Raw genomic sequence first — 56,947 nt, 5'->3', positions numbered from 1 at the left:
CGGGCGCACCAGCAGCTTGATGCTGGTGCCGGCTTGAATGCTCTCGCAGATTGGCACCTGCAGCGCCGCGCCGCCTGGCAGGCTCACCCGGCCGCTGCCCAGGGCGATCGCCGGGAAGATATTGCCGCTGCCGATGAAGTCGGCGACGAAAGCGTTGGCCGGGTTGCGGTAGATCTCGATTGGCGTGCCAACCTGCTGCACCCGGTGTTCGCCGAGCACCACCACGATATCGGCCATGGTCATGGCCTCGCGTTGGTCATGGGTGACCAGGATGGTAGTGATATTCAGGCGCTGCTGTAGCTGGCGGATCTCGACCTGCATGGACTCGCGCAACTTGGCATCCAGCGCCGACAGGGGTTCGTCCAACAGCAGCAGTTTCGGTCGTGCGGCAATCGCCCGGGCAATCGCTACGCGCTGGCGTTGACCGCCAGACAGCTTGGCCACCGGACGGTCGAGCATTTCCTGCAACTGGATCAGTTGCAGCAGTTCAGTCACTCGCGCCTGCTGATCAGCCTTGCTCACCCCGCGCAAACGCAGCGGGTAGGCGATGTTCTCGCCAACGGTCATGTGCGGGAACAGCGCCAGCGATTGGAACACCATGCCAAAGTTGCGCTGATGCGCCGGGGTGCGGCTGATGTCTTCACCGTCCAGGCGGATTTCCCCGCCGCTGAGGGTTTCCAGCCCGGCGATCATGCGCAGCAAGGTGGTCTTGCCACAGCCCGAGGGACCGAGAAAGCACACCAGCTTGCCCTCCGGCAGGTGCAGATTGACGTCCGTCACGGCGCAGGCCGAGCCGTAATGCTTTTCAACGTTTTCTAGAACTAATCCGCTCATGCGGCACCTCCAATAAGCTGTTGCCGGCAAGCCGCCAGGGCCTGCCCGGCTGAATTAAAAGGACACGCCACCTTCGCCAACCAGCTTCTCCAGCGCCCAGATCAGGGCGAAGTCGATCAGCACGATCAATACGGCGAACGAGAAAACAGTCGGGTCGAGGGAGGACACGGTGCGGCTGTACATCCAGATCGGCACGGTCATCACGTCGATGTTGTAGAGGAAGTAGGTCACGGTGAATTCATTGAACGAGATGATGAAGGCCAGCAGCATCCCGGCCAGAATCCCCGAGCGCATCAGCGGCACCACCACATCGACGATGGCGCGCAGCGGCGAGGCGCCGAGCATTTGCGCGGCCTCCTCGACCTCGCTGCCGATCGACAGCATGGCCGCGGTGCAATTTCTCACCACAAACGGCAGGGCGAGGATCACATGGGCGATCACCAGCCGCGAGGTGCTGAGGTGAAACGGCAGGTTGTCGAATATCAGCAACAGCGCCAGGCCCAGCACCACCATGGGAAACACCAGCGGCAGCGACATCAGCTGCAGCGCCGCCGCCTTGCCGCGGAATTCGCAGCGCACCAATGCATAGGCGGCCGGCACCGCCACCAGGGTGGCGAACAGCATGCTCAGGGTGGCCACCAGCAGACTGGTGGTGAACGCCTGACCGAGGCTGAGCACGTCACTGGCGTCCGGCGAAACGAAGGTGTTCCAGGCCGCCTGGTACCACTGCAGGCTATAGCTGGCCGGCGGGAAGTCGAGGTTCGAGGCGCCGCTGAACGACATCACGATCATGCTCAGGATCGGCAGCACCGCCAGCAACAGGATGACCCCGGACAGGCCCATGGCGAAACGCCCGGTTTCACCCGGCAACGGGGCGGCACCGCGCAACAGGCTCTTGAGTGGACTGCTCATTGCGAAGCCTCCAGGATGCGCCGACGACGGCCGGTGACGAATTCGGAGAAGGTCATGATCGCCAGCGTGGTGACGATCAGCACCACCCCGGCGGCGGAGGCTGCCGGCCAGTTCATCAGCGGGGCGATCTGGTCATGCACCATCACCGCCAGCATCGGCACCCGGCGGCCGCCAAGCAGCAGTGGCACCACGAAGCTGCTGGCGTTGTAGGCGAACACCAGGGTGGCGCCGGTGATGATCCCCGGCAGGCTCATCGGCAACACCACGTGGCGGAACACCTGCGCGCGGCTGGCGCCGAGGGTCGCCGCCGCCTCCTCGTAGCTGCACGCCACGCCGCGCATGGCACTGGCGATCGGCAGCACCGCCAACGGGAAGGCGGTCTGCACCAGGCCCATCAGCACACCCGCCTGGTTGTACAGCAGCATCACCGGTCGATCGATCAGGCCCAGGCCCAGCAGCGCCTGATTGAGCATCCCGCCCGGACCGAGAATCACCAGCCAGCCGTAACTTTGCAGCAGCAGGTTGACCAGCAACGGCATCAGCACCGCGGCGAGGAACAGCCGACGCAACAGCGGCGACTGCAAACGCGACATGCAGTAGCCCACCGGAATCGCCAGCAGCACCGCGATCAGCGCGCTGACCAGGGCCAGACGCAAGGTCAGCAGCAGCGACTTGAGGTAATAGGGCTCGAGCAACTGGGCGTAGCTGGCCAGGCTGAAACCGCTCCATTCCGCGCCCTTGGTGCCGACACTCATGCGCAGCACCAGCAGGCTGGCGGCAATCAGTACGCCGAGAAACAGCATCGCCGGCGAGAGGAACAGCCAGGCGCGTGCCGTCGGAGAAAACGTCTTGGCCGGGCGCAGGGGCGCCACGCCGACCGGACGGGTCAGAGTTGAATGTGCCATTTCGCTGATCTCATCAGTACAGAAGGTTGCCGCACACCGCGCCGGCGCCCAGAGGCCCGCGGCGCAGTGCGCGTAGCTACATCAGGAAGAGAAGATTTCCGTGTAGCGGCGAATCCACTGGTCGTGCACGGTGGCCAGGAAGGCGTTGTCGTGCATGATCGCCTTTTCCGAGATCTGCTCAGGCGTGAGGATGTACGGGCTCTTGCGCGCCTCGGCGGAGATGATCGCCTTGGCGTTGACCGGGCCGTTGAAGATGTCTTCGGCCATCTTGCCCTGCACCAGCGGGTCGAGCGAATGGTCGATGAAGGCGTAGGCCAGGTCGGTATCGCCCGGACGGTGCTTGGGCATGACCGAGAGCATCAGGTCGGTGTAGAAGCCCTCTTTCATGCCGAAGGTGGCGCCCAGGCCGTAGGCCGGATCGCGGATCTGCTTGGGGAAGAAGGCCGGCGCATAGAGGCCGCCCATGTCCAGCGAACCGGTGCGGAACAGCTCGGCGATCTGGTTGGGATTCTCGCCCAGGGTAACGACCCGGTCGTTGAGCTTCTCGAGCAGTTTGAAGCCCGGCTCGACATTGTGCTCGTCACCGCCGGCCAGCTTGGCGGCGATGATGATCAGGTCCATGGCCTCGGTCCAGTTTGGTGGCGGCAGGAAAATGTTCGGCGCCATGTCCTGGTCCCACAGGGCGGCGTAGCTGTCCGGCGCTTCTTTCACGGTGCGGGTGCTGTAGATCAGGCTGTTGCACCACAGCAGGTAGCCGATGCCATGCCCGCCGGCGCCGGTCTGGTACTGCGCCGGCACGTCGCGCAGGTTGGGGATGCGGTTGAGGTCGGGCTTTTCCAGCAGTCCGGCGCTGGCCAGGCCTTCGGCGCCGACACCGGCCAGGGTGATGATGTCGTATTGCGGACGATCACCACCGGCCTTGAGCTTGGCGACCATCTCCGAGGTGCTGCCGGTACGGTCGGCGATCACCTTGGCGCCGGTCTTGGCTTCGAAGGTCGCGGCGATATTGCGCAGCGCCGCCAGGCCGGTGTCGTCGGACCAGGTGAGCAGGCGCAGGGTCTTGCCATGAAACTTCATGTCGCCGGCACTGGCCTTGATGAAGGGAAAGGACAAGGCCGCGGCAGCCACCGATGCGACACCTACCGTTTTGATGAATGTTCTTCTGTTGAAATCGTGTTCGCTCATCGCAGTTGCCTCTTGTTTTTATTTGTCTTCAGGAGCTTGCGGCGCGGTGCCGGGCTCCCTGCAATAAACCGTTCAACCTGACCTCAGGCCCCACTAACACTGGTGCGGCCTGAGTTGGCCAAGCCATCCTGCGGCGCACTCGCCAAGCCAACAATCGATAAATTGTCATCGAAGCCATGCGCAAAACGCATGCCTCGCCAGCAGGCATGCGGGCGCCACATACGCCCGCTTAAAGGGCGCGAATCACATGCTTGATTTCCTGGAATGCCTGCAGCCCCCAGGGCCCCAACTCGCGGCCGATGCTGCTTTGTTTGTAGCCACCCCAGGCCGCCTGCGGGAAGATCACCTGCGGCGCGTTGATCCACACCAGGCCAGCCTGCAAGGCATTGGCGACCCGTTCGGCGCGGCCGGCGTCGCCACTGACCACACTCGCTACCAGGCCAAACTCGCTGTCGTTGGCCAGTTCGATGGCCTGCTCTTCCGTGCTGAAGCTGCGCACACAAAGCACCGGCCCAAAGATCTCCTCGCGCCACAGGGCGCTATCCAATGGCACCTCGGTAAACACCGTGGGCCGCAGGAAATAGCCACGCGACAGGCCAGCCGGCCGCTCACCACCAGTCAGCAAGCGCGCGCCGACATCCAGGCCGTCGGCGATATGCCGGCAGACCCGTTGGTACTGCGCCTGATTGACCAGCGCACCCATCTCCACGTCCGCCGCAAACGGGTCACCGACGCGAATCGCCTCGGCCCGCGCCTGCAAGCGCGCCAGGAACTCCTCGGCCAGCTCAGCGGCGACCAGTACCCGACTGGTCGCCGAGCACATCTGCCCGGCGTTGAAGAAACCGCCGCCACAGGCCAACTCGACCGCCAGATCCAGGTCGGCGTCGGCGAACACCAGCAGCGAGGACTTGCCGCCCAGCTCCAGACTGACGCCCTTGATGGTCTCGGCGGCGCGCTGCATGACCTGCACGCCCACCGCATTGCTGCCGGTGAACGACAACTTGGCCACCCCCGGATGCGCCGCCAGTGGCGCTCCGACCTCCAGGCCAGTGCCGCAGACCAGGTTGAACACCCCGGCCGGCAGGCCGCTCGCGGCGATGATGTCGGCCAGCTCCAGTTCCGGCAGCGGGGTCACCTCCGAGGGTTTCAGCACCACCGTGCAGCCGGCCGCCAGCGCGGGAGCCAGCTTCCAGGCGGTGGTCACCATAGGGAAATTCCACGGCACGATCAGCCCCACCACGCCACAGGGCTCGCGGCGCAGGCGGGCGGCGAACTCGCTGCTCGGCAGCGCCACCGCGGCGTCCTGCTGAACATCCAGCGCCTCGGCCAGTTCGGCGTAATAGGTGAAGGTGGCGATCACATCGTCAACATCGATCGCCGCTTCCGCCAAGGGCTTGCCGTTGTTACGCGCTTGCAGCTGGATCAGACGCTCGCGGCGCTCGTCGACACCGGCGGCGATCCGGCGCAGACAGGCGCCCCGCTCGACCCCGACGCTGCGGCCCCAGGCCGGAAAAGCATCACTCGCCGCGCGCACCGCCTGCTCGACCGCCGCGGCATCGCCGCCGGCCACACTCACTAGCAGTTCTTCGGTGGCGGGATTGATCACCTTCAGGCTGTCGCCACCGCTCTGCCAATGCCCGCCGATATACAGACCGGCGAGTGCGCCATTGTGCGTCGGGCGGCTGTTCAACATGTAGCTACCTCATTCATCCAGGCCTGCTGGTCGATTTCGATCAGGGTCGGCAACTGAGTTTCACGTGCTTGGCGCAGGGCCGCGCGCAACGCCTCGGCGTCATTCGCCCGCCCCGCCGCACAGCCCAGTGCCTTGGCCGCGGCGACGAAGTCCGGGGTGAAGATATCCACACCGACCGGCTCGATATCGCGGTTGACCATGTACTTCTTGATCTCCTCGTACCCCTGGTTATTCCACAGCAGGACGATGATCGGCGCACGCGCCTCCACCGCACTGGCCAGTTCGGCCAGGGTGAACTGCAGTCCGCCGTCGCCGATCAGGCACACCACCGGGCGCCGCTGCGCGCCTTCGCGGCTGTCGCCGAGCAGCGCACCGATGGCCGCCGGCAAGGCGTAGCCGAGGGTGCCGTAGCCGGTCGATGAGTTAAACCAACGCCGAGGCTGCTCCAGGTTCAGGGTCAGGTTGCCGCTGTACACCGGCTGGGTCGAGTCGCCGACCAATACCGCGTCCGGCAACTCCTCCAGCACCGTCTGCAGGAAGCGGGTCTGCCCACGCATTGGCGCATCCCAGGACGCCTCAAGGTCCGCACGCAACCGCGCGGCGCGAGCGCTGCCCCAGTCGGCGCGACGCGGGGCCAATGCCTGTTCGGCCAGTGCCGCATGCAGGGCCTCCAGCGCCAGCGCGGAGTCGGCGACCAGCGCCATGGCTGGCGGGTAATTGCGCACGGCCTGGTCCGGGTCGATGTCGATGCGCAGCAATGCGCCGGGGATCTCGAAGCCACCGGCGAAGGTCACGTCATAATCGGTTTCGCCCAACTCGGTACCCACGGCCAACACCACATCGGCCTCGGCCACCAGCTCGCGGGTCGCCACGGTCGACTGGGTCGAGCCGATCAACAGCGGATGGGCCGAGGGCAACAGGCCCTTGGCATTGATGGTCAGCGCCACGGGGGCCTGCAGCTGCTCGGCCAGCCGGGTCAGCGCCGGCGCCGCATCGATCGCGCCGCCACCGGCGAGAATCAGTGGCCGCTGGGCGCCAGCCAGCCGGCTGGCCATTTGTGCGATGGCCACCGGGCTGGCGCCGGGCCGGGCCAGGCTGATCGGCTGACTGCTCAGCAGCTCGTCGGCCTCCTCGACCAGCACATCCAGCGGAATCTCGATATGCACCGGGCGCGGACGTGCCGCCTGGAACACGGCAAAGGCGCGCGCCAGCACCGCCGGCAGCTCGGCGGCCGCCAGCAGGGTGTGCGAGAAGGCCGAGAAACCGGCGACCAGATTGCTCTGCGACGGCAGCTCGTGCAGCTTGCCACGTCCACCACCGAGCTGGCTGCGCGCCTGCACGCTGGAAATCACCAGCATCGGGATCGAGTCGGCATAGGCCTGGGCCATGGCCGTGGCGATATTGGTCATGCCAGGACCGGTGATGATGAAACACACCCCCGGCTTGCCGCTGGTGCGTGCATAGCCATCGGCCATGAAACCGGCGCCCTGCTCATGACGCGGGGTGACATGCTCGATGGGCGAGCGGGCCAGCCCGCGGTAGAGCTCGACGGTATGCACGCCGGGGATGCCGAATACCCGCTCGACACCGTAGCGTTCGAGCAACTTCACCAATACTTCGCCACATGTCGCCATGTTCTTTTGTCCTGTTCAGTAGCTGAGGTCTACTGCACTCGTGGCATTGCGCGCCCAGGGATTCAGCGGGCTGTGCAGATGCGCGATAAAGTGCAGGCAAGGTCTAATTTGACCTCCTGCCCAACCACCGGACAATGCAAAAATAGTCATACTAGGCATGTCCTCACTGCATAGCTGAGCCTCCATGAAACGGCTTCCACCTCTGCCTGCGCTGCATACCTTCGTGATCACCGCCCAGTGCTGCAACTTCACCCGTGCGGCCGAACTGCTGCACATCACCCAGGGCGCGGTAAGCCGGCAGATCGCCGGTCTGGAGAGTCACCTGGGCTACCCGTTGTTCCAGCGCCAGGCGCGCGGCCTGAGCCTGACCGCGCAAGGTCGCGAGCTGTTTCCGCAGATCCAGCAGGCGTTCGGCCTGATCGGCGAGGCGGTCGAGCGAGTGGGCGCGCGGCGCGAGGCACTGCGCTTGAAGGCCCCCACCTGCGTAATGCGCTGGTTACTGCCGCGGCTAATGCACTGGCAGGCCGAGCGACCGGACGTGCCCGTGGAGCTGACGACCACGGTGCAGCACACGGTGGATTTTCGCGGCGAGGAGTTCGACGCGGCCGTGGTGTTCGGCAGCCAGCCCGGCCCCGCCTTGGTGGCTCACCACCTGTTCGATGAGCTGCTCACCCCGGTCTGCGCGCAGCAACTGCTCAGCGGCCCGCTGCCGCTCAGCCAGCCGGCCGACCTGGAGCGCCACACCCTGCTGCACCCCACGCGCGACCAGCGCGACTGGGAGGCCTGGCTGAAGGCCGCCGGCACCACAGTTAACAGCATCGGCAAGGGTCAGCATTTCGATACCCTGGATCTAGCCATGACGGTGGCCTCGCAGGGCCTCGGCGTGGCCATCGGCGACTGGTCGCTGATCGGCGAAGACCTGGAAGCCGGGCGCCTGGCCACCCCCTTCGAGCTGAAGGTGCGCACCGGCGATGCCTATTTCCTGGTCTATCCCGAACGACCAGAACCCTCTCCGCAGTTAGCCGAACTGGTCGACTGGTTGCTGCTCCAGGCCGCGGCGCGCAACGCTCGGGCATCGACCTGAACCTCGAGCAAAGCCCCAAACCCCGAGGCAGAATGACCAGGAGCAGCCATTATTCACGCGCATAGAAAAACCCCTGTAACTGAGTGAGAGCTACAGGGGTTTTAATTTGAAACCTTACAGAAAAGTCTCTGCGGCACCTTAGAACGGGATGTCGTCGTCAAAACTGTCGAAATCCTGCGCCGGCTTGGCCTGCTGCTGCGGGGCCGGACGCGGCGCCTGCTGCTGCTGCTGCTGCTGTTCACGTTGCGGCGCCGGGCGCTGCTGACGTGGCGCCGAATCGCCACCGGCGTTATCCGGACGGCCACCAATCAGCTGCATGGTGCCCTGCATGTCGACGACGATCTCGGTGGTGTAACGCTTGATGCCGTCTTTTTCCCACTCGCGAGTCTGCAGCTTGCCTTCGATATACACCTGCGAACCCTTGCGCAGGTATTCGCCGGCGATTTCCGCAACCTTGCCGAACAGCGAGACACGGTGCCACTCGGTTTTCTCGACCTTCTGGCCGGTCTGCTTGTCGGTCCACTGCTCGCTGGTGGCGAGACTCAGGTTGGTCACTGCGTTGCCGCTGGGCAGATAACGCGTTTCCGGATCCTGTCCGCAGGTACCGATCAGAATAACTTTGTTAACCCCACGGGCCATAACATTCTCCTATAGCTGTCAGCACGTCGCCGGCGCCGCTTCGATCAGGCGCTCGAGGGACATGCGATCCAATTGTTGGGTATCCACTTTGATATAGATGGCCGCTTCATCACGCACCACCACAGCATCCGCCACTCCGGGCACTGCCTGTAAACGCTCGGCCAGCCCCACTTCGTGCAATGCCGCGGCTGAAAGCGGCAAGCGCAGACTGGTGACATAAGGCGGTTCACGCATAGTAACAGCAAAGACTAGCCAGAGAAGAGCCATGCCGGCGCAACCGAGGAACACCCCCGACAGGCTGTAATGCTGGTACAGCCAACCCCCGAGAATACCGCCCAGCGCAGCACCGAGAAACTGACTGGTCGAGTACACCCCCATCGCCGCGCCCTTGCCGCCGGCAGGTGCAACCTTGCTGATTAGTGACGGCAGCGAAGCTTCCAGCAGATTGAACGCGGTGAAAAACACCACGATGCCCAGTACCAGTGCACGCAAGCTGCTGCCGAACTGCCAGAAATACAGCTCACAGGCCAGCAGCACGGCCACGGCGCCGAGCAGCACGCGCTTCATGTGGCGCTTTTTCTCGCCATAGATGATGAACGGCACCATGCCGAAGAAGCCGATCAACAGCGCGGTCAAGTACACCCACCAGTGCTCTTCCTTGGGCAACCCGCCCTGCTCCACCAGCGCCAGCGGCAAGGCGATGAAACTGGCCATCAGAATCGCATGCAGGGCCAGGATGCCGAAGTCCAGGCGCAACAGGTCGGTATGCTTCAAGGTCGGCAATAACGCCTGCCGGGCAACGCCGGACTCGCGATGCTGCAGCGGCCCGGCCGCTCGCGGCACCACCCCGGCGACGATGACGATGCCGAGCAAGGCCATGGCCGCTGTAGCCAGGAACAACCCGGACAAGCCAAAGGCGCGGGTCAGCAGCGGACCGACTACCATGGCCACGGCGAAGGACAGACCAATACTTATGCCGATCATGGCCATGGCCTTGGTGCGGTGCTGCTCTCGGGTCAGGTCGGAGAGCAACGCCATCACCGCAGCGGAAATTGCCCCGCACCCCTGCAGCACACGACCGGCGATCACGCCCCAGATCGAGTCGGCATTGGCCGCCAACAGACTGCCGGCGGCGAAAATCAGCAGCCCGACATAGATCACCGGGCGCCGCCCGATACGGTCGGAGAGCATGCCAAAGGGTATCTGCAGGAATGCCTGGGTCAGGCCATAGGCGCCAATGGCCAGGCCAATCAACGCCGGGGTGCTGTCGCGCAACTCCATGCCGTAGGTCGCCAATACCGGCAGGACCATGAACATGCCAAGCATGCGGAAGGCAAATACCAGCGCCAGCCCAGCGACCGCACGGGTTTCACCGCCACTCATGCGCTCGCTGTAGGGATCGTACATGGGAAACGCCTTGATGAAATAGGCGCCGATTATAGGGTCTGTTGACGCTTCGCGGCGAGCCGCGTTGCTGTGGTAAATGGCACCAGGCAAGGCGCAGGACGCCGGGAATGGTGTTCCCTTGCCAAATCCTGCAACGCCGCATGGTGCCATTTGCCGCGCAACCCGAAGGGACGGGTCGACTCGAAAAGTCAACAGACCCTAGGCACCGCTCGACGCGGCACAGCCGTCACGCTTTGCCGCGCTGTGTCACGGGGCCGTATACTCACTGGTTTCCCGCCCGCCATGCGAGGCCGCTGTTTGTGGACAAGATTGTGATCCGGGGTGCCCGCACCCATAACCTGAAAAACATCGACCTGACCCTGCCGCGCGACAAGCTGATCGTGATCACCGGCCTGTCCGGCTCGGGCAAGTCCTCGCTAGCCTTCGACACCCTCTACGCCGAGGGCCAGCGCCGTTACGTCGAGTCGCTATCGGCCTATGCCCGGCAGTTCCTGTCGATGATGGAAAAGCCTGACGTCGACACCATCGAAGGCCTGTCTCCAGCGATCTCCATTGAGCAGAAATCCACCTCGCACAACCCTCGCTCAACTGTCGGCACTATTACCGAGATCTACGACTACCTGCGCCTGCTCTACGCCCGCGCGGGTATTCCACGCTGCCCGGATCACGACCTGCCGCTGGAAGCGCAAACCGTCAGCCAGATGGTCGACCAGGTGCTGGCCCTGCCCGAAGGCAGCAAGCTGATGCTGCTGGCGCCGGTGATCCGTGAGCGCAAGGGCGAACACCTGGCCGTGTTCGATGAACTGCGCGCCCAGGGCTTCGTCCGGGTGCGGGTCAACGGCAAAATCTACGAACTGGACGAACTGCCCAAGCTGGATAAGCAGAAGAAGCACAGCATCGATGCGGTGGTGGATCGCTTCAAGGCCCGCGGCGACCTGCAGCAGCGCCTGGCCGAATCCTTCGAGACCGCGCTCAAGCTGGCCGACGGCTTGGCACTGATTGCGCCGATGGAAGGCGAAACCGGCGAGGAGATCATCTTCTCCGCACGCTTCGCCTGCCCGCTGTGCGGCCACTCGATCAGCGAGCTGGAACCCAAGCTGTTCTCCTTCAACAACCCGGCCGGCGCCTGCCCGACCTGCGACGGCCTGGGGGTTAAGCAGTTCTTCGACATCAAGCGCCTGGTCAATGGCGAGATGACCCTGGCCGAGGGCGCGATTCGCGGCTGGGACAGGCGCAACGTCTATTACTTCCAGATGCTCGGCTCCCTGGCCGCGCACTATGGCTTCAGCCTGGAAGTGCCATTCGACGAACTCAGCGCCGAGCACCAGAAGTGCATCCTGTTCGGCAGCGGCACGCAGAACGTCGATTTCAAGTACCTGAATGACCGTGGCGACATCGTCAAACGCTCGCACCCCTTCGAAGGCATAGTGCCGAACCTGGACCGCCGCTACCGCGAGACCGAGTCAACCAGCGTGCGCGAAGAGCTGGCCAAGTTCCTCAGTACCCAGTCCTGCCAGGATTGCCGTGGCACTCGCTTGCGCCGTGAGGCGCGGCATGTCTGGGTCGGCGAGCGGACCCTGCCGGCAGTCAGCGGTATGCCGATTGGCGACGCCACCGAGTATTTCGCCAGCCTGGCACTGCCTGGCCGGCGCGGCGAGATTGCCGAGAAAATCCTCAAGGAAATCCGTGAGCGCCTGCAGTTCCTGGTCAACGTCGGCCTCGATTACCTGACCCTGGATCGCAGTGCCGATACCCTTTCCGGTGGCGAAGCCCAACGCATCCGCCTGGCCAGCCAGATCGGTGCCGGCCTGGTCGGGGTCATGTATATCCTCGACGAGCCCTCGATCGGCCTGCACCAGCGCGACAATGAACGCCTGCTCGGCACCCTGCGGCATCTGCGCGATATCGGCAACACGGTGATCGTGGTGGAACATGACGAAGACGCCATTCGCATGGCCGATTACGTGGTGGATATCGGTCCCGGCGCTGGCGTGCATGGCGGCCAGATCGTCGCCCAGGGCACCGCGGCCGAGGTCATGGCCCACCCGGATTCGCTGACCGGCAAATACCTCTCGGGCCGGGTGAGGATCGCGGTGCCGGACAAGCGCACCCCTTGGGACAAGACCATGTCCCTGAAAATCAAAGGCGCACGCGGCAACAACCTGCGCAATGTCGACCTGGATATTCCGCTCGGCCTGCTGACCTGTGTCACCGGGGTATCCGGCTCAGGCAAGTCGACCCTGATCAACAACACCCTCTATCCACTCAGTGCCACGGCTCTTAACGGCGCCACTACCCTGGAAGCCGCCGCTCACGACAGCATCGACGGCCTGCAGCACCTGGACAAAGTGGTCGACATTGATCAGAGCCCAATTGGCCGCACGCCGCGCTCCAATCCGGCCACCTACACCGGTTTGTTCACGCCGATCCGCGAGCTGTTCGCCGGCGTACCCGAATCACGCTCGCGCGGCTACGGTCCGGGTCGCTTCTCCTTCAATGTCAAAGGGGGACGCTGTGAAGCCTGCCAGGGTGACGGCCTGATCAAGGTGGAGATGCACTTCCTGCCGGACATCTACGTGCCCTGCGATGTGTGCAAGAGCAAGCGCTACAACCGCGAAACCCTGGAAGTGAAATACAAAGGCAAGAACATCCACGAGGTGCTGGAAATGACCATCGAGGAAGCACGACAGTTCTTCGATGCCGTGCCGGCCCTGGCGCGCAAGCTGCAAACCTTGATGGATGTAGGCCTGTCCTATATCAAGCTGGGCCAGAGCGCGACGACGCTGTCCGGCGGCGAGGCGCAGCGGGTCAAGCTGTCGCGCGAACTGTCCAAGCGCGACACCGGCAAGACCCTGTATATCCTCGACGAACCGACCACCGGCCTGCACTTCGCCGATATCCAGCAACTGCTCGACGTACTGCATCGGCTGCGCGACCACGGCAACACCGTGGTGGTGATCGAGCACAACCTGGACGTAATCAAGACCGCCGACTGGCTGATCGACCTCGGCCCGGAAGGCGGCTCCAAGGGTGGCCAAATCATCGCCTGCGGCACCCCGGAAGAAGTCGCCGAGATGCCGCAGTCGCACACCGGCTATTTCCTCAAGCCGGTGTTGGAACGCGCCCGCATCGCCAACTGAAGTCGATGGCCTGCTGAGGTTTCGTCGCGGCCGCGATGAAACCTCAGCAGCTTCACGGCAAACGCAACCTCTGCGCCTGGGCCAGGTCACACTGGAGTCCCCCGGACAGTGCTGGCGGGACATCCTGTCTTCTACAAGGAGTGTTCCCGATGCGCCTGACTTTTGCCGCCCTCCTGCTTGGCGCAGGTCTTACCCCCGTGATTGCCGCTGCCGCCCAACCGAATGGGCCTTGGCTCAACGAGCAACAGCATGTCTCGCTCGAAGGCTTCATGAGCAATGCCCAGTTGTATGAGCAACTCGCCGGAGTGGCGCGTCGCTCCGGCGGAGTGCTCAGCCTCGAACAGACCGGCACCAGCGGCGAAGGCCGGCCGATCTGGCTGGCACGCCTGGGCAAACCGGATAACCCTGCGGTGATGATCATCACCCAGCAGCACGGCAACGAACCCCACGGCACCGAAGCAGCCCTCGACCTGATTCGCAAGCTGGCGTCCGGCGGTTCTTTCTCCGAGCAGGTGCTGGCTAACCTGCAAGTGCTGTTGATTCCCCGCGTCAACCCCGACGGAACCGCACTCGCCACCCGCGGCAACGTCGATTTCAGCGCGCCGCAAACCACCGCCAGCTGCCTGCGCGCGGATGGCAGCCTGGACCCGAGCAAACTCGACCAGGGTCTGGGCGCCAATGTCACCGCCTACACGACCGAAGATGGCCCGCGTCAATGGAGCTACGACATCAACCGCTACCACTGGCCGGATTGGAGCCAGAGCACTCAGGTGCTGTGCAATCCAGGGCTGGCCGACCAAGCGCATTTCAATCCAAGCCAGAACCCGGTGCCGGAAGCCCTGGCAGTGCGCAGCGCCTATGACCGCTATCAACCCATGTGGATGGTCGATGTACACAACCAGAACCCAGCCGTCGTGCTCGACGACGCCGACCCACAGGCCAATCGCCCCGGACGTCAGGTGACTGCCTCGATCGCCTGGCCGACCAACACCGAGGTCGCTCAGGAAGCGGTCAACCTGTCGAAGCAGATGGCCCTGGTGATGAAGAAGCGCTCCATGCAGATCGGCCATATGGAAATCAGCAACTATTACTACCAGCGCCCGGACGGCAGCATTCGCCGTGGCGGTGGCGAGCCCGGCATTGCTCGTAACGCTTATGCGCTGCTGGCCAGCGAGAGCCTTGCCAAGGGTGCCGAAGGACCACTGGGCGGCAGTATCTTGATGGAAATAACCGGGCCGAACAGCCGCGGACAGAAGTCCATCGGCATGCTGCGCAACAACGTCAGGGAAATGCTCGAAGCACTGCTGGTCGCCAGCGCCGACGGCAGCCTGCTAACCCAGGATCCGGCCGAAGCGGATCACCTGCTGCGCCCCGGACAGGAAGTCGACGAGCCCCTGCCAAACCCGCACGACGAATAGCGGCGCAATAAGAAAAGCCCCGACTATTTCGGGGCTTTTCGTTGCTATCGATGCACCTACATCTGCGCCTGCAGGTAGTTCTCCAGGCCTAATTTGTCGATCAGCCCCAGCTGAATCTCCAGCCAGTAAGCATGATCCTCCTCGGTGTCCTTGAGCTGAACCAGCAGGATGTCGCGGCTCTGATAGTCCTGATGCCGCTCACATAGCGCGATGCCTTTGCTCAAGGCCGCGCGTACCTGGTACTCCAGGGCCAGATCGAGCCTGAGCATCTCCGGCACCGTCTGGCCGAACATGAAGGGATCCGGGGTCATATCCGGCGTGCCTTCGAGAAACAGAATCCGCTTCAACAACGCATCGGCGTGCTGAGTCTCTTCTTCCATTTCATGGTTGATGCGCTCGTAGAGCTTGCTGAACCCCCAATCCTCATACAGACGTGAATGCACGAAGTACTGATCGCGCGCCGCCAGCTCGCCTTTAAGCAGCATTTTCAAATAATCGATGACTTCGATGTGGCCCTGCATACCTGGAATCCTTGCTGCATCCGTGAAATGGCCGAATGCTCCGCTGGCCGTTCGCCACGGTCAAGCTAAAAGCACGACGCCTCCACGAGGGAGGCGTCGCACGGTTGGTTGAGCGCAGCCGGTGGAGCGCCATAGGGTGCTCCAGCGGCTACAGGTCAAGCGAGGTCGAAGCGGTCCAGGTTCATCACCTTGGTCCAGGCGGCGACGAAGTCCTTGACCAGCTTTTCCGTGCCATCGCTGCTGGCGTAGACCTCCGCGTAAGCACGCAGCACCGCGTTGGAACCGAAGACCAGGTCGTTGCGGGTGCCGGTGTATTTCACCTCGCCGCTCTTACGATCCTTGCCCTCGAAGGTTTCCGCCTCGGCCCCCACCGCCTTCCACTCGGTGCCCATGTCCAGCAGGTTGACGAAGAAGTCGTTGCTCAGCACGCCGACCTTGTCGGTGAACACGCCATGCTGACTGCCGTCATGGTTGGCCCCCAACACGCGCAGGCCGCCGACCAGCGCGGTCAGCTCAGGCGCGCTCAAGGTCAGCAGCTGAGCCTTGTCGACCAACATGGTCTCGATCGGTACGCCGAGCCTGCCCTTGCGGTAGTTGCGGAAGCCGTCGGCGACGGGCTCCAGCGGGGCGAAAGCCTCGACATCGGTCTGATCCTGCGCGGCATCCACCCGTCCCGGAGCAAAGGGCACAGCCACGCTTACCCCGGCGGCCTTGGCGGCCTGCTCCACGCCGACATTGCCTGCCAGCACTATCACGTCGGCCAGCGAGGCCTTGCCGGACGCTGCCTGGATCTCGAGCAGCTTGGGCAGGGCCTTGATGGCGCGCTGATTGACCTCCCAGTCCTTCTGCGGAGCCAGGGCCAGACGCGCACCGTTGGCACCGCCGCGCTTGTCGCCGCCGCGGAAGGTCGAGGCCGAGGCCCAGGCCACGGAGACCAGATCGCCAACCGACAGTCCGCAGGCGGCGATCTTGGCCTTGAGGTCGGCGATATCGGCCGCGCTCGGGTTATGTGCCGGCGCCGGCAGCGGGTCTTGCCAGATCAGATCCTCTTTCGGCACTTCCGGACCGAGATAACGGGCCTTCGGTCCCATGTCGCGATGGATCAGCTTGAACCAGGCGCGGGCGAAGGCATCGGCGAAGGCCTGCGGATCGTCCAGAAAGCGTTTGGAGATCTTGCCGAACTCGGGGTCGAAACGCAGGGTCAGGTCGGTGGTGAGCATGGTCGGCTTGTGGAACTTGCCCGGGATATGCGCGTCCGGAATGATCTCCGGCGCATCCTTGGCCACCCACTGCTTGGCGCCGGCGGGCGACTGGGTCAGCTCCCACTCGTAGTTGAACAGGTTCTCGAAGAAGTTGTTGCTCCACAGCGTCGGGGTCTTGCTCCAGGTGACTTCTATGCCGCTGGAGATGCTGTCCTTGCCGTGACCGCTACCGAAGTCACTGATCCAGCCCAGGCCCAGCGCCTCGATTGGCGCAGCCTCGGGCTCCGGCCCCTTGTGCGACTCCGGCGCGGCGCCGTGGGTCTTGCCGAAGGTATGACCGCCGGCGATCAGGGCAACGGTCTCCTCGTCGTCCATGGCCATGCGGGTGAAGGTGGTGCGGATGTCCTTGGCTGCTTCCAGGTAGTCGCCGCTGGCGTTCGGGCCCTCCGGGTTGACGTAGATCAGGCCCATGTGGGTGGCGCCGAACGGCGCGGTCAATTCACGGTCGCCAGTGACCCGCTCTGGATCCACGCCCAGCCAGGCAATCTCCGCCCCCCAGTTCACATCCATGTCCGGTTCCCACACATCGTCACGACCGGCGCCAAAGCCAAGGGTGCGAAAACCCATGGATTCGAGCGCCACGTTGCCGGCGAGAATGAACAGATCGGACCAGGAAATCTTCTGCCCGTACTTCTGCTTGATCGGCCAGAGCAGGCGGCGTGATTTATCGATATTGACGTTGTCCGGCCAGGAGTTCAGCGGGGCGAAACGTTGCTGGCCGCGACCACCGCCACCGCGACCGTCGGTGGTGCGGTAGGTGCCGGCGGCGTGCCAGGCCATACGAATCATCTGCGGGCCGTAGTGACCGAAGTCGGCCGGCCACCAGTCCTGGCTGTCGGTCATCAGCTTGACCAGGTCCGCCTTGAGCGCCTTGTAGTCGAGCTTCCTGAATTCCTCGGCGTAGTTGAACTTCTCGCCCAGCGGGTTGGACTTTTCAGAGTGCTGATTGAGCAAATCCACACGCAACTGGTTCGGCCACCAATCCTTGTTGGTCGTGCCACCGCCAGCGACGTGATTGAACGGGCATTTACCTTGGTTCGACATGGTTCTCTCCTTTCTCCTCAGCGGGTCGGTCCCATCGACTGCGGCCGACGATGGAACAAGCCTAGACCCGCTTGGACATGGGAACCAATTTATCAAGCGTAACAACTCGATAGTTATAATCTTTGATCCTCTAGACAATAAACGGGCCACCAGGACCCGTTGTTTTCCCGCTCGCCCGATTCAAGCGACGAGCACGAAATCGACAAAGGCCAACCTCGCGGCGAGCAGGGTATAGGGCAACTGAGTCAAGGCATGGAAGATCGGATTACAACCGGAGCCTTGGGCCGCCAATACGCTGGAATCACTGTAGAAACAGCCTTGGCCGCCAAAGCCCGAAGCCGCCAGTAGCGCCTATGGCCCTGGGATTATCGGCCTGCGACGCATACGCCAGGGGCATGATGATGGGAATGCTCAAGGCGAAGATGCCCCAGGACAAGCCCGCGGCTAAAGCCAAATCGGCCATGGTCAGAAACGCCATGGCAGGCAGTATCCGTGGGCTCATATAGGGCTTGAGCGACCCCACTGCAGACCGCGGCCGCATCAGCTGAGCGCACACCCCTTGAAGATAAAGGCGGCAATGACGATGCCGATAGCCGGCAACAGGGTCTTGAAACCATCGACCATCTGATCGAGCATCTCGCGGGAGCTCTTGAAGCAATCGATCACCCGCTTCATGGCTTCGTCCACGGTCAGGGCATTGAGGTAATCAGCGACGAAGATCACCACGCCCTGGACAAAGGTCATCAACAACGAAGAGCACCGGCCCTTGGTCAGCGTCAACGCAGCACGCCCATAAGCCAGTGCGCCACCGGTACACACAACCATGCACTCAAGGCGCCGAAACTGCCGCATACCAGGATCAGCCAACCGATGGTTTCGCCTTGCATGAGCTTCAGGACGGTTTCGGAAAATTTGTTCAGCGACAGCGTAGACGACAGCAGTAACAGACCGGAAACGGCACCCAGAATAAGGCGACGTAGGAGAGAGCCAGGGTCAAGACGACAGCAGGCGGGATCAGGCTTAGAGCGGTAGGCTCAGACATGCTGGGCAATTGTTCTTATGGGGCCGTAATCGGCAGATTCGAAGACGGCCAAACCTTACCCGAGCAGGCGGTCGCCCATAAGATCAAACATGGCGTGCGGAAAACTATCCCCAGCAAAAACAAAAAAACCGGGCCAAGGCCCGGTTTTTTCTACAACCTACAACTTACTCGGCAGCTTCTACTGCGCCGCCGACCGGACGGTCGACCAGCTCAACATAAGCCATCGGAGCGTTGTCACCAGTGCGAAAACCGCACTTGAGGATACGCAGATAACCGCCCTGACGGGTGGCGTAACGCTTGCCCAGGTCGTTGAACAACTTACCGACAATGGCTTTCGAACGGGTACGGTCGAAGGCCAGACGACGGTTAGCAACGCTGTCTTCTTTAGCCAGAGTAATCAGCGGCTCGGCAACGCGACGCAGCTCTTTGGCTTTCGGCAGAGTAGTTTTGATCAGCTCGTGCTCGAACAGCGACACCGCCATGTTCTGGAACATAGCCTTACGGTGTGCGCTTGTGCGGCTAAGGTGACGGCCACTTTTACGATGACGCATGGTTCAATTCCTTACCAAACTGACGTTCGGTGATGATGACGTTCAGGCAGTCGCCTTATCGTCTTTCTTCAGACTTGCCGGCGGCCAATTGTCGAGGCGCATACCGAGGGACAGACCGCGTGAAGCCAGAACATCCTTGATTTCAGTCAGGGATTTCTTGCCCAGGTTCGGCGTTTTCAACAATTCCACTTCGGTGCGCTGAATCAGATCGCCGATGTAGTAAATGTTCTCTGCCTTGAGGCAGTTTGCCGAACGTACGGTCAGTTCCAGGTCATCAACCGGACGCAACAGGATCGGATCAATCTCGTCTTCCTGTTCGATAACCACAGGCTCACTGTCACCCTTGAGGTCGACGAACGCAGCCAACTGCTGTTGCAGAATGGTTGCGGCACGGCGGATAGCCTCTTCAGGATCCAGAGTACCGTTGGTCTCCAGGTCAATAACCAACTTGTCCAGGTTAGTACGCTGCTCAACACGAGCGTTCTCTACCACGTACGACACACGGCGTACCGGGCTAAACGAAGCATCCAGCTGCAAGCGACCAATGCTGCGGCTTTCATCTTCATCGCTCTGACGAGCGTCAGCCGGCTCATAGCCGCGACCACGAGCTACGGTGAGCCTCATGTTCAGCGCGCCAGTGGAAGCCATGTTAGCGATCACGTGGTCGCCATTGACGATTTCGACATCATGATCCAGCTGAATATCGGCAGCGGTGACTACACCCGAGCCCTTCTTCGCCAGAGTCAGCGTCACTTCGTCGCGACCGTGCAACTTGATAGCCAGACCTTTCAGGTTAAGCAGGATTTCAATGACATCTTCCTGAATACCTTCAATGGCGCTGTACTCATGGAGTACACCGTCAATCTCGGCCTCGACTACTGCACAGCCAGGCATGGAGGACAACAGGATGCGACGCAGCGCGTTGCCCAAGGTGTGTCCAAAGCCACGCTCGAGAGGCTCGAGTGTGATCTTGGCGCGGGTCGGACTGACCACCTGCACATCGATATGGCGGGGGGTCAGGAACTCATTTACCGAAATCTGCATGGATGCACCTATTTTCTAGCCCTTACTTGGAGTAGAGCTCGACAATCAGGCTTTCGTTGATGTCAGCGGAGAGATCACTGCGAACCGGTACGGCTTTGAACAGGCCGGACTTCTTCTCAATGTCTACTTCTACCCATTCAACGCGGCCACGCTGGGCACACAGTTCAAGAGCCTGAACAATACGCAGCTGATTCTTCGACTTCTCGCGAACTGCAACGACGTCGCCAGCTTTAACCTGGTAGGACGGCACGTTTACAGTCTTACCGTTTACGCTGATCGCTTTGTGCGAAACCAGCTGACGGGATTCGGCGCGGGTAGCACCATAGCCCATACGATAAACCACGTTATCCAGACGGCACTCGAGCAGTTGCAGCAGGTTCTCACCAGTAGCGCCTTTCTTGCCGGCTGCTTCTTTGTAATAACCGCTGAATTGACGCTCAAGCACACCGTAGATACGACGAACTTTTTGCTTTTCACGCAGCTGGGTGCCGTAGTCGGACTGACGGCTACGGCGCTGACCGTGAATACCTGGGGCTGCTTCGATGTTGCACTTCGATTCCAGGGCGCGGACGCCACTTTTCAGGAAAAGATCAGTGCCTTCACGACGAGACAGTTTGCATTTGGGACCAATGTAACGAGCCATTTCTCACTGTCTCCTGATTACACGCGACGCTTCTTCGAAGGACGGCATCCGTTGTGCGGGATGGGTGTCACATCGGTGATGCTGGCGATCTTGTAACCGCAGCCGTTCAAAGCACGGACAGCGGACTCACGACCCGGACCGGGACCCTTGACGTTGACGTCGAGGTTCTTCAGGCCGAATTCCAGCGCAGCTTGACCAGCACGTTCAGCAGCCACCTGGGCAGCGAACGGGGTGCTTTTACGCGAGCCGCGGAAACCCGAACCACCGGAGGTAGCCCAGGACAGGGCGTTACCCTGACGGTCAGTAATGGTCACGATTGTGTTGTTGAAGGAAGCGTGGATGTGGGCGATGCCATCAACCACCGTCTTTTTGACTTTCTTACGAGTACGAGCAGCAGGTTTTGCCATGACTAGATTCCTGTCGATGCGCGAATGCGATTACTTGCGGATCGGCTTACGCGGGCCCTTACGGGTACGCGCGTTGGTCTTGGTACGCTGACCGCGAACCGGCAGACCACGACGATGACGCAGGCCGCGGTAGCAACCCAGGTCCATCAAGCGCTTGATTTTCATGTTCACTTCACGACGCAGGTCGCCTTCGGTATTCACCTTGGCTACTTCGCCACGCAGCTGCTCGATCTGCTCGTCAGAGAGATCTTTGATCTTTACTGCCGGATTAACACCAGCAGCCGCACAGATTTTCTGTGCGGTAGTGCGACCAACACCAAAGATGTAGGTCAACGAGATAACAGCGTGCTTGTTATCCGGAATGTTTACGCCTGCAATACGGGCCATTCAGTGGAACTCCAATTGACAGCTACCTACGCCCCGGAAGCCAAGAAATAAGGCGCGAGATATTAGCGCTGTAAGGACAAATAATCAACCCGGCAGCGCACTAGCTGCCGGGCTTGTAACATTTCAATCACACTCAGCCTTGGCGCTGCTTGTGACGCGGTTCCGCGCTGCAAATAACTCGAACGACACCTTCACGACGAATAATCTTGCAGTTGCGGCACAGCTTTTTCACTGATGCACGAACTTTCATCACCAACTCCTCGAACCTTATGGACACTTCAGCGCATCATGCCGCTGCCGTAGCCCTTCAGGTTGGCTTTCTTCATCAGGGATTCGTACTGGTGCGAAACGAGGTGCGATTGTACTTGCGACATAAAGTCCATCACAACCACTACCACGATCAGCAACGAGGTCCCGCCAAGATAGAACGGTACGTTGGCCGCCACCACCAGAAACTGGGGCAGCAAGCAAACGGCCGTCATGTACAGAGCACCGAACATGGTCAAACGAGTCAATACGCCATCGATATAGCGCGCCGACTGCTCGCCCGGACGGATACCCGGAATAAAGGCACCGGACTTCTTCAGGTTTTCCGCTACGTCTTTCGGATTGAACATTAGCGCTGTGTAGAAGAAGCAGAAGAAAACGATCCCTGCACTAAACAGCAAAATGTTCAACGGCTGACCAGGAGCGATAGCCTGTGAAATATCCTGCAGCCAGCCCATACCTTCGGACTGACCAAACCAGGCACCCAGCGAGGCCGGGAACAACAGAAGGCTGCTGGCGAAAATAGCCGGGATAACCCCCGCCATATTCACCTTCAAAGGCAAGTGGCTGGTCTGCGCGGCAAAGACCTTGCGGCCCTGCTGACGCTTGGCGTAGTGCACCGCAATGCGGCGCTGCCCACGCTCAATGAACACCACGAAACCGATGATCGCTACTGCCAGCAAACCGATGGCAATCAGGGCGAAGATATTGATATCGCCCTGACGAGCAGACTCGAAAGACTGCCCGATCGCCGACGGCAGACCGGCCACGATGCCTGCAAAAATCAGCATCGAGATACCGTTGCCAACACCACGCTCAGTGATTTGCTCGCCTAGCCACATCATGAACATTGCACCCGCCACAAAGGTGGTGACTGCAACGAAGTGGAAGCCGAAATCAACCGAAAACGCTATGCCCTGACTAGCCAAACCAACGGACATGCCGATAGCTTGAACAAATGCCAGAACGAGGGTGCCGTAGCGGGTGTATTGGCTGATCTTACGACGACCAGCCTCACCTTCCTTCTTCAACTGCTCCAGTTGCGGGCTAACAGCAGTCATGAGCTGCATGATGATCGATGCCGAAATGTACGGCATGATCCCCAATGCAAAAATGCTCATGCGCTCCAGCGCGCCACCGGAAAACATGTTGAACAAGCTAAGAATGGTCCCCTCATTCTGCCGAAACAGGTCCGCCAACCGGTCCGGGTTTATGCCTGGAACTGGAATGTGTGCGCCAATGCGATAGACGATAATCGCCATGAGCAGAAAGCGCAGACGAGCCCAGAGCTCGGATAACCCGCCATTGCTGAGCGCTGAGAGAGCACCTTGCTTAGCCATTTATTCCTCGAACTTACCGCCAGCTGCTTCGATAGCCGCACGCGCACCTTTGGTGGCAGCGATACCTTTAAGGGTAACCGCTTGAGTAACCGCACCGGACAGCATGACTTTCACACGCCGTACATGTTGGTTAATCAGGTTGGCATCCTTCAGCGCTTGCAGAGTAATAACGCCGCCTTCGACCTTGTTCAGCTCGGAAGTACGCACTTCTGCGCGATCCATAGCCTTCAGGGAAACGAAACCGAACTTGGGCAAACGACGGTGCAGAGGCTGCTGGCCGCCTTCAAAACCCGGAGCAATGGTGCCACCGGAGCGGGAGGATTGACCCTTGTGGCCACGGCCACCGGTCTTACCCAAACCACTACCGATACCACGGCCCGGACGGTGCTTCTCGCGACGGGAACCCGGCGCAGGACTCAAATCGTTCAGGTACATGTATTAACCCTCGACTCGCAGCATGTAGTAAGCCTTGTTGATCATCCCGCGATTCTCGGGAGTATCCAGGACTTCTACGGTGTGACCGATGCGACGCAGACCCAACCCCTTCACACAGAGTTTGTGGTTGGGGATACGGCCGGTCATGCTTTTGATCAGCGTGACTTTTACGGTATTAGCCATGATTAGAGAATCTCCTCGACGCTCTTGCCACGCTTGGCCGCAACAGAGTCAGGCGACTGCATAGCTTTCAAACCTTTGAAAGTGGCATGTACCACGTTCACGGGGTTAGTCGAGCCGTAGCACTTGGCCAGAACGTTCTGCACACCAGCCACTTCCAGCACGGCACGCATGGCGCCGCCGGCGATGATGCCGGTACCTTCAGAAGCCGGCTGCATGTACACCTTGGAGGCGCCATGGGCAGACTTCATCGCGTACTGCAGAGTGGTGCCATTCAGGTCCACCTGGATCATGTTGCGACGAGCAGCTTCCATCGCTTTTTGAATAGCAGCTGGCACTTCACGGGATTTGCCGCGGCCGAAACCGACGCGACCCTTACCATCACCTACTACGGTCAACGCAGTGAAAGTGAAGATACGGCCACCCTTTACGGTTTTGGCTACGCGGTTAACCTGTACCAGTTTCTCGATATAGCCTTCGTCGCGCTTTTGGTCGTTATTTGACATAACTTAGAACTCCAGCCCGCCTTCACGAGCAGCATCAGCCAGCGCCTGGACGCGGCCGTGGTACTTGAAGCCAGAACGGTCGAATGCAACCTGAGTCACACCAGCGGCTTTCGCACGCTCGGCAACCAGCTCGCCAACTTTCTTGGCTGCGTCGACGTTGCCAGTGGCGCCATCACGCAGTGCTTTGTCCAAGGTAGAGGCGCTGGCCAGAACCTTGCTGCCGTCGGCCGAAATGACCTGGGCATAGATATGCTGCGAAGAGCGGTACACGCAGAGACGCACGGCTTCGAGCTCGTGCATTTTCAGGCGTGCTTTGCGAGCGCGACGCAGTCGAGTAACTTTTTTGTCGGTCATTTGCTAGGCCCTACTTCTTCTTGGCTTCTTTACGACGGACGACTTCGTCAGCGTAACGAACACCTTTGCCCTTATAAGGTTCAGGACGACGGAAATCACGGATTTCCGCAGCAACCTGACCAACCAGTTGTTTATCGACACCCTTAATCAGGATTTCGGTCTGGCTAGGGGTTTCAGCAACAACGCCTTCCGGCAGCTCGTAGTTGATCGGGTGGGAGAAGCCTAGAGCCAGGGACAAGACCTGACCTTTGGCTTGCGCCTTGTAACCAACGCCTACCAGCTGAAGCTTGCGCTCGAAGCCAGTGCTTACGCCGATCACCATATTGTTGACCAACGCACGAGTGGTACCGGCCATTGCGCGAGTCTGCTGGTCTCCGTTGCGAGCAGCAAAACGCAGCTCCCCGGATTCCTGGACCACTTCAACGGACGAATGAATATTCAGCTCTAGAGCACCCTTGGCACCCTTAACCGAAAGTTGCTGACCGGCGAGACTGATCTCTACACCAGCGGGCAACGTGACGGGGTTCTTAGCGACGCGTGACATGCTTATCCCCCCCTAGAACACTGTACAAAGCACTTCGCCGCCGACACCGGCAGCGCGCGCCGCGCGATCCGTCATCACACCTTTATTGGTGGAGACGATGGAAACGCCGAGACCGCCACGAACTTTTGGCAGATCATCAACGGACTTGTACTGGCGAAGGCCTGGACGGCTAACGCGCTTCACTTCTTCGATAACCGAACGGCCTTCGAAATATTTCAGCTCGATGGACAGCTGCGGCTTAACTTCACCGCTGATCTGATATCCCGCAATATAACCTTCGTCTTTCAAAACTTTGGCTACAGCCACCTTCAACGTGGAAGACGGCATGCTTACGACGGACTTTTCAGCCATCTGGGCATTACGGATACGAGTTAGCATGTCCGCTAACGGGTCCTGCATACTCATGGGCTTGACGCTCCTGATACAAAAAGAATTAGCCTTACGGCTAGAGTCACCAAAACGCCGGGCAAATCAAAAGCCCTGGCTCAGGCGAGCCGAACATTCTAGAGACTGATCAAAAATGAATCAAGCCCCAAAAGGGGCTTGTTTCATTTTGCCTGACTGAATCCGCCAAGTATCTCAACCGGACAGACTCAGGGTGCGACGAGGACTTACCAGCTGGCCTTGACCAGACCCGGTACGTCGCCACGCATTGCAGCCTCACGCAGCTTGATACGCGACAGACCGAACTTGCGATATACGCCGTGCGGACGACCGGTAATGCGGCAGCGATTGCGCAGACGCGAAGCGCTGGCATCACGCGGCTGCTTCTGCAGGGCTACCTGAGCTTCCCAACGCGCTTCCGGACTGGCGTTCAGATCGGCGATGGTAGCTTTCAGCGCAGCACGCTTCTTCGCGTACTTGGCTACCGTTTGCTGACGCTTCAGCTCACGGTTTTTCATGCTCATTTTAGCCATGGTCCAACTCCAATCAGTTGCGGAACGGGAATTTGAAGGCGCGCAGCAAAGCACGACCCTCATCATCCGTACGCGCAGTGGTAGTCAGGGTTATGTCCAGACCACGCAGGGCATCGATCTTGTCGTAGTCGATTTCCGGGAAGATGATCTGCTCTTTAACACCCATGCTGTAGTTGCCACGACCATCGAAGGACTTGGCATTCAGACCGCGAAAGTCGCGAACCCGAGGCAGGGAGATAGACAGCAGACGATCCAGGAACTCGTACATGCGATCGCGGCGCAGGGTTACCTTGACGCCAATCGGCCAATCTTCACGCAGCTTGAAACCTGCAATCGATTTACGGGCATGAGTCACTACGACTTTCTGACCGGTAATCTTTTCCAGATCGGCTACAGCGTGCTCGATGACTTTCTTGTCACCGATCGCCTCGCCCAAGCCCATGTTCAGAGTGATCTTGGTGATGCGCGGAACTTCCATCACGTTCGCAAGCTTAAGTTCTTCCTTAAGCTTCGGCGCGAGTTCTTTCCGGTAAATCTCTTTTAGTCGTGCCATGGTCTTCTACCTAGCAGTGTTCAAGCATCAACCGCTTTTTGGGTCGACTTGAAGACACGAATTTTTTTACCTTCTTCAACTTTGAAACCAACACGGTCAGCCTTGTTGGTTTCACTGTTGAAAATGGCCACGTTGGAAGCGTGCAGAGGCGCTTCTTTCTCGATGATACCGCCCTGAACGCCCGACATCGGGTTCGGCTTGGTATGGCGCTTCACCAGGTTCAACCCACCAACGACCAGACGGTCGTCAGCGAGAACCTTGAGCACCTTGCCACGCTTACCTTTGTCTTTACCGGCGATCACGATGATCTCGTCGTCACGACGAATCTTTTGCATGTCGGATCTCCTTAGAGCACTTCAGGGGCGAGCGAGACGATCTTCATGAACTTCTCAGAGCGAAGTTCACGAGTCACTGGCCCAAAAATACGGGTGCCGATCGGCTCTTGCTTGTTGTTCAGCAGAACAGCAGCGTTGCCATCGAAGCGAATGATCGAGCCATCAGGGCGACGAACGCCGTGACGAGTGCGGACTACTACAGCAGTCATCACTTGGCCCTTTTTCACTTTACCGCGCGGAATTGCTTCCTTGACGGTCACCTTGATGATGTCGCCGATGCCCGCGTAACGGCGATGCGAACCGCCCAGCACCTTGATGCACATAACGCGACGAGCGCCACTGTTGTCAGCGACGTCGAGCATGGATTGAGTCTGAATCATATATTTCTCCGACCCCTAGTCCTTAGACTTCCACTGCGCGTTCGAGAACTTCAACCAGCGCCCAAGATTTGGTCTTGGCTACGGGACGGGTTTCACGGATGGAAACCTTGTCACCGATGTGGCACTGGTTGCTTTCGTCGTGCGCGTGCAGCTTGGTCGAACGCTTGACATATTTACCGTAGATCGGGTGCTTAACGCGACGCTCGATCAATACGGTGATGGTCTTGTCCATCTTGTCGCTGACGACACGGCCGGTCAGCGTACGGACTGTTTTTTCGGCTTCAGCCATGATCACTTACCTGCCTGCTGATTGAGCACAGTCTTCACACGAGCGATATCGCGCTTAACTTGCGAGAGCAGGTGAGACTGCCCCAACTGGCCAGTTGCTTTCTGCATACGCAGATTGAACTGGTCGCGCAGCAGGCCGAGCAATTGCTCGTTCAGCTGCTGTGCTGATTTTTCACGAAGTTCATTCGCCTTCATCACATCACCGTCCGCTTAACAAAAGTGGTGGCGAGTGGCAGCTTTGCAGCCGCCAAGGCGAAAGCCTCACGCGCCAACTCTTCGGAAACGCCTTCGATTTCATACAGGACTCTGCCTGGCTGAATCTGGGCTACCCAATACTCAACGCTACCCTTCCCTTTACCCATCCGCACTTCGAGAGGCTTCTTGGTAACAGGCTTGTCAGGGAACACGCGAATCCAGATTTTCCCGCCACGCTTAACGTGACGAGTCAGAGCACGACGAGCGGACTCGATCTGACGGGCGGTGAGACGACCGCGGGCAACAGACTTCAAGGCGAATTCGCCGAAGCTGACTTTGCTACCGCGCTGAGCCAGGCCACGGTTGTGGCCGGTCATCTGCTTACGGAACTTCGTACGCTTTGGTTGCAACATTTGGCGTACCCCTTACTTAGCAGCTTTTTTACGAGGCGCAGGTGCCTGCGGTTTCAGTTCTTCCTGGCGACCACCAATTACTTCGCCCTTGAAGATCCAAACCTTGACACCGATCACACCATAAGTGGTGTGTGCTTCGTACATGGCATAGTCGACATCGGCACGCAGGGTGTGCAACGGCACACGACCTTCGCGATACCATTCGGTACGTGCAATTTCAGCACCGCCGAGACGACCGCTCACTTGGATTTTGATGCCCTTGGCACCAATGCGCATGGCGTTCTGTACAGCGCGTTTCATAGCGCGACGGAACATCACACGACGCTCCAGCTGCTGAGCTACGCTCTGCGCAACCAGCATACCGTCGAGCTCCGGCTTGCGGATTTCTTCGATATTGATGTGCACAGGCACACCCATTTGCTTGGTCAGGTCCTGACGCAGCCTTTCAACATCTTCACCTTTCTTCCCAATCACGATACCGGGACGGGCGGTGTGGATGGTGATGCGTGCAGTCTGAGCCGGACGATGGATATCGATACGGCTTACGGACGCGCTTTTTAGTTTGTCTTGGAGGTATTCGCGCACCTTCAGATCAGCGAACAAATAGTCCGCATAAGTCCGACCGTCTGCGTACCAGACGGAGGTGTGCTCCTTGACGATTCCCAGGCGAATGCCAATGGGATGTACTTTCTGACCCATCTGATCGACTCCGTTACTTGTCCGCAACCTTGACAGTGATATGGCAAGACCGCTTGACGATGCGATCAGCGCGGCCTTTGGCACGCGGCATGATTCGCTTCAGCGAACGCCCTTCGTTGACGAAAACGGTGCTGACCTTGAGGTCATCAACATCTGCGCCTTCGTTATGCTCGGCGTTGGCCACAGCCGACTCCAGCACTTTCTTGATGATATCAGCGGCTTTCTTACTGCTAAAAGCCAACAGATTGAGCGCTTCGCCCACCTTCTTCCCGCGGATCTGGTCGGCGACCAAGCGGGCTTTCTGGGCGGAGATTCGAGCGCCCGACAACTTAGCGGCTACTTCCATTTCCTAACCCCTTAACGCTTGGCTTTCTTGTCTGCTACGTGCCCACGATAAGTGCGGGTACCAGCAAACTCGCCGAGTTTGTGGCCGACCATGTCTTCGTTCACAAGAACGGGACATGCAGGCGACCGTTATGCACAGCAATGGTCAGACCGACCATTTGCGGCAGGATCATGGAACGGCGCGACCAGGTTTTCACCGGCTTGCGATCGTTCTTTTCCACCGCCACTTCGATCTTCTTCAGTAGGTGAAGATCGATAAAAGGACCTTTTTTCAGAGAACGTGGCACTGTCGTATCCCTCTATTTACTTGCGACGACGGACGATCATTTTATCGGTGCGTTTGTTACCACGAGTCTTCGCGCCCTTAGTCGGGAAGCCCCATGGAGACACCGGATGACGACCACCAGAGGTACGACCTTCACCACCACCGTGTGGGTGGTCAACCGGGTTCATGGCAACACCACGAACGGTTGGGCGAACGCCACGCCAGCGTTTGGCACCAGCTTTACCCAGCGAACGCAGGCTGTGCTCGGAGTTCGAGACTTCGCCCAGGGTCGCACGGCACTCAGCCAGTACTTTACGCATTTCACCGGAACGCAGACGCAGGGTCACGTAGACACCTTCACGCGCAATCAGCTGAGCCGAAGCACCAGCGGAACGAGCGATTTGAGCACCTTTGCCCGGCTTCAATTCGACACCGTGAATAGTGCTACCAACTGGAATGTTACGCAGTTGCAGACTATTGCCCGGCTTGATCGGAGCCATGATGCCAGCTACCAGCTGATCGCCAGCACTCACGCCTTTAGGGGCGATGATGTAGCGACGCTCGCCGTCTGCATACATCAGCAAAGCGATGTGTGCGGTACGGTTAGGATCGTATTCAATACGCTCGACAGTGGCTGGAATGCCATCTTTGTCGTTGCGACGGAAATCGACCAGACGGTAATGCTGCTTGTGGCCACCACCGATATGACGGGTGGTGATACGACCATTGTTGTTACGACCGCCAGTCTTCGACTTCTTCTCGAGCAGCGGAGCGTAAGGAGCGCCTTTATGCAGCTCCTGGTTGACCACCTTGACCACAAAACGGCGGCCCGGGGAAGTCGGTTTGCATTTAACGATTGCCATGATGCACCCCTCCCTTACTCAGCACTGCTGGCGAAATCGAGATCTTGACCCGGCTGAAGGGAGATAACTGCCTTCTTCCAGTCGTTACGCTTGCCCAGGCCGCGAGCGGTGCGCTTGGTCTTACCGAGAACATTCACGGTATTAACAGCGGCAACATTCACACTGAACAGGCTTTCGACGGCCTTCTTGATTTCCAGCTTGGTTGCATCGATTGCAACCTTGAAAACGAATTGGCTTTTCTTATCAGCCAGAAGTGTGGCCTTCTCGGAGACGTGCGGGCCAAGCAGCACTTTAAATACGCGTTCCTGGTTCATCCCAGCAGCTCCTCGAATTTCTTCACGGCAGAAACGGTAACCAGCACCTTTTCGTACGCGATCAGACTGACCGGATCGGAACCTTGCACGTCACGGACTTCAACATGCGGCAAGTTACGAGCAGCCAGGTAAAGATTTTCGTCAATAGCATCGGACACGATCAGAACGTCGGTCAGACCCATGCCATTCAGTTTGTTCAGCAGGTCTTTGGTTTTCGGCGCTTCAACGCTGAAGTCCTCAACCACCACCAGACGATCGGTGCGCACCAGCTCAGCAAGAATCGAACGCAATGCAGCGCGATACATTTTCTTGTTCAGCTTTTGATCGTGATTCTGCGGACGGGCCGCGAAAGTCACACCACCGCCACGCCAGATCGGACCACGAGTGGTACCAGCACGAGCACGACCAGTGCCCTTCTGACGCCATGGGCGCTTACCGCCACCAGAAACGTCTGAACGGGTCTTCTGCTGCTTGCTGCCCTGACGGCCGCCGGCCATGTAGGCCACGACTGCTTGGTGAACCAGGGTCTCGTTGTAATCGCCACCGAATGTCGCTTCGGACACTTCGATCGCTTGAGCGCCATTTACATTTAATTGCATGTCAGCTTCCCCTTAACCGCGAGCCTTGGCTGCCGGACGAACAACCAAGTTGCCGCCAGTAGCGCCAGGAACGGCACCCTTGACCAACAGCAGGTTGCGTTCAGCATCGACGCGCACTACTTCCAGGGACTGCACAGTCACGCGCTCAGCACCCATGTGACCGGACATTTTCTTGCCCTTGAAGACGCGACCCGGAGTCTGGCACTGGCCAATGGAACCCGGAACACGGTGGGACACGGAGTTACCGTGAGTGTTGTCTTGGCCGCGGAAATTCCAACGCTTGATGGTACCGGCAAAGCCTTTACCCTTGGACTGACCGGTGACATCCACCAGTTGACCAGCTTGGAAAATTTCAGCGTTGATCAGATCGCCAGCCTGGTAGTCGCCTTCTTCAAGACGGAACTCCCAAACACCACGACCTGCCGCGACATTCGCCTTGGCGAAATGACCGGCTTGCGCCTTGCTGACACGGGAAGCACGACGCTCGCCGACAGTGACTTGCACTGCACGATAGCCATCGGACTCTTCAGTTTTGAACTGAGTGACGCGATTCGGCTCGATCTCAATGACCGTAACCGGAATGGAGACACCTTCTTCGGTGAAAATGCGAGTCATACCGCACTTACGACCGACTACACCAATAGTCATGTTGTAACCTCATGAGTGTACGGGGCTTTCACCCGCTATGGCCGCCCATTTCAGAGCGTTACACGACTAAAACCCCAAGGTTTTAGCCGAGGCTGATCTGCACTTCCACGCCAGCCGCAAGATCAAGCTTCATCAACGCATCAACGGTTTTATCCGTCGGCTGGACAATATCCAGAACGCGCTTATGAGTGCGGATTTCGAACTGATCACGCGCGTCTTTGTTGACGTGCGGTGAAGTCAGAACGGTAAACCGCTCTTTGCGGGTAGGCAGAGGAATCGGACCACGCACCTGAGCACCAGTACGTTTCGCGGTTTCCACGATTTCCTGGGTTGATTGATCTATCAGGCGATGGTCAAAAGCCTTCAACCGAATACGGATTTGTTGGTTTTGCATTTTGACCTCAGATTCCAAGCTGCTATTCCCAGCGGGCGCAGTACACCCGCTAAAAGGAGGCGCAATTCTATAGACGGCCCCAACGAGTGTCAACCCAATAAAAAAGCCCCCGCAAGCGGGGGCCTTTTTCAGATCAACCGATTACTCGATGATCTTGGCAACCACGCCGGCACCAACGGTACGGCCGCCTTCGCGAATCGCGAAACGCAGGCCGTCTTCCATGGCGATCGACTTGATCAGGGTAACAACCATTTTCACGTTGTCGCCCGGCATTACCATTTCAACGCCTTCCGGCAGCTCGCAGTTACCGGTTACGTCGGTAGTGCGGAAGTAGAACTGCGGACGGTAGCCTTTGAAGAACGGCGTGTGACGACCGCCTTCTTCCTTGCTCAGCACGTAGACTTCTGCTTCGAACTTGGTGTGCGGCTTGACACTACCCGGCTTAGCCAGAACCTGACCACGCTCGACGTCGTCACGCTTGGTGCCGCGCAGCAAAATACCGCAGTTCTCACCAGCGCGACCTTCGTCGAGCAGCTTGCGGAACATCTCAACACCAGTACAGATGGTCTTGATGGTAGGACGCAGGCCCACAATCTCAACTTCTTCCTGGATCTTGACGATGCCGCGCTCGATACGACCAGTCACAACGGTACCGCGACCAGAGATCGAGAACACGTCTTCAACCGGCATCAGGAACGGCTTGTCGATAACGCGCACCGGATCCGGAATGTAAGTATCCAGAGTCTCAACCAGCTTGCGCACGGCACTGGTGCCCATCTCGTTGTCGTCCTGGCCATTCAGAGCCATCAACGCCGAGCCGATCACGATCGGAGTGTCGTCGCCTGGGAAGTCATACATCGACAACAGGTCACGCACTTCCATCTCAACCAGTTCCAGCAGCTCAGCGTCATCCACCATGTCAGCCTTGTTCAGGAAGACCACGATGTAAGGAACGCCTACCTGACGGGACAGCAGGATGTGCTCGCGAGTCTGCGGCATCGGGCCGTCAGCAGCGGAGCAAACCAGGATAGCGCCATCCATCTGCGCAGCACCGGTGATCATGTTCTTCACATAGTCAGCGTGGCCCGGGCAATCTACGTGAGCGTAGTGACGGATGTTGGAATCGTATTCAACGTGGGAAGTATTGATCGTGATACCACGAGCTTTTTCTTCCGGAGCGCTGTCGATCTGCGCGAAATCGCGAATGGCGCCACCGAAAGCTTCGGCACACACCTTGGTCAACGCAGCAGTCAGGGTGGTTTTACCATGGTCGACGTGACCGATAGTGCCAACGTTGACGTGCGGTTTGTTACGTTCAAATTTTTCTTTAGCCACGACAATTAACTCCTTGCCTAAAGGGCTGAATCAGCCTTGTTTTTTGGTTACAGATTCGACGATGTGCGACGGAGCTGTATTGTATTTTTTGAATTCCATAGCGTAGCTTGCACGACCCTGGGACATGGAGCGAACGTCAGTCGCATAACCGAACATCTCACCCAGCGGTACTTCGGCGCGAATCACTTTGCCGGAGACCGTGTCTTCCATACCCAAGATCATACCGCGACGGCGGTTAAGGTCGCCCATCACGTCGCCCATATAGTCTTCAGGGGTAACAACCTCTACCGCCATGATTGGCTCAAGCAACTCACCACCGCCCTTCTGAGCCAGCTGCTTGGTCGCCATGGAAGCAGCCACCTTAAACGCCATCTCGTTGGAGTCGACGTCGTGGTAAGAACCATCAAACACGGTAGCCTTCAGGCCGATAAGCGGATAACCGGCTACAACGCCGTTCTTCATCTGCTCTTCGATGCCCTTCTGGATAGCCGGGATGTATTCCTTCGGAATCACACCGCCTACTACTTCGTTGACGAACTGTAGGCCTTCCTGACCCTCATCAGCAGGCGCGAAGCGAATCCAGCAGTGGCCGAACTGACCACGACCGCCGGACTGGCGAACGAACTTGCCTTCGATTTCACAGCTCTTCGTGATGCGCTCACGATAGGAAACCTGAGGCTTACCAATGTTGGCTTCGACGTTAAACTCGCGGCGCATGCGGTCGACCAGGATATCCAGGTGCAACTCGCCCATACCGGAGATGATGGTCTGGCCAGTCTCCTCATCGGTCTTAACACGGAAAGACGGGTCTTCCTGAGCAAGCTTGCCCAGAGCGATGCCCATTTTCTCCTGGTCATCCTTAGTCTTAGGCTCCACGGCAACCGAAATAACCGGCTCCGGGAAGTCCATGCGAACCAGGATGATCGGCTTGTCAGCGTTGCACAAAGTCTCACCGGTGGTGACGTCCTTCATACCGATCAAGGCCGCAATGTCACCAGCGCGTACTTCCTTGATTTCCTCACGGGCGTTTGCGTGCATTTGCACCATACGACCCACGCGCTCTTTCTTGCCCTTTACCGAGTTGATGACCCCGTCGCCGGAGTTCAACACGCCCGAGTAAACCCGAACAAAGGTCAAAGTACCCACGAATGGGTCGGTAGCGATCTTGAACGCCAGTGCCGAGAACGGCTCGTCATCATTCGCATGACGCTCCAACTGTATTTCCTCGTCATCCGGGTGAGTACCCTTGATGGCAGGAATGTCGTCAGGCGATGGCAGGTAGTCGATAACGGCATCGAGAACCAGGGGAACACCCTTGTTCTTGAAGGAAGAACCGCAAACAGCCAAGACGATCTCACCGGCGATAGTACGCTGACGCAGAGCAGCCTTGATTTCCTCGTTGGTGAGATCTTCACCCTCGAGGTACTTGGTCATCAGCTCGTCGCTGGCCTCGGCCGCAGCCTCAACCATGTTGCCGCGCCACTCGTCAGCCAACGCCTGCATGTCAGCAGGAATAGCTTCGCGACGAGGAGTCATACCCTTGTCAGCATCATCCCAGTAGACAGCTTGCATGTTGATCAGATCGATCTGACCCTGGAAGTTGTCTTCGGAACCGATTGCCAACTGGATTGGCACCGGAGTGTGACCCAGACGCAGCTTGATCTGACCGATAACGCGCAGGAAGTTAGCACCGGCTCGGTCCATCTTGTTTACGTAAACAAGACGCGGAACGCCGTACTTGTTGGCCTGACGCCATACGGTTTCCGATTGCGGCTCAACACCGGAAGTACCACAGAACACCACGACCGCACCGTCAAGTACGCGCAGCGAGCGCTCTACTTCGATGGTGAAGTCAACGTGCCCAGGGGTATCAATGACATTGAAGCGGTAATCGTGCGGGTGCTGCTTATCGGAACCCTTCCAGAAGGCTGTAATGGCAGCAGAAGTAATGGTAATACCACGCTCCTGCTCCTGCACCATCCAGTCTGTGGTCGCGGCGCCGTCATGCACCTCACCCATCTTGTGACTTTTACCAGTATAAAAAAGGACGCGTTCGGTGGTGGTGGTTTTACCAGCATCCACGTGCGCGACGATACCAATGTTACGGTAGCGGCTAATCGGTGTAGTACGAGCCATAAAGCCCTCGCAAATTTAGAAGCGCAAAAATTAGAAGCGGTAGTGCGAGAAGGCCTTGTTGGCTTCAGCCATACGGTGCACGTCTTCACGCTTCTTAACTGCAGCACCCTTGCCTTCGGCAGCATCCATCAGCTCGCCAGCTAAGCGCAGAGCCATGGATTTCTCGCCACGACGGCGGGCAAAATCTACCAACCAGCGCATGGCAAGAGCATTACGACGGGACGGACGAACCTCGACCGGAACCTGGTAAGTAGCACCACCTACACGGCGCGACTTCACTTCGACCAGCGGAGCGATGGCGTCGAGAGCTTTCTCGAAGATTTCCAGGGGATCGGTGTTCTTTCGCTCTTTAACCTTTTCCAAGGCGCCATAAACGATACGCTCGGCAACGGCTTTCTTGCCGCTTTCCATCACGTGGTTCATGAACTTAGCCAGGATTTGGCTACCATATTTTGGATCATCAAGCACTTCGCGCTTGGCTGCTACACGACGTCTTGGCATTTGATAAGCCCTCAAACGGTCTTCAGGTTAGCTCGGGACTGCCCCACAAGGATGGCGCCCGACCTTACTCTTATCGACTCAGAAAAATAGAAAACTGCAATTTCAGCTCAAGCACCGATTACTTCGGACGCTTGGTACCGTATTTCGAACGACCCTGATTACGGCCTTTGACGCCGGACGTATCCAAGGAGCCGCGTACGGTGTGGTAACGAACACCCGGCAAGTCTTTTACACGACCGCCGCGGATCAGGACCACGCTGTGCTCTTGCAGGTTGTGGCCTTCACCGCCGATGTACGAGGAAACCTCGAAACCGTTGGTCAGACGCACACGGCAGACTTTACGCAGTGCCGAGTTCGGTTTTTTCGGCGTAGTGGTATACACGCGAGTGCATACACCACGACGTTGCGGGCAATTCTGCAGCGCAGGCACGTCGGATTTCTCGACGATACGCTTACGCGGCTGACGTACCAGCTGGTTGATAGTTGCCATCTACTAGCTCCACTGTTGTCTTTCGACGCTATTTATTTTCAACAAAAGCAATTTGGCAGGGCACGTGCCCTGCCAAATTTAGGGGTGCATGAGTCTAATGAGACTCGCGCGCCCCGTCAAGCGACAGCCCAGCTGCCGAAGCAACGAGGCTATGCACTCAACTACCGCTGGAGTTCAGCGCTTCGGTCAGTGCGGCTTCCACTTCACTGGCGCTGACACGTACCGGCTTGTCGGCTTCACGCTTGCGCTTGCGCTCAGCATGATAGGCCAGACCGGTACCGGCCGGGATCAGACGACCCACGACCACGTTCTCTTTCAGGCCGCGCAAGAAGTCGCGCTTGCCGGTAACTGCCGCCTCGGTGAGCACACGGGTTGTCTCCTGGAACGATGCCGCCGAAATGAACGATTCGGTCGACAACGAAGCCTTGGTGATACCCAGCAGCACGCGGTTGTACTTGGCAATGAACTTGTCGCCTGCTGCCAGACGCTCGTTTTCACCTAGTACCGCGGTCAGCTCCATTTGATCACCCTTGATGAAGGTGGAATCACCCGACTCGGCCACTTCGACCTTGCGCAGCATCTGGCGCAGGATGGTCTCGATGTGCTTGTCGTTGATCTTCACACCCTGCAGGCGGTAAACGTCCTGAATCTCGTTGACGATGTACTTGGCGAGGGCGCTGACACCCAGCAGACGCAAGATGTCGTGCGGATCACTCGGACCGTCGGAGATGACTTCACCCTTGTTGACCTGCTCACCCTCGAACACGTTGAGGTGACGCCACTTCGGAATCAGCTCCTCGTACGGATCGCTGCCATCGTTCGGCGTAATGACCAGACGGCGCTTGCCCTTGGTCTCTTTACCGAAGGCGATGGTGCCGCTGATCTCAGCCAGAATCGAAGCTTCTTTCGGACGACGCGCTTCGAACAAGTCGGCGACGCGCGGCAGACCACCGGTAATGTCCCGGGTCTTCGAGGTTTCCTGGGGGATGCGGGCGATAACATCACCCACACCGACCTGGACACCGTTGGCTACACCCACCAAGGCGTTAGCCGGCAGGAAGTACTGAGCCGGTACGTCGGTACCCGGCAGCAGCAGATCCTTGCCATCGACACCCACCATCTTCACGGCTGGACGGATGTCCTTGCCGGCGGCTGGGCGATCCTTCGGATCCAGCACTTCGATGTTGGTCAGACCGGTCAATTCGTCGGTCTGGCGCTTGATGGTGATGCCTTCCTCCATGCCGACGTAGGTCACGGTACCTTTCATTTCGGTAACGATCGGGTGGGTGTGCGGATCCCACTTGGCGACGATGGCGCCAGCGGCGACCTTGTCACCCTCCTTCACCGAAATAACTGCACCGTAAGGCAGCTTGTAACGCTCCCGCTCACGACCGAACTCGTCGGCAATCGCCAGCTCGCCGGACCGCGACACGGCTACCAGGTTGCCGTCCAGACGCTCAACGTGCTTAAGGTTGTGCAGACGTACCATGCCGCCGTTCTTCACTTGCACGCTATCAGCAGCGGAAGTCCGGCTGGCCGCACCACCAATGTGGAACGTACGCATGGTCAGCTGGGTACCCGGCTCACCGATCGACTGCGCAGCGATAACGCCGACCGCTTCACCGATGTTGATCTGGTGACCACGAGCCAGGTCGCGACCGTAGCACTTGGCGCAGATACCGTAGCGAGTTTCACAGGTAATCGGCGAACGCACGATCACTTCATCGATGCTGTTCAGCTCGATGAACTCGACCCACTCCTCGTCGACCAGAGTGCCACCAGGGACCAGCAGCTCGTCGCTGCCCGGTTTGAACACGTCATGGGCAATGACTCGGCCCAGTACGCGCTCACCCAACGGCTCAACCACGTCACCGCCTTCGATGTGCGGGGTCATGAGCAAACCATGCTCAGTACCACAATCGATCGCGGTAACCACGAGATCCTGGGCCACGTCGACCAGACGACGGGTCAGGTAACCGGAGTTCGCCGTCTTCAATGCGGTATCCGCAAGACCCTTACGCGCACCGTGAGTGGAGATGAAGTACTGCAGAACGCTGAGACCTTCGCGGAAGTTCGCGGTGATCGGCGTTTCGATGATCGAGCCATCCGGCTTGGCCATCAGACCGCGCATACCGGCGAGCTGACGGATCTGCGCAGCAGAACCCCGCGCGCCGGAGTCGGCCATCATGTACATGGAGTTGAAGGACTCCTGCTCGACTTCATTACCATGACGGTCGATGACCTTCTCTTTCGAGAGGTTGGCCATCATCGCCTTGGACACTTCGTCGTTGGCCTTGGACCAGAGGTCGATCACCTTGTTGTACTTCTCGCCCTGGGTAACCAGGCCGGAGGCGTACTGCGATTCGATCTCTTTGACTTCCTCGGTGGCGGCGTCAATGATCTGCGCCTTCTCATCCGGGATGACGAAGTCGTTCACACCGATCGATACACCGGAGATGGTCGAATAGGCGAAACCGGTGTACATCAGCTGATCAGCGAAGATCACGGTGTCTTTCAAGCCAACTGTGCGGTAGCACTGGTTGATCAGCTTGGAGATCGCCTTCTTCTTCATCGACTGGTTGACCACGTCGTAGGACAGGCCATCCGGAACGATCTGGAACAGCAGCGCACGGCCGACAGTGGTGTCGACGATACGGGTGTTCTTGGTGATGGTGCCATCACGATCCTTGATGACTTCGTTGATGCGCACCTTGACCTTGGCATGCAACGAAGCTTCGCCACCACGGAACACTCGGTCGACTTCCTGCAGGTCGGCGAATACGCGACCCTCACCTTTGGCGTTGATCGCTTCACGGGTCATGTAATACAGACCCAAGACCACGTCCTGCGACGGCACGATGATTGGCTCACCGTTGGCTGGCGACAGGATGTTGTTGGTCGACATCATCAGCGCACGCGCTTCCAGCTGGGCTTCCAGCGTCAGCGGTACGTGCACGGCCATCTGGTCACCGTCGAAGTCGGCGTTGTACGCGGCGCAGACCAGCGGGTGCAGCTGAATCGCTTTACCTTCGATCAGAACCGGCTCAAACGCCTGAATGCCGAGGCGGTGAAGGGTCGGCGCACGGTTGAGCAGTACCGGGTGCTCGCGAATCACTTCAGCGAGTACGTCCCAGACTTCCGGCAACTCGCGCTCGACCATCTTCTTCGCGGCCTTGATGGTGGTCGCGAGACCACGCATTTCCAGCTTGCCGAAGATAAACGGCTTGAACAGCTCGAGCGCCATCTTCTTCGGCAGACCGCACTGATGCAGACGCAGAGTCGGGCCCACGGTAATTACCGAACGACCGGAGTAGTCCACGCGCTTACCGAGCAGGTTCTGCCGGAAGCGACCTTGCTTACCCTTGATCATGTCAGCCAAGGATTTCAACGGACGCTTGTTCGAGCCAGTGATAGCACGACCGCGACGACCGTTATCGAGCAGGGCGTCGACCGCCTCCTGGAGCATGCGCTTTTCGTTGCGCACGATGATGTCCGGCGCGGACAGATCGAGCAGGCGCTTCAGGCGGTTGTTACGGTTGATCACGCGGCGATACAGATCGTTAAGATCCGAGGTCGCGAAGCGGCCACCGTCGAGCGGAACCAGCGGACGCAGATCTGGCGGCAGAACCGGCAGAACGGTCAACACCATCCACTCAGGCAGGTTGCCCGAGCCGAGGAAGGCTTCCATCAGCTTCAGACGCTTGGACAACTTCTTGATCTTGGTTTCCGAGTTGGTTTGCGGAATTTCTTCGCGCAGACGGCCAATCTCGAACTCCAGGTCAATGGCGTGCAGCAGCTCGCGAACGGCCTCGGCACCCATGCGGGCGTCGAAGTCGTCACCGAACTCTTCGAGAGCTTCGAAGTACTGCTCATCGTTCAGCAGCTGGCCTTTCTCAAGGGTGGTCATGCCCGGATCGATAACGACATAGCTCTCGAAATAGAGAACGCGTTCGATATCACGCAGGGTCATGTCCATCAGCAAGCCGATACGGCTCGGCAGTGACTTGAGGAACCAGATGTGGGCAACCGGCGAAGCCAGTTCGATGTGCGCCATGCGCTCACGTCGAACCTTGGCCAGGGCCACCTCAACGCCGCACTTCTCGCAGATCACGCCGCGATGCTTCAAGCGCTTGTACTTACCGCACAGGCACTCGTAATCCTTTACTGGGCCAAAGATCTTGGCGCAGAACAGGCCATCACGCTCAGGCTTGAACGTACGGTAGTTGATGGTTTCCGGCTTTTTAACTTCACCGAACGACCACGAACGGATCATCTCAGGCGAAGCCAATCCGATACGGATGGCGTCGAACTCTTCGACTTGACCCTGGTTTTTCAGCAAATTCAGTAGGTCTTTCAAGGCCTTTCCTCCTGGCGGAGCAGAGAGCGGGCAGTGCAGCCCCGCTCTCGATTCGCGTCACGTGTTATTCGGTTTCCAGATCGATGTCGATACCGAGTGAACGGATCTCTTTGATCAGTACGTTGAAGGACTCGGGCATGCCCGGCTCCATACGGTGATCACCGTCCACGATGTTTTTGTACATCTTGGTACGGCCGTTCACGTCATCCGACTTAACGGTCAGCATTTCCTGCAGGGTGTAGGCGGCGCCATAGGCTTCCAGTGCCCAGACCTCCATCTCACCAAAGCGCTGACCACCGAACTGCGCCTTACCACCCAGCGGCTGCTGGGTAACCAGGCTGTAGGAACCCGTGGAACGCGCATGCATCTTGTCGTCCACCAGGTGGTTCAGTTTCAACATGTACATGTAGCCAACGGTAGTCGGACGCTCGAACTGGTTACCCGTCCGACCGTCGATCAGGCGCATCTGACCGCTCTCCGGCAAATCTGCCAGTTTGAGCATGGCCTTGATTTCGCTTTCCTTGGCACCGTCGAACACCGGGGTGGCCATAGGCACGCCGCCGCGCAGGTTCTTCGCCAGGTTGAGGATTTCCTGATCGCTCAGTTCATCCAGGTTTTCCTGACGGCCGCCGATCTCGTTGTAGATCTGCTGCATGAACTTGCGCAGCTCGGAGACCTTGCGCTGCTCTTCAAGCATGCGGTTGATCTTCTCGCCCAGCCCTTTGGCCGCAAGGCCCAGGTGGGTTTCAAGGATCTGCCCGACGTTCATCCGCGACGGTACGCCCAACGGGTTGAGAACGATGTCGACTGGCGTGCCATGCACGTCGTGCGGCATGTCTTCGACCGGCATGATTACCGAGACCACACCCTTGTTACCGTGACGACCAGCCATCTTGTCGCCCGGCTGGATGCGACGACGGATTGCCAGGTAAACCTTGACGATCTTCAGCACGCCCGGCGCCAGGTCATCGCCCTGTTGCAGTTTGCGCTTCTTGTCTTCGAACTTGTCGTCGAGCAACTGACGGCGATCGGAGATGTAGGCCTGGGCCTTTTCCAACTGCTCGTTCAGCGCGTCTTCTGCCATGCGCAGCTTGAACCACTGACCATGTTCGAGGCCGTCGAGGAACTCGTCGGTGATCTCCGTGCCCTTCTTCAGGCCAGCGCCGCCTTCGGCCTTCTTGCCGACCAAGGCTGCACGCAGACGCTCAAAAGTCGCGCCCTCAACGATGCGGAACTCTTCGTTCAAGTCCTTGCGGATCTCGTCGAGCTGGCTTTTCTCGATGGACAGCGCACGAGCATCACGCTCTACGCCGTCACGAGTGAAGACCTGGACGTCGATAACGGTGCCTTTGGTACCAGTCGGCACACGCAGGGAGGTGTCCTTAACATCGGAGGCCTTCTCACCGAAGATTGCACGCAACAGCTTCTCTTCCGGCGTCAGCTGGGTCTCGCCTTTCGGGGTGACCTTGCCGACCAGAATGTCGCCGGCGCCCACTTCGGCACCTACGTAAACGATACCGGCTTCGTCCAGCTTGTTCAGGGCAGCCTCACCGACGTTCGGGATGTCGGAGCTGATCTCCTCCGGCCCGAGCTTGGTGTCACGCGCCACACAGGTCAGTTCCTGAATGTGGATCGTAGTGAAGCGGTCTTCCTGGACCACACGCTCCGAGAGGAGGATGGAGTCTTCGAAGTTGTAGCCGTTCCACGGCATGAACGCGACGCGCATGTTCTGACCCAGCGCCAGTTCACCCATATCGGTGGACGGACCGTCGGCCAGGATGTCGCTGCGCTCGACCTGATCACCCTTGCTCACCAGCGGACGCTGATTGATGCAGGTATTTTGGTTGGAGCGGGTGTATTTGGTCAGGTTATAGATGTCGACACCGGCTTCGCCAGTTTCGACTTCGTCATTGTTGACCCGAACCACGATACGGCTGGCGTCGACCGAGTCGATCACACCACCGCGGCGCGCCACTACGCAAACGCCGGAGTCACGCGCTACGTTGCGCTCCATACCGGTACCGACCAGCGGCTTGTCGCAACGCAGAGTCGGCACGGCCTGACGCTGCATGTTCGAACCCATCAACGCACGGTTGGCGTCGTCGTGCTCGAGGAACGGAATCAACGAGGCGGCAACCGAAACTACCTGCTTCGGCGAAACGTCCATCAGGGTGACGTCTTCAGGCGCTTTAACGGTGAATTCGTTGAGGTGACGCACAGCCACCAACTCATCAACCAGCTGACCTTTGTCGTTCATCGTGGCCGAAGCCTGGGCGATTACGTGATCGGCCTCTTCGATCGCCGAGAGGAAGACGATTTCGTTAGTCACCAGGGTGTCGTTCACCACACGGTACGGGCTCTCGAGGAAGCCGTACTGGTTGGTGCGCGCATAGGCCGCCAGGGAGTTGATCAGACCGATGTTCGGACCTTCCGGCGTTTCGATCGGGCACACACGGCCGTAATGGGTCGGGTGTACGTCACGGACTTCGAAGCCAGCACGCTCACGGGTCAGACCGCCCGGGCCAAGAGCCGAAACACGGCGCTTGTGGGTGATCTCGGAGAGCGGGTTGTTTTGGTCCATGAACTGCGAAAGCTGGCTGGAACCGAAGAACTCTTTCACCGCCGCCGCAACCGGCTTGGCGTTGATCAGGTCCTGCGGCATCAGGCCTTCGCTTTCGGCCATCGACAGGCGCTCTTTAACCGCGCGCTCGACACGTACCAGGCCCACGCGGAACTGGTTCTCGGCCATCTCGCCGACGCAACGAACGCGGCGGTTACCCAGGTGGTCGATGTCGTCGACGATGCCCTTGCCGTTACGGATATCGACCAGGGTCTTGAGAACCGCGACGATGTCTTCCTTGCACAACACACCCGAACCTTCGATTTCGGTACGCCCGATACGACGGTTGAACTTCATCCGACCGACTGCAGACAGGTCGTAACGCTCAGGACTGAAGAACAGGTTGTTGAACAGCGTCTCGGCGGCATCCTTGGTTGGCGGCTCGCCAGGACGCATCATGCGGTAAATCTCGACCAGCGCTTCCAACTGATTGGTAGTGCTGTCGATCTTCAGGGTGTCGGAGATAAACGGACCGCAATCGATATCGTTGGTGTACAGCGTTTCGATCCGCACAACTTGAGCCTTGACCACCTTGGCCAGGATCTCAACGTTCAGCTCGGTATTGCACTCAGCGATGATTTCGCCAGTCGCCGGATGGACGATGGCCTTGGCACTCGTGCGCCCAATCAGGTAATCGATCGGCACTTCCAGCTCTTTGGTGCCAGCCTTGTCCAACTGATTGATATGCCGTGCGGTAATCCGACGGCCCTGCTCAACGATGATTTTGCCCTTCTCGTCCTTGATGTCGAGAACGGCGATTTCACCACGCAGACGATGCGGTACCAGTTCCAGGTTGAGGGTCTCGCCCTTCACGTGGAATACGTTGGTCGCATAGAAGGCGTCGAGCACTTCTTCAGTGCTGTAACCCAGCGCACGCAGCAGCACCGAAGCCGGCAATTTGCGGCGACGGTCGATACGTACGAATACGGCGTCCTTCGGGTCGAACTCGAAGTCCAGCCAGGACCCACGGTAAGGAATGATCCGCGCCGAGTACAGCAGCTTGCCCGAGCTGTGGGTCTTGCCACGATCGTGATCGAAGAACACGCCTGGGGAGCGATGCAACTGGGAGACGATGACGCGCTCGGTACCGTTGATAACGAAGGTACCGTTCTCGGTCATCAGGGGGATTTCCCCCATGTAGACTTCTTGCTCTTTAATGTCTTTGATCGCTTTGTTCGACGATTCTTTGTCGAAAATGATCAGGCGCACTTTTACCCGTAACGGCACAGCGAATGTGACGCCGCGCAACACGCATTCTTTTACGTCAAATGCCGGATCGCCCAAGCGATAACCAACATACTCCAGGGCCGCGTTGCCGGAGTAGCTGATGATCGGGAAAACGGACTTGAAGGCCGCATGCAGGCCGATGTCACGAAACTGGTCCTTGGTCGCTCCCGCCTGCAGGAATTCGCGATACGAATCCAGCTGGATGGCCAGGAGATAAGGCACATCCATGACATCCGGCAACTTGCTAAAGTCCTTGCGGATACGTTTTTTCTCAGTATATGAGTAAGCCATCAGCGTTCCCCAGCTTGGTCACCTGCTTATTTGGCCTCTCCGACGGGAGCAGCCAGAAACTCTTGCAAACCCTTTGGTTTGCGCCACCGCTCAGGGTGGGTTGTTCCCATTGAGGGCCGACCAGTGAATAGCCGACCTACAACGGAAAAAGGCCGGTGGCAAAAGCCACCAGCCATCAGCCTTACGCGAGTCGCTCAGGCTGTAGACGCAAGGTCGTCGCTTACTTGAGCTCGACTTTAGCGCCAGCTTCTTCCAGGACTTTGACTGCAGCTGCAGCTTCGTCCTTCGAAACGCCTTCTTTGACAACGCCAGGAGCGCCATCAACTACGGCCTTGGCTTCTTTCAGACCCAGACCGGTCAGTTCACGAACAGCCTTGATCACGTTTACTTTCTTCTCGCCACATTCCAGCAGCACAACGTTGAACTCGGTTTGCTCTTCAGCTACAGCGGCAACGGCAGCAGCCGGGCCAGAAGCAGCAGCGGCAGTAACACCGAACTTCTCTTCCATTGCCTTGATCAGTTCAACAACCTGCATCACGGACATGTCGGATACGGCGGTGATGATGTCTTCGTTGGTCAGAGCCATGACTCTAAATTCCTGTATTGGGGGACAGCCTTCGCGGCCATCAAATTAAACAAATAAGATTGAAAGACGACGCAGCCAGCCTTAGGCCGCTGCAGCTTCTTTCTGGTCGCGAACAGCCGCCAAAGTACGAACGAACTTGCTGGTAGCGCCTTGCATCACGCTCATCAGCTGAGAAATCGCTTCGTTGTAAGTCGGCAGAGTTGCCAGTACGTCGATCTGATGGGCTGCGAGGAACTGACCCTCGAACGCAGCTGCCCTGATCTCGAACTTGCTCTGACCCTTGGCGAAATCCTTGAAAATACGAGCAGCAGCGCCCGGATGTTCATTGGAGAACGCAATCAGGGTCGGGCCTTTGAACACGTCGTTGAGCACGTCGAACTGAGTGCCCTCAACGGCGCGGCGCAGCAGGGTGTTACGCACGACTTTCACGTACACGCCAGATGCGCGGGCCTCTTTACGGAGTCCGGTCATTGCAGCTACGGTCACGCCACGGGCATCAGCCACGACAGCGGACAGGGCAGCTTTGGCAGCCTCGTTGACTTCAGCGACGATGGCCTTTTTGTCTTCGAGTTTAATTGCCACGGGTTTACTCCTGGATGTTACCGTTTCGTCCAACCGAAGCTGGACGGCGTTTTGGTGTCTGATTCGGTAAGAATCGGGAGCACCATCTGCGTAGGCTGCCGGAGATCACTCGCCGGGTTTAAGGCTTACACCACCTACGGTCTTGGATAGCCCCCGCCAGGCAGGGACCCCAATTTTGCAGACTGACGCAATCACTTGCGCCAGCCGAATTCATTACGCGTCGAGCGAAGCTTGGTCGATAACCAGACCAGGACCCATGGTGGTGCTCAGGGTCACGCGCTGAACGTAGATGCCTTTCGAAGTCGACGGCTTGAGACGCTTCAGATCGGAGATCAGCGCTTCAACGTTTTGCTTCAGCTTCTCGGCGTCAAAACCAACCTTACCCACGGAACCATGGATGATGCCGTTTTTGTCGGTACGGAAACGCACTTGACCAGCCTTGGCATTGCGTACGGCAGTGGCAACGTCTGGAGTTACGGTACCGACTTTCGGGTTCGGCATCAGGCCGCGCGGGCCGAGGATCTGACCCAACTGACCGACAACGCGCATGGCATCCGGGGATGCGATAACCACGTCATAGTTCAGATCGCCGCCCTTCATCTCGGCAGCCAGCTCATCCATGCCTACGCGATCAGCGCCGGCAGCCAGAGCCGCTTCAGCAGCCGGCCCCTGGGTGAACACAGCAACCCGTACGCTTTTACCGGAGCCGTTCGGCAGCACGGTAGCACCACGTACAACCTGGTCGGATTTACGCGGGTCGACGCCGAGGTTCACCGCGACATCAACAGACTCGGAGAACTTGACAACCGAAAGCTCAGCCAGCAGAGCAGCAGCCTCGGTGAAGTTGTAGGCTTTGCCCGGCTCAATCTTCGCCGCGATTGCCTTTTGACGCTTGGTCAGCTTAGCCATTACACACCCTCCACGTTGAGGCCCATGCTACGAGCAGAGCCGGCGATAGTACGCACGGCCGCATCCATATCAGCGGAAGTCAGATCAGCCTGCTTGGTCTTGGCGATCTCTTCCAGCTGAGCACGAGTCACAGTGCCAACCTTGACGGTGTTCGGACGAGCCGAACCACTGGTCAAGCCAGCAGCCTTCTTCAGCAGAACTGAAGCCGGAGTGCTTTTAGTTTCAAAGGTAAAGCTGCGGTCGCTGTACACAGTGATGATCACTGGCGTCGGCAGACCGGGCTCCATACCCTGGGTCCTGGCGTTAAATGTCTTGCAGAACTCCATGATGTTCACACCATGCTGACCCAATGCCGGGCCTACTGGCGGGCTCGGGTTAGCCTGTCCAGCCTTTACTTGCAGCTTGATATAAGCCGTTATTTTCTTAGCCATGAGCCACTCCAATTACGGGTTCTAGCGCCTTACGGCTCCCCGATGATTTACGCATTTATCCCAGTGACGACAAAACCCCGCAGCTTGCGACTGCGGGGTAAGGGATGCTTGTGTCAGTTATGCCTTTTCGACCTGACTGAACTCCAGCTCGACCGGGGTGGAGCGACCAAAAATAGTCACCGCCACCTGGATGCGGCTTTTCTCATAATTAACTTCTTCGACCACGCCACTAAAGTCAGCGAACGGGCCATCAACAACGCGAACCATTTCACCCGGCTCAAACAGTGTCTTAGGCTTCGGCTTATCACCGCTATCAGCGACGCGGCGCAGGATTGCATCGGCTTCCTTGTCGGTAATCGCCGCCGGCTTATCGGCAGTTCCACCGATAAAGCCCATGACCCGAGGGGTATCCTTGACCAAGTGCCAAGTGCCTTCGTTCATGTCCATCTGCACCAGCACATAGCCAGGAAAGAATTTGCGCTCGCTTTTGCGCTTCTGACCATTGCGCATTTCCACTACTTCTTCAGTAGGGACCAGGATCTCACCGAAACCATCTTCCATACCGGCGAACTTTACGCGCTCAATCAACGAGCGCATCACATGCTTCTCGTAACCCGAGTAAGCATGCACAACGTACCAACGCTTAGCCACGGGACACCTTTAACCGACTACAAACGAAACAAGCCAACCCAGCAGGGTATCCAGACCCCACAACAGCAGCGCCATCACCAGAACAACAGCCACGACAATCAACGTAGTTTGCGTGGTTTCCTGACGGGTCGGCCAAACGACCTTACGAATTTCAATGCGCGCTTCTTTTGCCAGCTCAAAAAACACCCGCCCTTTCGTCGTCTGCAGCGCAACAGCACCAGCCACAACAGAAAGTACAAGCAAGGCCAGTACACGGTACAGGATCGGCTCAGCAGAGAAGTACTGATTACCGACCACACCGACCACCACCAAAGCGGATACCACAACCCACTTCAGCAGATCAAAGCGCGAATCTTTGGCTTCAGCCTTAACAGTCATTTACGAGGATCCTGTGAGAAGACACGCCAAATTCGTTAGAAAATGGCAGGTCAGGAGGGAATCGAACCCCCAACCTGCGGTTTTGGAGACCGCCGCTCTGCCAATTGAGCTACTGACCTAAAACTAAAATCAGGCCGACCATTATGCCGGCCCGACAGGGACAGATCAACCGATTACTCGATGATCTTAGCAACCACACCCGCACCAACGGTACGACCACCTTCACGAATCGCGAAGCGCAGACCATCTTCCATGGCGATAGGAGCGATCAGAGTGACAACCATCTTGACGTTGTCGCCAGGCATCACCATCTCAACGCCTTCCGGCAATTCGCAGTTACCAGTCACATCGGTAGTGCGAAAGTAAAACTGCGGACGATAGCCCTTGAAGAATGGCGTATGACGACCACCCTCATCCTTAGACAACACGTACACCTCGCCCTCGAACTTGGTATGCGGCTTGATGGTACCTGGCTTAGCCAGAACCTGACCTCGCTCCACGTCGTCACGCTTGGTGCCGCGCAGCAAAATACCACAGTTCTCGCCAGCACGACCTTCATCAAGCAGCTTGCGGAACATCTCGACACCAGTACAGATAGTCTTGGTGGTATTACGAATACCAACAATCTCTACCTCTTCCTGGATCTTGACGATGCCGCGCTCGATACGACCAGTCACCACAGTGCCGCGCCCGGAGATCGAGAACACGTCCTCGATCGGCATCAGGAACGGCCGGTCGATCGCACGCACAGGCTCGGGAATGTAAGTATCCAGAGTCTCAACCAGCTTGCGCACAGCAGTAGTACCCATCTCGTTGTCGTCCTGGCCATTCAGAGCCATCAACGCCGAGCCGATCACGATCGGAGTGTCGTCACCTGGGAAGTCATACATCGACAACAGGTCACGCACCTCCATCTCAACCAGCTCCAACAGCTCAGCGTCATCCACCATGTCAGCCTTGTTCAGGAAGACCACGATGTAAGGAACACCCACCTGACGGGACAGCAGAATGTGCTCACGAGTCTGCGGCATCGGGCCGTCAGCCGCGGAGCAAACCAAGATAGCGCCATCCATTTGCGCAGCACCAGTGATCATGTTTTTCACATAGTCAGCGTGGCCAGGACAATCGACGTGCGCATAATGACGAATAGCGGAGTCGTATTCGACATGGGAAGTATTAATAGTGATACCACGCGCCTTTTCTTCCGGGGCGTTGTCGATCTGGGAGAAGTCACGCGCAGAGCCACCCCAAGCCTCAGCACAGACCTTGGTCAGCGCTGCAGTCAGAGTAGTCTTACCGTGGTCGACGTGGCCGATAGTGCCTACGTTGACATGCGGCTTATTACGTTCAAACTTTTCCTTAGCCATCTCGACTGCCTCCAAACGAAGAATTGAGCGAGTCATATCACCATTAAAACAAAGGCAGATACTTTCATATCTGCCTTTGTTGAATGGAGCTCATGAGCGGACTCGAACCGCTGACCTCACCCTTACCAAGGGTGTGCTCTACCAGCTGAGCTACATGAGCGTTACACATTACGCAAACCACAAACATGGAGCGGGTAGCGGGAATCGAACCCGCATCATCAGCTTGGAAGGCTGAGGTTCTACCACTGAACTATACCCGCGGAGCTTGTAGCTCACGCTAAATCTGGTGGAGGGAGAAGGATTCGAACCTTCGAAGTCGATGACGTCAGATTTACAGTCTGATCCCTTTGGCCGCTCGGGAATCCCTCCAGAAGGAGGCGGCATTCTCTTTAGAAGCCACCCTACTGTCAAGCAATTTCTCATTAAAAACCTGAGGTTAGCTGCACTAACAGTAACTTCGCAGATTTTGCCGTTAAGGCTTAGCTGCGAAGCGGGCGCCATTCTATTCAATCTAAGGAAAGGTTGCAATGCTTTCGCACGGCATCAATTGATGTTGCAACCCATTGAAGTCGATAGCCAAACTCTGCAAGAGTGGATCGCCGACCAAGCGACGGCTTTCGGGGGCGATTCGCACCCAATAGCTTCGCTGAGACCGAGGCAACTCCCTTAGCGCGGACTCGTAACCAGCATCATGCAGACGCTGCATCACACTCTTTGCCGAATCCTCACGCGGAAAGATCCCCAGAGATATCCCATTGGCCAAATCCCCCTGGGTAATTAGGTAGCTGTCTATTTTTCGCGCCTGCAACTCTTTCAACTGCCGAAGCGATGCCTGACGTGAGGCCAGTGGCGCTAAATACACCCAATACTCGACTTCTGCCGTAGCATCCACTGACTGCACGCGCGAGCGAATATCGAGACTGATCAACCGCTGCTCGACAGCTGTAGCAGCAGACTTCGACTCAAAGCCACCTAGAAAAAGGCAGACAGCCTCAGCCTCCTTGCTGACCGCCTGCTCACGCCGCACTGGCTCATCAGACTCACTCAGCAGTTGAATGTCGCGCTTGCTGTCTAGAGCAAGCGCCAGTGGCGCAACGTCTTTAGGACGCAATGGCGCCTGCTGCTGATGCCACACGTAATAAAACAGATTCAATACAATCAGCAACAATAATATCCAGCGCATGCATGACCTCAACGCAACGGACAGGCGATTGCCAAACCGATAAAAACCAGGTCAGGGACCACCCGAGCATCAGGCAGCATGTCGACCACTAAAGAAGCATCGCCACCGGTTAGAAAGACCACGAAGCGCCCCCCCCAATAGTCGCGAGCCATATCCAGCTGAGTACGAACAAACCCCTGCAGCATCAATGAACAACCTCGCTCAACCGCTTCAGCCGTCGAGCGCCCAGGGGCTAGGTTCTGCATCGCTTGCTCGGCAAGCTGATCGTCATAACGTGTTCGCCGGGTGTGAGTACGCAATTGATTACGCATCAAAGGCACACCAGGACAAATAAAACCGCCAAGATGCCGGCCATCAGCATCAACCAAATCAGAGGTCACAGCAGTGCCCAAGTCTAGTACCAAGCAGGCCTGCTGGGCCTGTTGGTATGCACCAACCAGAGCGAGCCAGCGATCAAGCCCTAGACGCTCGTACTGCTCATAGCCATTACGCACACCAGCCAACTCCACAGCCGGATGCGCACAGATACACTCTATGCAAAATGCTCGCCTCAGCGCATCGACAAGTCGCTCAGTTTCTTCATCCGAGCGCACACTCACCAAACGACAAGCACGCAGGTCGACCAATTGTTGTTGTTGCACAGCCAAAACGAGCTCCTCATCGGCACCAGCAACACCACCACAACCCGTACTCACGCCACTTTCTGTGACTATTCGCCATTTGATAAAGCTATTTCCACAATCGAGCTCAAGAATCATTGTTCAACCTCAAACTGAGCTCCCCACCACTAAAGCTTTGCTCTACTCCGGCAACACGCAAGCGAAGGGCGCCTGACCGATCAACCCCTAATACCACCCCACTAACCGGGCGGGCACCTGTCGTTAGCGTCACATTACGGCCCTGCCAAAGATGGTTGTCCTGCCACTCATCCCTCAGAGCGGAAAACCCACTCGCCTGATGCACACCCAGATACAGCGACAACTGACGATTAAGCTCACCTACAAACTCATTGCGATCCACCAAGCCCCCTAACTCAGCACGCATAGAAGTCCACGGCTGATCAATCCCCCCCTGTCGGCAAGCATGTTCACGTTGACTCCAATACCTATCACCACGTGACAAACATCAGCCGGATCGCCAGACAACTCCAGGAGAATGCCTGCTACCTTGCGGCCATCGACCAATACGTCGTTAGGCCACTTCAACCCCGCAGCGGTCATCCCCGCTGTACGTAGCGCACGGAGTAAAGCCAAGCCCACAACTAGACTCAACCCCTCGAGCTGACGCATACCACCATCGACTTGAAGAGCAAGGCTGTAATAGAGATTCTCACCAAAGGGGCTCACCCAATTGCGCCCCCGACGACCACGCCCAGAAGTCTGGCGCTCCGCCAATATGATAAAAGGCGGCACCTGACCGCCCGCCAAACGCCTTAACACCTCCGCATTAGTCGAATCCACGGAGGGCAAAATTCTCAACGGCCAAATCGGTCTAGATTCACCGGCGGCCAGCACATTTTCATCCAAGAGGAGAAGCGGACTCTCCAAGCGATAGCCACGCCCGCGAACCCTGTGAACAGGCAACGCTAACTCAGCCTCCAAGGACTGTAATTGCTTCCATATCGCTGAGCGACTAACACCCAAGGCGGCGCCAAGCGCTTCACCCGAATGAAAACTCCCATCTTGAAGCAGCCTTAGTAATGGCAACATGCTGATCTCACCGAGTAACAAGGCACGCATGATAACGGCGCGTCCACAGGTTGCCTACAGAGAGAGATTGAGTTTTTCCTGCCCACAAAGACAAACCCCCACCCGTTTTCACGGATGGGGGGTTTGGAATACAAGCTTGACGATGACCTACTCTCACATGGGGAAACCCCACACTACCATCGGCGATGCATCGTTTCACTACTGAGTTCGGGATGGGATCAGGTGGTTCCAATGCTCTATGGTCGTCAAGCAATTCGGGTGGAACATCGTGCTTCTTTTATCGAGAAGGACGCGGCTCCAAATTGGGTATGTGATAAAGGGTAGTGCGTGGTCTTGCAAACTTTCGGTGTGTTGTCGACTTCGATCGTCTAGCACACAAACAGCAAATTGTTTGGGTGTTATATGGTCAAGCCTCACGGGCAATTAGTATTGGTTAGCTCAACGCCTCACAGCGCTTACACACCCAACCTATCAACGTCGTAGTCTTCGACGGCCCTTTAGGGAACTCAAGGTTCCAGTGAGATCTCATCTCGAGGCAAGTTTCCCGCTTAGATGCTTTCAGCGGTTATCTTTCCCGAACGTAGCTACCCGGCAATGCCACTGGCGTGACAACCGGAACACCAGAGGTTCGTCCACTCCGGTCCTCTCGTACTAGGAGCAGCCCCTCTCAAATCTCAAACGTCCACGGCAGATAGGGACCGAACTGTCTCACGACGTTCTAAACCCAGCTCGCGTACCACTTTAAATGGCGAACAGCCATACCCTTGGGACCGGCTTCAGCCCCAGGATGTGATGAGCCGACATCGAGGTGCCAAACACCGCCGTCGATATGAACTCTTGGGCGGTATCAGCCTGTTATCCCCGGAGTACCTTTTATCCGTTGAGCGATGGCCCTTCCATACAGAACCACCGGATCACTAAGACCTACTTTCGTACCTGCTCGACGTGTCTGTCTCGCAGTCAAGCGCGCTTTTGCCTTTATACTCTACGACCGATTTCCGACCGGTCTGAGCGCACCTTCGTACTCCTCCGTTACTCTTTAGGAGGAGACCGCCCCAGTCAAACTACCCACCATACACTGTCCTCGATCCGGATAACGGACCAGAGTTAGAACCTCAAGGTTGCCAGGGTGGTATTTCAAGGTTGGCTCCACGCGAACTAGCGTCCACGCTTCAAAGCCTCCCACCTATCCTACACAAGCAAGCTCAAAGTCCAGTGCAAAGCTATAGTAAAGGTTCACGGGGTCTTTCCGTCTAGCCGCGGATACACTGCATCTTCACAGCGATTTCAATTTCACTGAGTCTCGGGTGGAGACAGCGCCGCCATCGTTACGCCATTCGTGCAGGTCGGAACTTACCCGACAAGGAATTTCGCTACCTTAGGACCGTTATAGTTACGGCCGCCGTTTACCGGGGCTTCGATCAAGAGCTTCGCGTTAGCTAACCCCATCAATTAACCTTCCGGCACCGGGCAGGCGTCACACCCTATACGTCCACTTTCGTGTTTGCAGAGTGCTGTGTTTTTAATAAACAGTCGCAGCGGCCTGGTATCTTCGACCGGCGTGGGCTTACGCAGTAAATGCTTCACCCTCACCGGCGCACCTTCTCCCGAAGTTACGGTGCCATTTTGCCTAGTTCCTTCACCCGAGTTCTCTCAAGCGCCTTGGTATTCTCTACCTAACCACCTGTGTCGGTTTGGGGTACGGTTCCTAGTTACCTGAAGCTTAGAAGCTTTTCCTGGAAGCATGGCATCAACCACTTCGTCGTCTAAAAGACAACTCGTCATCAGTTCTCGGCCTTGATCTCCCGGATTTACCTAAGAAATCAGCCTACCACCTTAAACACGGACAACCAACGCCGTGCTGGCCTAGCCTTCTCCGTCCCTCCATCGCAGTAACTAGAAGTACGGGAATATTAACCCGTTTTCCATCGACTACGCATTTCTGCCTCGCCTTAGGGGCCGACTAACCCTGCGTCGATTAACGTTGCGCAGGAAACCTTGGTCTTTCGGCGTGGGTGTTTTTCACACCCATTATCGTTACTCATGTCAGCATTCGCACTTCTGATACCTCCAGCAAGCTTCTCAACTCACCTTCACAGGCTTACAGAACGCTCCTCTACCGCTCATCCTAAGATGAACCCGTAGCTTCGGTGTATGGTTTGAGCCCCGTTAAATCTTCCGCGCAGGCCGACTCGACTAGTGAGCTATTACGCTTTCTTTAAAGGGTGGCTGCTTCTAAGCCAACCTCCTAGCTGTCTAAGCCTTCCCACATCGTTTCCCACTTAACCATAACTTTGGGACCTTAGCTGACGGTCTGGGTTGTTTCCCTTTTCACGACGGACGTTAGCACCCGCCGTGTGTCTCCCGTGCTGACACTTGTTGGTATTCGGAGTTTGCATCGGGTTGGTAAATCGGGATGATCCCCTAGCCGAAACAGTGCTCTACCCCCAACAGTGATACACGAGGCGCTACCTAAATAGCTTTCGAGGAGAACCAGCTATCTCCGAGCTTGATTAGCCTTTCACTCCGATCCACAGGTCATCCGCTAACTTTTCAACGGTAGTCGGTTCGGTCCTCCAGTTAGTGTTACCCAACCTTCAACCTGCCCATGGATAGATCGCCCGGTTTCGGGTCTATTCCCAGCGACTAGACGCCCTATTAAGACTCGCTTTCGCTACGCCTCCCCTATTCGGTTAAGCTTGCCACTGAAAATAAGTCGCTGACCCATTATACAAAAGGTACGCAGTCACCCAACAAAGTAGGCTCCCACTGCTTGTACGCATACGGTTTCAGGATCTATTTCACTCCCCTCTCCGGGGTTCTTTTCGCCTTTCCCTCACGGTACTAGTTCACTATCGGTCAGTCAGTAGTATTTAGCCTTGGAGGATGGTCCCCCCATATTCAGACAAAGTTTCTCGTGCTCCGTCCTACTCGATTTCATGACTAAGAGATTTTCGCGTACAGGGCTATCACCCACTATGGCCGTACTTTCCAGAACGTTCCGCTAATCTCAAAGCCACTTAAGGGCTAGTCCCCGTTCGCTCGCCACTACTAAGGGAATCTCGGTTGATTTCTATTCCTCAGGGTACTTAGATGTTTCAGTTCCCCTGGTTCGCCTCACACACCTATGTATTCAGTGTGTGATAACCATCTTATGATGGCTGGGTTCCCCCATTCAGACATCTCCGGATCAAAGGTTGTTTGCCACCTCCCCGAAGCTTTTCGCAGGCTACCACGTCTTTCATCGCCTCTGACTGCCAAGGCATCCACCGTATGCGCTTCTTCACTTGACCATATAACCCCAAGCAATCTGGTTACTGTCTATAACGTGAAGACGACATTCGCCGAAAATTTGCAATTGAGAACACGCAAATTTTACCTTGACCAAATTAACTGCCAGTGAAAGCAGTCAATCAGTCACTTCTATCACATACCCAAATTTTTAAAGAACGATTTTTCTTACCGGTCAAAGACCAGAAATCAACATTCAGCTACCGTCGGCAGGAATGTTCAGTTCTGAACTCTCTACAACGTCATAAAGTGGTGGAGCCAAACGGGATCGAACCGTTGACCTCCTGCGTGCAAGGCAGGCGCTCTCCCAGCTGAGC

Annotated in this window: 57 protein-coding genes, 5 tRNA genes, 2 rRNA genes and 2 pseudogenes (2 of these 66 cut by a window edge); 3 read left to right on the top strand and 63 right to left on the bottom strand. The window is 58.0% G+C overall.

From position 1 onward, the window contains the following. The 6 genes from B2D37_RS21225 to B2D37_RS21200 all read right to left on the bottom strand — a co-directional run. Window positions 1-834, bottom strand: the 5' portion of a protein-coding gene (locus B2D37_RS21225) for an ABC transporter ATP-binding protein (RefSeq protein ID WP_079204553.1). Its footprint begins 222 nt before the window's first position; the window shows 834 of its 1,056 coding nt (coding positions 1-834); it begins with the start codon at window positions 832-834; its stop codon lies beyond the left edge, outside the window. A 54-nt stretch (window positions 835-888) separates the two neighbouring features. After that, the gene (locus tag B2D37_RS21220; RefSeq protein ID WP_079204552.1) at window positions 889-1,746 is read right to left on the bottom strand and encodes an ABC transporter permease; all 858 of its coding nucleotides are present in this window, start codon (window positions 1,744-1,746) and stop codon (window positions 889-891) included. Then, window positions 1,743-2,651 carry an ABC transporter permease gene (locus B2D37_RS21215; RefSeq protein WP_079204551.1) on the bottom strand — a complete coding sequence of 303 codons (909 nt, stop codon included), beginning with the start codon at window positions 2,649-2,651 and terminating at the stop codon, window positions 1,743-1,745. The genes B2D37_RS21220 and B2D37_RS21215 overlap by 4 nt, the downstream gene beginning before the upstream one ends. Before the next feature lie 81 nt (window positions 2,652-2,732). Further along, window positions 2,733-3,836 (bottom strand): extracellular solute-binding protein, encoded by a 1,104-nt coding sequence (locus B2D37_RS21210; RefSeq protein ID WP_079204550.1) that lies wholly within the window; start codon window positions 3,834-3,836, stop codon window positions 2,733-2,735. Window positions 3,837-4,065: 229 nt separating this feature from the next. Then, window positions 4,066-5,529, bottom strand: a complete 1,464-nt coding sequence (locus tag B2D37_RS21205; protein ID WP_079204549.1) for an aldehyde dehydrogenase family protein — start codon at window positions 5,527-5,529, stop codon at window positions 4,066-4,068. Beyond that, complete coding sequence (locus B2D37_RS21200) at window positions 5,523-7,163, bottom strand: 5-guanidino-2-oxopentanoate decarboxylase (protein ID WP_079204548.1); 1,641 nt, start codon at window positions 7,161-7,163, stop codon at window positions 5,523-5,525. The genes B2D37_RS21205 and B2D37_RS21200 overlap by 7 nt, the downstream gene beginning before the upstream one ends. Window positions 7,164-7,347: 184 nt before the next feature. Here B2D37_RS21200 and B2D37_RS21195 point away from each other — a divergent pair, with 184 nt between their 5' ends. Further along, window positions 7,348-8,247, top strand: a complete 900-nt coding sequence (locus B2D37_RS21195) for a LysR substrate-binding domain-containing protein (RefSeq protein ID WP_079204547.1) — start codon at window positions 7,348-7,350, stop codon at window positions 8,245-8,247. Between the two features lie 138 nt (window positions 8,248-8,385). Here the strand turns inward: B2D37_RS21195 and B2D37_RS21190 are convergent, their stop codons facing one another. Beyond that, window positions 8,386-8,886, bottom strand: a complete 501-nt coding sequence (locus B2D37_RS21190) for a single-stranded DNA-binding protein (RefSeq protein WP_079204546.1) — start codon at window positions 8,884-8,886, stop codon at window positions 8,386-8,388. Between the two features lie 18 nt (window positions 8,887-8,904). Beyond that, window positions 8,905-10,293 carry an MFS transporter gene (locus B2D37_RS21185; protein ID WP_079204545.1) on the bottom strand — a complete coding sequence of 463 codons (1,389 nt, stop codon included), beginning with the start codon at window positions 10,291-10,293 and terminating at the stop codon, window positions 8,905-8,907. Window positions 10,294-10,592: 299 nt separating this feature from the next. Between B2D37_RS21185 and uvrA the strand changes: the two genes are divergently transcribed. Further along, the gene (uvrA, locus tag B2D37_RS21180) at window positions 10,593-13,433 is read left to right on the top strand and encodes an excinuclease ABC subunit UvrA (RefSeq protein WP_079204544.1); all 2,841 of its coding nucleotides are present in this window, start codon (window positions 10,593-10,595) and stop codon (window positions 13,431-13,433) included. Window positions 13,434-13,582: 149 nt separating this feature from the next. After that, a complete protein-coding gene (locus B2D37_RS21175; RefSeq protein WP_079204543.1) occupies window positions 13,583-14,851 on the top strand; it encodes a M14 family zinc carboxypeptidase in 1,269 nt (422 codons plus the stop codon). Window positions 14,852-14,907: 56 nt separating this feature from the next. Here B2D37_RS21175 and bfr read toward each other — a convergent pair whose 3' ends face one another. From bfr to B2D37_RS20905, 55 genes and pseudogenes are all read right to left on the bottom strand, one after another. Further along, window positions 14,908-15,372 carry a bacterioferritin gene (gene bfr, locus B2D37_RS21170; protein WP_079204542.1) on the bottom strand — a complete coding sequence of 155 codons (465 nt, stop codon included), beginning with the start codon at window positions 15,370-15,372 and terminating at the stop codon, window positions 14,908-14,910. A 155-nt stretch (window positions 15,373-15,527) separates the two neighbouring features. Beyond that, window positions 15,528-17,678: a catalase/peroxidase HPI gene (gene katG, locus B2D37_RS21165; RefSeq protein WP_079204541.1), complete on the bottom strand. Its 2,151-nt coding sequence runs from the start codon at window positions 17,676-17,678 to the stop codon at window positions 15,528-15,530. A 301-nt stretch (window positions 17,679-17,979) separates the two neighbouring features. Further along, a complete protein-coding gene (locus B2D37_RS23910) occupies window positions 17,980-18,156 on the bottom strand; it encodes a hypothetical protein (protein WP_256573111.1) in 177 nt (58 codons plus the stop codon). Between the two features lie 62 nt (window positions 18,157-18,218). After that, entirely contained in the window at window positions 18,219-18,503 is a 285-nt protein-coding gene (locus B2D37_RS23905) for a hypothetical protein (RefSeq protein ID WP_256573110.1), read from the bottom strand. Between the two features lie 381 nt (window positions 18,504-18,884). After that, complete coding sequence (gene rplQ, locus B2D37_RS21155; RefSeq protein WP_025167705.1) at window positions 18,885-19,271, bottom strand: 50S ribosomal protein L17; 387 nt, start codon at window positions 19,269-19,271, stop codon at window positions 18,885-18,887. Window positions 19,272-19,313: 42 nt separating this feature from the next. Further along, a complete protein-coding gene (gene rpoA / locus B2D37_RS21150; RefSeq protein WP_079204540.1) occupies window positions 19,314-20,315 on the bottom strand; it encodes a DNA-directed RNA polymerase subunit alpha in 1,002 nt (333 codons plus the stop codon). A gap of 22 nt (window positions 20,316-20,337) precedes the next feature. Continuing rightward, window positions 20,338-20,958, bottom strand: coding sequence for a 30S ribosomal protein S4 (rpsD, locus tag B2D37_RS21145; RefSeq protein ID WP_079204539.1), 621 nt, complete (start codon window positions 20,956-20,958; stop codon window positions 20,338-20,340). Window positions 20,959-20,975: 17 nt separating this feature from the next. After that, the gene (rpsK, locus tag B2D37_RS21140; protein WP_079204538.1) at window positions 20,976-21,365 is read right to left on the bottom strand and encodes a 30S ribosomal protein S11; all 390 of its coding nucleotides are present in this window, start codon (window positions 21,363-21,365) and stop codon (window positions 20,976-20,978) included. A gap of 30 nt (window positions 21,366-21,395) precedes the next feature. Beyond that, window positions 21,396-21,752, bottom strand: coding sequence for a 30S ribosomal protein S13 (gene rpsM / locus B2D37_RS21135; RefSeq protein WP_079204537.1), 357 nt, complete (start codon window positions 21,750-21,752; stop codon window positions 21,396-21,398). Between the two features lie 133 nt (window positions 21,753-21,885). After that, on the bottom strand, window positions 21,886-22,002 hold the full coding sequence (gene rpmJ / locus B2D37_RS21130; RefSeq protein WP_002555468.1) for a 50S ribosomal protein L36: 117 nt from the start codon (window positions 22,000-22,002) through the stop codon (window positions 21,886-21,888). A gap of 28 nt (window positions 22,003-22,030) precedes the next feature. Next, window positions 22,031-23,359, bottom strand: coding sequence for a preprotein translocase subunit SecY (gene secY / locus B2D37_RS21125; RefSeq protein WP_079204536.1), 1,329 nt, complete (start codon window positions 23,357-23,359; stop codon window positions 22,031-22,033). Further along, complete coding sequence (rplO, locus tag B2D37_RS21120) at window positions 23,360-23,794, bottom strand: 50S ribosomal protein L15 (RefSeq protein ID WP_079204535.1); 435 nt, start codon at window positions 23,792-23,794, stop codon at window positions 23,360-23,362. A gap of 3 nt (window positions 23,795-23,797) precedes the next feature. Further along, the gene (rpmD, locus tag B2D37_RS21115; RefSeq protein ID WP_079204534.1) at window positions 23,798-23,977 is read right to left on the bottom strand and encodes a 50S ribosomal protein L30; all 180 of its coding nucleotides are present in this window, start codon (window positions 23,975-23,977) and stop codon (window positions 23,798-23,800) included. A 2-nt stretch (window positions 23,978-23,979) separates the two neighbouring features. Then, complete coding sequence (rpsE, locus tag B2D37_RS21110; RefSeq protein ID WP_079204533.1) at window positions 23,980-24,480, bottom strand: 30S ribosomal protein S5; 501 nt, start codon at window positions 24,478-24,480, stop codon at window positions 23,980-23,982. Between the two features lie 3 nt (window positions 24,481-24,483). Continuing rightward, window positions 24,484-24,834: a 50S ribosomal protein L18 gene (rplR, locus tag B2D37_RS21105; protein WP_079204532.1), complete on the bottom strand. Its 351-nt coding sequence runs from the start codon at window positions 24,832-24,834 to the stop codon at window positions 24,484-24,486. A gap of 10 nt (window positions 24,835-24,844) precedes the next feature. Beyond that, a complete protein-coding gene (rplF, locus tag B2D37_RS21100; protein ID WP_079204531.1) occupies window positions 24,845-25,378 on the bottom strand; it encodes a 50S ribosomal protein L6 in 534 nt (177 codons plus the stop codon). Window positions 25,379-25,390: 12 nt separating this feature from the next. Continuing rightward, window positions 25,391-25,783 (bottom strand): 30S ribosomal protein S8, encoded by a 393-nt coding sequence (gene rpsH, locus B2D37_RS21095; RefSeq protein ID WP_079204530.1) that lies wholly within the window; start codon window positions 25,781-25,783, stop codon window positions 25,391-25,393. A 206-nt stretch (window positions 25,784-25,989) separates the two neighbouring features. After that, window positions 25,990-26,295: a 30S ribosomal protein S14 gene (rpsN, locus tag B2D37_RS21090; protein WP_079204529.1), complete on the bottom strand. Its 306-nt coding sequence runs from the start codon at window positions 26,293-26,295 to the stop codon at window positions 25,990-25,992. A 13-nt stretch (window positions 26,296-26,308) separates the two neighbouring features. After that, window positions 26,309-26,848 (bottom strand): 50S ribosomal protein L5, encoded by a 540-nt coding sequence (gene rplE / locus B2D37_RS21085; RefSeq protein ID WP_079204528.1) that lies wholly within the window; start codon window positions 26,846-26,848, stop codon window positions 26,309-26,311. A gap of 20 nt (window positions 26,849-26,868) precedes the next feature. Further along, entirely contained in the window at window positions 26,869-27,183 is a 315-nt protein-coding gene (rplX, locus tag B2D37_RS21080) for a 50S ribosomal protein L24 (RefSeq protein WP_079204527.1), read from the bottom strand. 11 nt (window positions 27,184-27,194) lie between these two features. Next, entirely contained in the window at window positions 27,195-27,563 is a 369-nt protein-coding gene (gene rplN / locus B2D37_RS21075) for a 50S ribosomal protein L14 (RefSeq protein ID WP_003289207.1), read from the bottom strand. Window positions 27,564-27,585: 22 nt separating this feature from the next. Beyond that, window positions 27,586-27,852, bottom strand: a complete 267-nt coding sequence (rpsQ, locus tag B2D37_RS21070; RefSeq protein ID WP_025167719.1) for a 30S ribosomal protein S17 — start codon at window positions 27,850-27,852, stop codon at window positions 27,586-27,588. Window positions 27,853-27,854: 2 nt separating this feature from the next. Continuing rightward, a complete protein-coding gene (gene rpmC, locus B2D37_RS21065) occupies window positions 27,855-28,046 on the bottom strand; it encodes a 50S ribosomal protein L29 (RefSeq protein WP_002555481.1) in 192 nt (63 codons plus the stop codon). Then, complete coding sequence (gene rplP, locus B2D37_RS21060; protein ID WP_079204526.1) at window positions 28,046-28,459, bottom strand: 50S ribosomal protein L16; 414 nt, start codon at window positions 28,457-28,459, stop codon at window positions 28,046-28,048. Before rplP ends, rpmC begins: the two co-directional genes overlap by 1 nt. A gap of 12 nt (window positions 28,460-28,471) precedes the next feature. After that, window positions 28,472-29,158: a 30S ribosomal protein S3 gene (rpsC, locus tag B2D37_RS21055; protein WP_079204525.1), complete on the bottom strand. Its 687-nt coding sequence runs from the start codon at window positions 29,156-29,158 to the stop codon at window positions 28,472-28,474. A gap of 13 nt (window positions 29,159-29,171) precedes the next feature. Next, entirely contained in the window at window positions 29,172-29,504 is a 333-nt protein-coding gene (gene rplV / locus B2D37_RS21050; RefSeq protein WP_079204524.1) for a 50S ribosomal protein L22, read from the bottom strand. A gap of 11 nt (window positions 29,505-29,515) precedes the next feature. Next, window positions 29,516-29,790 (bottom strand): annotated as a pseudogene (gene rpsS, locus B2D37_RS21045) (30S ribosomal protein S19). A gap of 16 nt (window positions 29,791-29,806) precedes the next feature. Then, window positions 29,807-30,631 carry a 50S ribosomal protein L2 gene (gene rplB, locus B2D37_RS21040; protein ID WP_079204523.1) on the bottom strand — a complete coding sequence of 275 codons (825 nt, stop codon included), beginning with the start codon at window positions 30,629-30,631 and terminating at the stop codon, window positions 29,807-29,809. Window positions 30,632-30,645: 14 nt separating this feature from the next. Further along, on the bottom strand, window positions 30,646-30,945 hold the full coding sequence (rplW, locus tag B2D37_RS21035; RefSeq protein WP_079204522.1) for a 50S ribosomal protein L23: 300 nt from the start codon (window positions 30,943-30,945) through the stop codon (window positions 30,646-30,648). Beyond that, complete coding sequence (gene rplD / locus B2D37_RS21030) at window positions 30,942-31,544, bottom strand: 50S ribosomal protein L4 (protein ID WP_079204521.1); 603 nt, start codon at window positions 31,542-31,544, stop codon at window positions 30,942-30,944. Before rplD ends, rplW begins: the two co-directional genes overlap by 4 nt. A 12-nt stretch (window positions 31,545-31,556) precedes the next feature. Beyond that, on the bottom strand, window positions 31,557-32,192 hold the full coding sequence (gene rplC, locus B2D37_RS21025; protein WP_079204520.1) for a 50S ribosomal protein L3: 636 nt from the start codon (window positions 32,190-32,192) through the stop codon (window positions 31,557-31,559). An 82-nt stretch (window positions 32,193-32,274) separates the two neighbouring features. Then, entirely contained in the window at window positions 32,275-32,586 is a 312-nt protein-coding gene (rpsJ, locus tag B2D37_RS21020; protein ID WP_010486970.1) for a 30S ribosomal protein S10, read from the bottom strand. Window positions 32,587-32,727: 141 nt separating this feature from the next. After that, a complete protein-coding gene (gene tuf, locus B2D37_RS21015; protein WP_079204519.1) occupies window positions 32,728-33,921 on the bottom strand; it encodes an elongation factor Tu in 1,194 nt (397 codons plus the stop codon). Between the two features lie 30 nt (window positions 33,922-33,951). Then, entirely contained in the window at window positions 33,952-36,057 is a 2,106-nt protein-coding gene (gene fusA, locus B2D37_RS21010; protein WP_079204518.1) for an elongation factor G, read from the bottom strand. Between the two features lie 30 nt (window positions 36,058-36,087). Beyond that, window positions 36,088-36,558: a 30S ribosomal protein S7 gene (rpsG, locus tag B2D37_RS21005; protein WP_079204517.1), complete on the bottom strand. Its 471-nt coding sequence runs from the start codon at window positions 36,556-36,558 to the stop codon at window positions 36,088-36,090. A gap of 118 nt (window positions 36,559-36,676) precedes the next feature. Next, entirely contained in the window at window positions 36,677-37,048 is a 372-nt protein-coding gene (gene rpsL, locus B2D37_RS21000) for a 30S ribosomal protein S12 (RefSeq protein ID WP_003186084.1), read from the bottom strand. A 157-nt stretch (window positions 37,049-37,205) separates the two neighbouring features. Further along, window positions 37,206-41,405, bottom strand: coding sequence for a DNA-directed RNA polymerase subunit beta' (gene rpoC / locus B2D37_RS20995; RefSeq protein ID WP_079204516.1), 4,200 nt, complete (start codon window positions 41,403-41,405; stop codon window positions 37,206-37,208). Window positions 41,406-41,469: 64 nt separating this feature from the next. Beyond that, window positions 41,470-45,543, bottom strand: a complete 4,074-nt coding sequence (gene rpoB / locus B2D37_RS20990) for a DNA-directed RNA polymerase subunit beta (RefSeq protein WP_079204515.1) — start codon at window positions 45,541-45,543, stop codon at window positions 41,470-41,472. Window positions 45,544-45,763: 220 nt separating this feature from the next. Then, complete coding sequence (rplL, locus tag B2D37_RS20985) at window positions 45,764-46,129, bottom strand: 50S ribosomal protein L7/L12 (RefSeq protein WP_079204514.1); 366 nt, start codon at window positions 46,127-46,129, stop codon at window positions 45,764-45,766. An 81-nt stretch (window positions 46,130-46,210) separates the two neighbouring features. Continuing rightward, window positions 46,211-46,711 (bottom strand): 50S ribosomal protein L10, encoded by a 501-nt coding sequence (rplJ, locus tag B2D37_RS20980; protein ID WP_079204513.1) that lies wholly within the window; start codon window positions 46,709-46,711, stop codon window positions 46,211-46,213. A gap of 213 nt (window positions 46,712-46,924) precedes the next feature. Continuing rightward, window positions 46,925-47,620, bottom strand: a complete 696-nt coding sequence (gene rplA, locus B2D37_RS20975) for a 50S ribosomal protein L1 (protein WP_079204512.1) — start codon at window positions 47,618-47,620, stop codon at window positions 46,925-46,927. Continuing rightward, the gene (gene rplK, locus B2D37_RS20970) at window positions 47,620-48,051 is read right to left on the bottom strand and encodes a 50S ribosomal protein L11 (protein WP_079204511.1); all 432 of its coding nucleotides are present in this window, start codon (window positions 48,049-48,051) and stop codon (window positions 47,620-47,622) included. The genes rplA and rplK overlap by 1 nt, the downstream gene beginning before the upstream one ends. Window positions 48,052-48,168: 117 nt before the next feature. Beyond that, window positions 48,169-48,702, bottom strand: a complete 534-nt coding sequence (nusG, locus tag B2D37_RS20965) for a transcription termination/antitermination protein NusG (protein ID WP_079204510.1) — start codon at window positions 48,700-48,702, stop codon at window positions 48,169-48,171. Window positions 48,703-48,711: 9 nt separating this feature from the next. Further along, a complete protein-coding gene (secE, locus tag B2D37_RS20960; protein ID WP_079204509.1) occupies window positions 48,712-49,080 on the bottom strand; it encodes a preprotein translocase subunit SecE in 369 nt (122 codons plus the stop codon). Window positions 49,081-49,123: 43 nt separating this feature from the next. After that, window positions 49,124-49,199, bottom strand: a tRNA-Trp gene (locus B2D37_RS20955). Window positions 49,200-49,253: 54 nt separating this feature from the next. Then, complete coding sequence (gene tuf / locus B2D37_RS20950) at window positions 49,254-50,447, bottom strand: elongation factor Tu (RefSeq protein ID WP_079204508.1); 1,194 nt, start codon at window positions 50,445-50,447, stop codon at window positions 49,254-49,256. Window positions 50,448-50,531: 84 nt separating this feature from the next. After that, window positions 50,532-50,607: transfer RNA gene (locus B2D37_RS20945), tRNA-Thr, on the bottom strand. 26 nt (window positions 50,608-50,633) lie between these two features. Continuing rightward, window positions 50,634-50,707, bottom strand: a tRNA-Gly gene (locus B2D37_RS20940). Window positions 50,708-50,731: 24 nt separating this feature from the next. Beyond that, window positions 50,732-50,816: transfer RNA gene (locus tag B2D37_RS20935), tRNA-Tyr, on the bottom strand. 142 nt (window positions 50,817-50,958) lie between these two features. Then, window positions 50,959-51,630: an SPOR domain-containing protein gene (locus B2D37_RS20930; protein WP_079204507.1), complete on the bottom strand. Its 672-nt coding sequence runs from the start codon at window positions 51,628-51,630 to the stop codon at window positions 50,959-50,961. A gap of 8 nt (window positions 51,631-51,638) precedes the next feature. Next, complete coding sequence (locus B2D37_RS20925; RefSeq protein ID WP_079204506.1) at window positions 51,639-52,388, bottom strand: pantothenate kinase; 750 nt, start codon at window positions 52,386-52,388, stop codon at window positions 51,639-51,641. Continuing rightward, window positions 52,378-53,339: pseudogene (gene birA / locus B2D37_RS20920) on the bottom strand (bifunctional biotin--[acetyl-CoA-carboxylase] ligase/biotin operon repressor BirA). Before birA ends, B2D37_RS20925 begins: the two are co-directional and overlap by 11 nt. 134 nt (window positions 53,340-53,473) lie before the next feature. After that, a 5S ribosomal RNA gene (rrf, locus tag B2D37_RS20915) occupies window positions 53,474-53,589 on the bottom strand. 152 nt (window positions 53,590-53,741) lie between these two features. Continuing rightward, a 23S ribosomal RNA gene (locus B2D37_RS20910) occupies window positions 53,742-56,632 on the bottom strand. A 248-nt stretch (window positions 56,633-56,880) separates the two neighbouring features. Then, window positions 56,881-56,947: transfer RNA gene (locus tag B2D37_RS20905), tRNA-Ala, on the bottom strand (it continues 9 nt past the right edge of the window).

Origin of the sequence: Pseudomonas sp. CC6-YY-74 (assembly GCF_002025205.1) — a bacterium.
Taxonomy (GTDB): domain Bacteria; phylum Pseudomonadota; class Gammaproteobacteria; order Pseudomonadales; family Pseudomonadaceae; genus Aquipseudomonas; species Aquipseudomonas paeninsulae.
The sequence above is the reverse complement of the archived record's forward strand: the minus strand, read 5'-3'. Positions and strand labels throughout refer to the sequence as shown.

Coding starts and splice junctions, on each gene's coding strand:
- rplR (WP_079204532.1), bottom strand. CDS start 24,834: ATGACCGACAAAAAAGTTACTCGACTGCGTCGCGCTCGCAAAGCACGC.
- rplD (WP_079204521.1), bottom strand. CDS start 31,544: ATGCAATTAAATGTAAATGGCGCTCAAGCGATCGAAGTGTCCGAAGCG.
- B2D37_RS21215 (WP_079204551.1), bottom strand. CDS start 2,651: ATGGCACATTCAACTCTGACCCGTCCGGTCGGCGTGGCGCCCCTGCGC.
- rplV (WP_079204524.1), bottom strand. CDS start 29,504: ATGGAAGTAGCCGCTAAGTTGTCGGGCGCTCGAATCTCCGCCCAGAAA.
- rpsG (WP_079204517.1), bottom strand. CDS start 36,558: ATGCCAAGACGTCGTGTAGCAGCCAAGCGCGAAGTGCTTGATGATCCA.
- rpmJ (WP_002555468.1), bottom strand. CDS start 22,002: ATGAAAGTTCGTGCATCAGTGAAAAAGCTGTGCCGCAACTGCAAGATT.
- B2D37_RS21220 (WP_079204552.1), bottom strand. CDS start 1,746: ATGAGCAGTCCACTCAAGAGCCTGTTGCGCGGTGCCGCCCCGTTGCCG.
- rpsJ (WP_010486970.1), bottom strand. CDS start 32,586: ATGCAAAACCAACAAATCCGTATTCGGTTGAAGGCTTTTGACCATCGC.
- rpsM (WP_079204537.1), bottom strand. CDS start 21,752: ATGGCCCGTATTGCAGGCGTAAACATTCCGGATAACAAGCACGCTGTT.
- rplC (WP_079204520.1), bottom strand. CDS start 32,192: ATGACTATTGGTGTAGTCGGTCGTAAGTGCGGTATGACTCGCATTTTC.
- rpsN (WP_079204529.1), bottom strand. CDS start 26,295: ATGGCTAAAATGAGCATGAAAAACCGTGAGCTGAAGCGTCAGCAAACG.
- B2D37_RS21185 (WP_079204545.1), bottom strand. CDS start 10,293: ATGTACGATCCCTACAGCGAGCGCATGAGTGGCGGTGAAACCCGTGCG.
- rpsL (WP_003186084.1), bottom strand. CDS start 37,048: ATGGCAACTATCAACCAGCTGGTACGTCAGCCGCGTAAGCGTATCGTC.
- B2D37_RS21200 (WP_079204548.1), bottom strand. CDS start 7,163: ATGGCGACATGTGGCGAAGTATTGGTGAAGTTGCTCGAACGCTACGGT.
- B2D37_RS21195 (WP_079204547.1), top strand. CDS start 7,348: ATGAAACGGCTTCCACCTCTGCCTGCGCTGCATACCTTCGTGATCACC.
- rpoB (WP_079204515.1), bottom strand. CDS start 45,543: ATGGCTTACTCATATACTGAGAAAAAACGTATCCGCAAGGACTTTAGC.
- rpmC (WP_002555481.1), bottom strand. CDS start 28,046: ATGAAGGCGAATGAACTTCGTGAAAAATCAGCACAGCAGCTGAACGAG.
- rplW (WP_079204522.1), bottom strand. CDS start 30,945: ATGAACCAGGAACGCGTATTTAAAGTGCTGCTTGGCCCGCACGTCTCC.
- fusA (WP_079204518.1), bottom strand. CDS start 36,057: ATGGCTCGTACTACACCGATTAGCCGCTACCGTAACATTGGTATCGTC.
- rplN (WP_003289207.1), bottom strand. CDS start 27,563: ATGATTCAGACTCAATCCATGCTCGACGTCGCTGACAACAGTGGCGCT.
- secE (WP_079204509.1), bottom strand. CDS start 49,080: ATGACTGTTAAGGCTGAAGCCAAAGATTCGCGCTTTGATCTGCTGAAG.
- B2D37_RS21210 (WP_079204550.1), bottom strand. CDS start 3,836: ATGAGCGAACACGATTTCAACAGAAGAACATTCATCAAAACGGTAGGT.
- rpsQ (WP_025167719.1), bottom strand. CDS start 27,852: ATGGCTGAAGCCGAAAAAACAGTCCGTACGCTGACCGGCCGTGTCGTC.
- rplP (WP_079204526.1), bottom strand. CDS start 28,459: ATGTTGCAACCAAAGCGTACGAAGTTCCGTAAGCAGATGACCGGCCAC.
- B2D37_RS21175 (WP_079204543.1), top strand. CDS start 13,583: ATGCGCCTGACTTTTGCCGCCCTCCTGCTTGGCGCAGGTCTTACCCCC.
- rpsC (WP_079204525.1), bottom strand. CDS start 29,158: ATGGGTCAGAAAGTACATCCCATTGGCATTCGCCTGGGAATCGTCAAG.
- bfr (WP_079204542.1), bottom strand. CDS start 15,372: ATGCAGGGCCACATCGAAGTCATCGATTATTTGAAAATGCTGCTTAAA.
- rplE (WP_079204528.1), bottom strand. CDS start 26,848: ATGGCACGACTAAAAGAGATTTACCGGAAAGAACTCGCGCCGAAGCTT.
- rpsE (WP_079204533.1), bottom strand. CDS start 24,480: ATGTCAAATAACGACCAAAAGCGCGACGAAGGCTATATCGAGAAACTG.
- rplA (WP_079204512.1), bottom strand. CDS start 47,620: ATGGCTAAGCTGACCAAGCGTCAAAAGGCAATCGCGGCGAAGATTGAG.
- B2D37_RS23910 (WP_256573111.1), bottom strand. CDS start 18,156: ATGGCGTTTCTGACCATGGCCGATTTGGCTTTAGCCGCGGGCTTGTCC.
- B2D37_RS23905 (WP_256573110.1), bottom strand. CDS start 18,503: ATGGTTGTGTGTACCGGTGGCGCACTGGCTTATGGGCGTGCTGCGTTG.
- rplX (WP_079204527.1), bottom strand. CDS start 27,183: ATGCAAAAGATTCGTCGTGACGACGAGATCATCGTGATCGCCGGTAAA.
- secY (WP_079204536.1), bottom strand. CDS start 23,359: ATGGCTAAGCAAGGTGCTCTCTCAGCGCTCAGCAATGGCGGGTTATCC.
- rplB (WP_079204523.1), bottom strand. CDS start 30,631: ATGGCAATCGTTAAATGCAAACCGACTTCCCCGGGCCGCCGTTTTGTG.
- rpsK (WP_079204538.1), bottom strand. CDS start 21,365: ATGGCAAAACCTGCTGCTCGTACTCGTAAGAAAGTCAAAAAGACGGTG.
- tuf (WP_079204508.1), bottom strand. CDS start 50,447: ATGGCTAAGGAAAAGTTTGAACGTAATAAGCCGCATGTCAACGTAGGC.
- B2D37_RS20925 (WP_079204506.1), bottom strand. CDS start 52,388: ATGATTCTTGAGCTCGATTGTGGAAATAGCTTTATCAAATGGCGAATA.
- B2D37_RS20930 (WP_079204507.1), bottom strand. CDS start 51,630: ATGCGCTGGATATTATTGTTGCTGATTGTATTGAATCTGTTTTATTAC.
- rplK (WP_079204511.1), bottom strand. CDS start 48,051: ATGGCTAAGAAAATAACGGCTTATATCAAGCTGCAAGTAAAGGCTGGA.
- rpoA (WP_079204540.1), bottom strand. CDS start 20,315: ATGCAGATTTCGGTAAATGAGTTCCTGACCCCCCGCCATATCGATGTG.
- rplO (WP_079204535.1), bottom strand. CDS start 23,794: ATGTACCTGAACGATTTGAGTCCTGCGCCGGGTTCCCGTCGCGAGAAG.
- B2D37_RS21205 (WP_079204549.1), bottom strand. CDS start 5,529: ATGTTGAACAGCCGCCCGACGCACAATGGCGCACTCGCCGGTCTGTAT.
- rpsD (WP_079204539.1), bottom strand. CDS start 20,958: ATGGCTCGTTACATTGGTCCCAAATGCAAACTGTCTCGTCGTGAAGGC.
- rplF (WP_079204531.1), bottom strand. CDS start 25,378: ATGTCACGCGTCGCTAAGAACCCCGTCACGTTGCCCGCTGGTGTAGAG.
- rpmD (WP_079204534.1), bottom strand. CDS start 23,977: ATGGCTAATACCGTAAAAGTCACGCTGATCAAAAGCATGACCGGCCGT.
- B2D37_RS21190 (WP_079204546.1), bottom strand. CDS start 8,886: ATGGCCCGTGGGGTTAACAAAGTTATTCTGATCGGTACCTGCGGACAG.
- katG (WP_079204541.1), bottom strand. CDS start 17,678: ATGTCGAACCAAGGTAAATGCCCGTTCAATCACGTCGCTGGCGGTGGC.
- rplQ (WP_025167705.1), bottom strand. CDS start 19,271: ATGCGTCATCGTAAAAGTGGCCGTCACCTTAGCCGCACAAGCGCACAC.
- rpsH (WP_079204530.1), bottom strand. CDS start 25,783: ATGAGTATGCAGGACCCGTTAGCGGACATGCTAACTCGTATCCGTAAT.
- rplL (WP_079204514.1), bottom strand. CDS start 46,129: ATGGCTCTGACCAACGAAGACATCATCACCGCCGTATCCGACATGTCC.